Origin of the sequence: Bradyrhizobium sp. SZCCHNGR1005 (genome assembly GCF_032489995.1) — a bacterium.
Taxonomy (GTDB): domain Bacteria; phylum Pseudomonadota; class Alphaproteobacteria; order Rhizobiales; family Xanthobacteraceae; genus Bradyrhizobium.
Map to the genome: position 1 here is coordinate 167,690 of NZ_JAUEZC010000009.1, position 57,671 is coordinate 225,360.

At 63.6% G+C, this 57,671-nt stretch carries 47 protein-coding genes and 1 pseudogene (2 of these 48 running past the window's edge); 16 read left to right on the forward strand and 32 right to left on the reverse strand.

Going from position 1 to position 57,671, the window contains the following annotated elements; genetic code table 11:
- Window positions 1-1,154, forward strand: partial view of an exopolyphosphatase gene (gene ppx / locus QXZ85_RS29295; protein WP_315765571.1) — the 3' portion only. The gene continues 358 nt to the left of window position 1, outside the view; the window shows 1,154 of its 1,512 coding nt (coding positions 359-1,512); its start codon lies beyond the left edge, outside the window; its stop codon occupies window positions 1,152-1,154.
- A gap of 849 nt (window positions 1,155-2,003) precedes the next feature.
- Here the strand turns inward: ppx and QXZ85_RS29300 are convergent.
- Together QXZ85_RS29300 and QXZ85_RS29305 are read right to left on the reverse strand one after the other, a co-directional pair.
- Window positions 2,004-2,306, reverse strand: a complete 303-nt coding sequence (locus QXZ85_RS29300) for a hypothetical protein (protein WP_315743377.1) — start codon at window positions 2,304-2,306, stop codon at window positions 2,004-2,006.
- A gap of 659 nt (window positions 2,307-2,965) precedes the next feature.
- On the reverse strand, window positions 2,966-4,405 hold the full coding sequence (locus QXZ85_RS29305) for an IS1182 family transposase (protein ID WP_316228795.1): 1,440 nt from the start codon (window positions 4,403-4,405) through the stop codon (window positions 2,966-2,968).
- Between the two features lie 221 nt (window positions 4,406-4,626).
- Here QXZ85_RS29305 and QXZ85_RS29310 point away from each other — a divergent pair, with 221 nt between their 5' ends.
- From QXZ85_RS29310 to QXZ85_RS29320, 3 genes are all read left to right on the forward strand, one after another.
- Window positions 4,627-5,259 carry a LysE family translocator gene (locus tag QXZ85_RS29310; RefSeq protein ID WP_316175339.1) on the forward strand — a complete coding sequence of 211 codons (633 nt, stop codon included), beginning with the start codon at window positions 4,627-4,629 and terminating at the stop codon, window positions 5,257-5,259.
- Between the two features lie 110 nt (window positions 5,260-5,369).
- Window positions 5,370-5,885: a hypothetical protein gene (locus QXZ85_RS29315; RefSeq protein WP_316175337.1), complete on the forward strand. Its 516-nt coding sequence runs from the start codon at window positions 5,370-5,372 to the stop codon at window positions 5,883-5,885.
- A gap of 171 nt (window positions 5,886-6,056) precedes the next feature.
- Window positions 6,057-7,040, forward strand: coding sequence for a cysteine synthase A (locus tag QXZ85_RS29320; RefSeq protein WP_315729062.1), 984 nt, complete (start codon window positions 6,057-6,059; stop codon window positions 7,038-7,040).
- A 167-nt stretch (window positions 7,041-7,207) separates the two neighbouring features.
- Here the strand turns inward: QXZ85_RS29320 and QXZ85_RS29325 are convergent, their stop codons facing one another.
- Window positions 7,208-7,567: a hypothetical protein gene (locus QXZ85_RS29325; protein ID WP_315729061.1), complete on the reverse strand. Its 360-nt coding sequence runs from the start codon at window positions 7,565-7,567 to the stop codon at window positions 7,208-7,210.
- A 261-nt stretch (window positions 7,568-7,828) separates the two neighbouring features.
- Window positions 7,829-8,035 (reverse strand): hypothetical protein, encoded by a 207-nt coding sequence (locus QXZ85_RS29330; RefSeq protein ID WP_315703530.1) that lies wholly within the window; start codon window positions 8,033-8,035, stop codon window positions 7,829-7,831.
- A gap of 11 nt (window positions 8,036-8,046) precedes the next feature.
- On the opposite strand from QXZ85_RS29330, the gene QXZ85_RS29335 reads away from it, so the two are divergent.
- Entirely contained in the window at window positions 8,047-8,169 is a 123-nt protein-coding gene (locus tag QXZ85_RS29335) for a hypothetical protein (protein ID WP_315703529.1), read from the forward strand.
- Between the two features lie 149 nt (window positions 8,170-8,318).
- Here QXZ85_RS29335 and QXZ85_RS29340 read toward each other — a convergent pair whose 3' ends face one another.
- From QXZ85_RS29340 to QXZ85_RS29350, 3 genes are read right to left on the reverse strand one after another with little or no spacing between them, the layout of a single operon-like run.
- Window positions 8,319-8,519, reverse strand: a complete 201-nt coding sequence (locus QXZ85_RS29340; protein ID WP_315729059.1) for a hypothetical protein — start codon at window positions 8,517-8,519, stop codon at window positions 8,319-8,321.
- On the reverse strand, window positions 8,512-11,220 hold the full coding sequence (locus QXZ85_RS29345; RefSeq protein ID WP_316175335.1) for a PAS domain S-box protein: 2,709 nt from the start codon (window positions 11,218-11,220) through the stop codon (window positions 8,512-8,514). The genes QXZ85_RS29340 and QXZ85_RS29345 overlap by 8 nt, the downstream gene beginning before the upstream one ends.
- Window positions 11,217-12,422 carry an ABC transporter substrate-binding protein gene (locus QXZ85_RS29350; RefSeq protein ID WP_315703526.1) on the reverse strand — a complete coding sequence of 402 codons (1,206 nt, stop codon included), beginning with the start codon at window positions 12,420-12,422 and terminating at the stop codon, window positions 11,217-11,219. The genes QXZ85_RS29345 and QXZ85_RS29350 overlap by 4 nt, the downstream gene beginning before the upstream one ends.
- Window positions 12,423-12,599: 177 nt before the next feature.
- On the opposite strand from QXZ85_RS29350, the gene QXZ85_RS29355 reads away from it, so the two are divergent.
- Window positions 12,600-14,639 carry a PAS domain S-box protein gene (locus QXZ85_RS29355; RefSeq protein WP_315729501.1) on the forward strand — a complete coding sequence of 680 codons (2,040 nt, stop codon included), beginning with the start codon at window positions 12,600-12,602 and terminating at the stop codon, window positions 14,637-14,639.
- A gap of 31 nt (window positions 14,640-14,670) precedes the next feature.
- Here QXZ85_RS29355 and QXZ85_RS29360 read toward each other — a convergent pair.
- The 4 genes and pseudogenes from QXZ85_RS29360 to QXZ85_RS29375 form a co-directional block, all read right to left on the reverse strand.
- Window positions 14,671-15,668 (reverse strand): annotated as a pseudogene (locus QXZ85_RS29360) (IS630 family transposase); the annotation flags it as partial.
- Between the two features lie 77 nt (window positions 15,669-15,745).
- Window positions 15,746-16,783, reverse strand: a complete 1,038-nt coding sequence (locus QXZ85_RS29365) for a cytochrome-c peroxidase (RefSeq protein WP_315703524.1) — start codon at window positions 16,781-16,783, stop codon at window positions 15,746-15,748.
- A gap of 138 nt (window positions 16,784-16,921) precedes the next feature.
- On the reverse strand, window positions 16,922-17,674 hold the full coding sequence (locus tag QXZ85_RS29370) for a cytochrome b/b6 domain-containing protein (RefSeq protein WP_315703523.1): 753 nt from the start codon (window positions 17,672-17,674) through the stop codon (window positions 16,922-16,924).
- A gap of 383 nt (window positions 17,675-18,057) precedes the next feature.
- A complete protein-coding gene (locus tag QXZ85_RS29375; RefSeq protein WP_315703522.1) occupies window positions 18,058-19,623 on the reverse strand; it encodes a glycosyltransferase family 39 protein in 1,566 nt (521 codons plus the stop codon).
- A 350-nt stretch (window positions 19,624-19,973) separates the two neighbouring features.
- Between QXZ85_RS29375 and QXZ85_RS29380 the strand changes: the two genes are divergently transcribed.
- From QXZ85_RS29380 to QXZ85_RS29405, 6 genes are all read left to right on the forward strand, one after another.
- Window positions 19,974-20,837: an urea carboxylase-associated family protein gene (locus QXZ85_RS29380; RefSeq protein WP_315703521.1), complete on the forward strand. Its 864-nt coding sequence runs from the start codon at window positions 19,974-19,976 to the stop codon at window positions 20,835-20,837.
- Window positions 20,838-20,877: 40 nt separating this feature from the next.
- Window positions 20,878-21,687: an alpha/beta hydrolase gene (locus QXZ85_RS29385; RefSeq protein WP_315703520.1), complete on the forward strand. Its 810-nt coding sequence runs from the start codon at window positions 20,878-20,880 to the stop codon at window positions 21,685-21,687.
- 179 nt (window positions 21,688-21,866) lie between these two features.
- On the forward strand, window positions 21,867-23,078 hold the full coding sequence (glp, locus tag QXZ85_RS29390) for a gephyrin-like molybdotransferase Glp (RefSeq protein ID WP_315703519.1): 1,212 nt from the start codon (window positions 21,867-21,869) through the stop codon (window positions 23,076-23,078).
- A 279-nt stretch (window positions 23,079-23,357) separates the two neighbouring features.
- Window positions 23,358-24,056, forward strand: coding sequence for a transcriptional repressor LexA (gene lexA / locus QXZ85_RS29395; RefSeq protein WP_315703518.1), 699 nt, complete (start codon window positions 23,358-23,360; stop codon window positions 24,054-24,056).
- A gap of 260 nt (window positions 24,057-24,316) precedes the next feature.
- On the forward strand, window positions 24,317-24,757 hold the full coding sequence (locus QXZ85_RS29400; RefSeq protein WP_315703517.1) for a hypothetical protein: 441 nt from the start codon (window positions 24,317-24,319) through the stop codon (window positions 24,755-24,757).
- An 85-nt stretch (window positions 24,758-24,842) separates the two neighbouring features.
- Complete coding sequence (locus QXZ85_RS29405; RefSeq protein WP_315703516.1) at window positions 24,843-25,079, forward strand: hypothetical protein; 237 nt, start codon at window positions 24,843-24,845, stop codon at window positions 25,077-25,079.
- Here QXZ85_RS29405 and QXZ85_RS29410 read toward each other — a convergent pair.
- A complete protein-coding gene (locus tag QXZ85_RS29410) occupies window positions 25,076-27,367 on the reverse strand; it encodes a ComEC/Rec2 family competence protein (protein ID WP_315703515.1) in 2,292 nt (763 codons plus the stop codon). The two genes, QXZ85_RS29405 and QXZ85_RS29410, sit on opposite strands and share 4 nt — an antisense overlap.
- A gap of 141 nt (window positions 27,368-27,508) precedes the next feature.
- On the opposite strand from QXZ85_RS29410, the gene QXZ85_RS29415 reads away from it, so the two are divergent.
- Window positions 27,509-27,715 carry a hypothetical protein gene (locus QXZ85_RS29415; protein WP_315703514.1) on the forward strand — a complete coding sequence of 69 codons (207 nt, stop codon included), beginning with the start codon at window positions 27,509-27,511 and terminating at the stop codon, window positions 27,713-27,715.
- 137 nt (window positions 27,716-27,852) lie between these two features.
- Here the strand turns inward: QXZ85_RS29415 and QXZ85_RS29420 are convergent, their stop codons facing one another.
- The gene (locus QXZ85_RS29420) at window positions 27,853-29,532 is read right to left on the reverse strand and encodes a glutamine--tRNA ligase/YqeY domain fusion protein (protein ID WP_315703513.1); all 1,680 of its coding nucleotides are present in this window, start codon (window positions 29,530-29,532) and stop codon (window positions 27,853-27,855) included.
- A 139-nt stretch (window positions 29,533-29,671) separates the two neighbouring features.
- On the opposite strand from QXZ85_RS29420, the gene gltX reads away from it, so the two are divergent.
- The 3 genes from gltX to QXZ85_RS29435 all read left to right on the forward strand — a co-directional run bounded on the left by gltX (window position 29,672) and on the right by QXZ85_RS29435 (window position 33,910).
- A complete protein-coding gene (gene gltX / locus QXZ85_RS29425; protein WP_316175332.1) occupies window positions 29,672-31,096 on the forward strand; it encodes a glutamate--tRNA ligase in 1,425 nt (474 codons plus the stop codon).
- Window positions 31,097-31,228: 132 nt separating this feature from the next.
- Window positions 31,229-32,533 carry a citrate synthase gene (gene gltA / locus QXZ85_RS29430; protein ID WP_315703511.1) on the forward strand — a complete coding sequence of 435 codons (1,305 nt, stop codon included), beginning with the start codon at window positions 31,229-31,231 and terminating at the stop codon, window positions 32,531-32,533.
- A 177-nt stretch (window positions 32,534-32,710) separates the two neighbouring features.
- Window positions 32,711-33,910: a multidrug effflux MFS transporter gene (locus QXZ85_RS29435; protein WP_315768853.1), complete on the forward strand. Its 1,200-nt coding sequence runs from the start codon at window positions 32,711-32,713 to the stop codon at window positions 33,908-33,910.
- A 34-nt stretch (window positions 33,911-33,944) separates the two neighbouring features.
- Here the strand turns inward: QXZ85_RS29435 and lpxB are convergent, their stop codons facing one another.
- The 19 genes from lpxB to dnaE form a co-directional block, all read right to left on the reverse strand.
- The gene (lpxB, locus tag QXZ85_RS29440) at window positions 33,945-35,144 is read right to left on the reverse strand and encodes a lipid-A-disaccharide synthase (RefSeq protein WP_316175329.1); all 1,200 of its coding nucleotides are present in this window, start codon (window positions 35,142-35,144) and stop codon (window positions 33,945-33,947) included.
- Entirely contained in the window at window positions 35,141-35,998 is an 858-nt protein-coding gene (locus QXZ85_RS29445; RefSeq protein ID WP_315743354.1) for an LpxI family protein, read from the reverse strand. The genes lpxB and QXZ85_RS29445 overlap by 4 nt, the downstream gene beginning before the upstream one ends.
- 8 nt (window positions 35,999-36,006) lie before the next feature.
- Entirely contained in the window at window positions 36,007-36,816 is an 810-nt protein-coding gene (lpxA, locus tag QXZ85_RS29450) for an acyl-ACP--UDP-N-acetylglucosamine O-acyltransferase (protein ID WP_315703506.1), read from the reverse strand.
- Window positions 36,817-36,844: 28 nt separating this feature from the next.
- A complete protein-coding gene (fabZ, locus tag QXZ85_RS29455; RefSeq protein ID WP_315703505.1) occupies window positions 36,845-37,303 on the reverse strand; it encodes a 3-hydroxyacyl-ACP dehydratase FabZ in 459 nt (152 codons plus the stop codon).
- Window positions 37,303-38,373: a UDP-3-O-(3-hydroxymyristoyl)glucosamine N-acyltransferase gene (lpxD, locus tag QXZ85_RS29460; RefSeq protein ID WP_315703504.1), complete on the reverse strand. Its 1,071-nt coding sequence runs from the start codon at window positions 38,371-38,373 to the stop codon at window positions 37,303-37,305. Before lpxD ends, fabZ begins: the two co-directional genes overlap by 1 nt.
- 128 nt (window positions 38,374-38,501) lie before the next feature.
- A complete protein-coding gene (bamA, locus tag QXZ85_RS29465; RefSeq protein ID WP_316175326.1) occupies window positions 38,502-41,054 on the reverse strand; it encodes an outer membrane protein assembly factor BamA in 2,553 nt (850 codons plus the stop codon).
- 179 nt (window positions 41,055-41,233) lie between these two features.
- Entirely contained in the window at window positions 41,234-42,385 is a 1,152-nt protein-coding gene (locus tag QXZ85_RS29470; protein ID WP_316175324.1) for an RIP metalloprotease, read from the reverse strand.
- Window positions 42,386-42,423: 38 nt separating this feature from the next.
- Window positions 42,424-43,647, reverse strand: a complete 1,224-nt coding sequence (dxr, locus tag QXZ85_RS29475) for a 1-deoxy-D-xylulose-5-phosphate reductoisomerase (RefSeq protein WP_315743350.1) — start codon at window positions 43,645-43,647, stop codon at window positions 42,424-42,426.
- Window positions 43,648-43,651: 4 nt separating this feature from the next.
- A complete protein-coding gene (locus QXZ85_RS29480) occupies window positions 43,652-44,500 on the reverse strand; it encodes a phosphatidate cytidylyltransferase (protein ID WP_316175321.1) in 849 nt (282 codons plus the stop codon).
- Entirely contained in the window at window positions 44,497-45,252 is a 756-nt protein-coding gene (locus QXZ85_RS29485; protein ID WP_315703499.1) for an isoprenyl transferase, read from the reverse strand. Before QXZ85_RS29485 ends, QXZ85_RS29480 begins: the two co-directional genes overlap by 4 nt.
- Before the next feature lie 12 nt (window positions 45,253-45,264).
- Entirely contained in the window at window positions 45,265-45,828 is a 564-nt protein-coding gene (gene frr / locus QXZ85_RS29490) for a ribosome recycling factor (RefSeq protein ID WP_315703498.1), read from the reverse strand.
- Window positions 45,829-45,994: 166 nt separating this feature from the next.
- The gene (gene pyrH, locus QXZ85_RS29495) at window positions 45,995-46,711 is read right to left on the reverse strand and encodes a UMP kinase (RefSeq protein ID WP_316175319.1); all 717 of its coding nucleotides are present in this window, start codon (window positions 46,709-46,711) and stop codon (window positions 45,995-45,997) included.
- 67 nt (window positions 46,712-46,778) lie between these two features.
- Window positions 46,779-47,702 (reverse strand): translation elongation factor Ts, encoded by a 924-nt coding sequence (gene tsf, locus QXZ85_RS29500; protein WP_316175317.1) that lies wholly within the window; start codon window positions 47,700-47,702, stop codon window positions 46,779-46,781.
- A gap of 128 nt (window positions 47,703-47,830) precedes the next feature.
- The gene (locus QXZ85_RS29505; protein ID WP_316175315.1) at window positions 47,831-48,823 is read right to left on the reverse strand and encodes a 30S ribosomal protein S2; all 993 of its coding nucleotides are present in this window, start codon (window positions 48,821-48,823) and stop codon (window positions 47,831-47,833) included.
- A gap of 157 nt (window positions 48,824-48,980) precedes the next feature.
- A complete protein-coding gene (locus QXZ85_RS29510) occupies window positions 48,981-49,502 on the reverse strand; it encodes a DUF2846 domain-containing protein (protein ID WP_315806589.1) in 522 nt (173 codons plus the stop codon).
- A 147-nt stretch (window positions 49,503-49,649) separates the two neighbouring features.
- On the reverse strand, window positions 49,650-50,612 hold the full coding sequence (locus tag QXZ85_RS29515; protein ID WP_316175313.1) for an FHA domain-containing protein: 963 nt from the start codon (window positions 50,610-50,612) through the stop codon (window positions 49,650-49,652).
- The gene (locus QXZ85_RS29520) at window positions 50,609-51,862 is read right to left on the reverse strand and encodes a S1C family serine protease (RefSeq protein WP_409977514.1); all 1,254 of its coding nucleotides are present in this window, start codon (window positions 51,860-51,862) and stop codon (window positions 50,609-50,611) included. Before QXZ85_RS29520 ends, QXZ85_RS29515 begins: the two co-directional genes overlap by 4 nt.
- A gap of 242 nt (window positions 51,863-52,104) precedes the next feature.
- Window positions 52,105-54,459, reverse strand: coding sequence for a caspase domain-containing protein (locus tag QXZ85_RS29525; RefSeq protein WP_315768846.1), 2,355 nt, complete (start codon window positions 54,457-54,459; stop codon window positions 52,105-52,107).
- 84 nt (window positions 54,460-54,543) lie between these two features.
- Window positions 54,544-57,671 carry the 3' portion of a DNA polymerase III subunit alpha gene (dnaE, locus tag QXZ85_RS29530; RefSeq protein ID WP_315768843.1) on the reverse strand. 409 nt of this gene lie beyond the right edge of the window, so only the last 3,128 of its 3,537 coding nucleotides appear in the window; the start codon falls outside the window, past its right edge; the stop codon is at window positions 54,544-54,546.

The following is a 57,671-nucleotide window of genomic DNA, read 5'->3' on the forward strand; positions in this document are numbered from 1 at the left end:
GCACCGAGGAAGCGCGCTATTCCGCGCTCGGGGTCGTCTCCGGCGTTCACAAGCCGGACGGCATCGTCGGCGATCTCGGCGGCGGCTCGCTCGAACTGATCGATGTCCGCGGCCACCAGGTCCATAGCGGCGTGACGCTGCCGCTCGGCGGGCTCGCGCTGCAGGACCTCGCCGAAAAATCGCTGAAGAAGGCGGAGCGGATCGTGCGCGACGCACTGACCGATCTGCCGCAGCTCGTGGCCGGGCCCGGCCGCACCTTCTACGCCGTCGGCGGCACCTGGCGCGCGCTGGCGAAGATCCACATCATCCAGAGCGGCTATCCGCTCAGCGTGATGCACGGCTATGCCATTCCGGCTGCGTCGGCGCTCGATTTTGCCCGCCGCCTGCGCGAGCTCGCAGCAGCCGACATGCTCGCCGACATCGAGGCCGTGGCCGAGGCGCGGCGGCCGCTGCTCACCTATGCGGCCTTGGTGCTGGAATACGTCATCCGCGTCGCCAGGCCGAAGACCATCGTGTTCTCGACCTATGGCGTGCGCGAGGGCCTGCTCTACGCCAAGCTCTCCGAAAGGGAACGCGCCGAGGACGGGCTGCTCAGCGCCGCGCAAAGCCTGAACGAACTGCTGTCGCGGTCGGCCCGCCATGCCCGCGAGCTGATGGACTGGACCGATCGGCTGGTTCGGGTCGCCCATCTCGAGGAGACCGAGGAGGAGCGCCGCCTGCGTCATGCGGCCTGCCTGCTGTCGGACATCGGCTGGCGGATGCATCCGGACCATCGCGGCGAAGAGACCTATGGCCTCATTCTCAACGGCAATTTCGGCTCGATCAGCCACGAAGGCCGGATCTTCGTCGCCCTGTCGGTGTTCTTCCGTTACGAGGGCTTTCGCGACGAAGCGGCCCCGCCAGCTCTGATGCGGCGCCTGCCGAAGGCCCAGATCGAGCGCGCCAGGATCCTCGGCGCGGCGTTCCGCGTCGCGCATCTCATCTCGGCCGCCCGCCCCGGCGTGCTGCCGGCGACCCATTTCCGCAGCCGCGACGACCAGCTGATGCTGGTGTTCGAACATCGCATGGTCGATCTCGTCGCCGACCGCGTCGGCGGCCGCTTCAAGCAGCTGGCCCGGCTGATCGGCCGTACCGGATCGGTGGTGCTGAGTTAGCCGGCGATCTGCCGCTCTATCAATGCCACGCATTGAGAGACCTCAACTGGACATGCGATCATCGCCTCGCGGCAGATGCTGCCCGAGTTGCGCTTAGTTCAGACGCCCTCGAATACGAAGGGCGCAGGGAATGCCGGGCGCTGGCCGCAACCCATGGCCCGCCTGCAGAAGAAAAAGCAGGCGGCAGTCACCACAGGTCCAGCCGAGACATCCGGCATTCCCTGCGCGATGGCTTTACGACTTATACGTGATCTCCCCAGGGACCGGCTTTCTTGCCCCTGTACACGCGATGACGCGAAGCATCATCGCGTGCGACGATGCGCCAGAGCGCATCGCGCAGACCTCAGCACCGGGAGGCCAGGACCACACGACTTCATCGTCCGCAACGCACCGTTCGTCCGCGCTCGCCGAGCGCTGCCGATGCTTCACGGCCACCGCCTCCCCGCCTCGCGTGTCGTGACGATCGCGCGCAACGCCCCTCCGTGGTGAGGCGGGATGGCGTCAGAGAAACATGATTTCCGAAAATACGAAACAGGAAAATTTTTCACGCGAGGACTGGACAGGCTGATTTGCGTTGAAATCGCTGGCGAACTTCGTGTTTCGGCGCAGCGGCTTGAAAGCGAATTTTGCGGCTGCATGCGATCTCGCTCCCGGCAAGACCGATCGGCCCGTCCGGTTCGCCTCCCCCAAGCGTCGCCCGCCAACGGGCCGCACCGTCGCCTCAAGGCAGCAGCTATCGATCTAGCCCGGACCGGAGTCCGCGTGAACCTCACCTGCAGACATCGGCGCTTTCAAGCGTGTGGTCAGCTTAGGGCCCGGAAGCGGAAGTTCCGGTCACTATAGTTCTTGTCAATTGCGGTGCGCGCCGAGCGCGCCAATGATGCCGATAAACAGCCCGCAGAAGATAGAAACCAGCACCGCCAGAACATTCACTACGGCTGCCCCAAGTTCTGGCCCTGAAACACGAAGTAGCAGGGCGCCGAGAAGCGTCAAACCTCCCGCCCAGTATACCGTCAAACCCGCACGCCGCCGCGCGGCGAGCCGCTTGGACGGGCTCGCCAACTGATAGTCCCGAAACAGGTTCCAGGCCCAACGAGACGATATTTGGGCAATCACGACTATAACGGTCAGACAGGCAATGAGTAAGTACATTGGACGTTGTCCTTGGCGCCAGCCATTGCCAAGCGAAGGTCGGGGGACGACCAATAGCGTGTATTGATTGCCTCGACCTTAAGGATACAGTGAACATGAGCCGTATCAGAGCCAATCGAAGCCAGAAAATCTCACGCTGAGAAAAACCGACTGATCACGCCCAGCGGCGAGCCGGGGACAGACCCAACATAGGTCTGCTCAGGGCCCGGAGCGGCTATTGGCTATTGTAGAAGTTGAAGAACGAGCATGGGCGATGCGGCGAGGACAACTCCGATCACTAGTCCAACAAAGCCAAGCGCCGTAGCGCCAATCGGACCGTGGTTTTGCCATCCGTAGGCTATTCCGACAGCGGTGCTCAAAGCGACTATCGAGGCCGCCCAGATTACCTTGGCTGCGATCGTGAGAGTTCTTGTCAATGAGGACTTCCGTTGGATTGCTGCCGGCTTGACCCTAGCACTGCCTGCGATCCGTGTCTGCTCCGGGTCTTGGCCGCGTGAAAACGTTTTGTTGCGGGGGGCGCCGCGTTGAACCCCGTGGGGTCCCCGGATTGGCGCCGAAATGGCATGATTTACGGTGAGGCGCCGGAAGCCAGCCCAGTGGCTTGCCCGAGCCGCTGTGATCGATGATGAGGTTGGCGGCACGCGCGACAGCACTCCTCCTCATGCCTGAATCGCCGCGATCAGCGCACCAGGACCCATGATGTTCATCACGCGCGTTAGATTGTAGGCGAGCACGTGCAGCGCCATCTCAGTGGCGACCTTCGGCAAGCGCTTCGTCAAGAAGTGCGTCGCGCCCATGCGCATCTTCAGTGTGCCGAACGGATGCTCGACCGTTTCGCGACGGCGACGCATCGCCTGAGGATCAGCATCGAGCCGCCTCTGTGCATCCTCCATGACGTGCTCATGCTCCCAACGAGAGATGACACGGTTTTTGGCCGTGGTGCAGCGTGCCTTCAGTAGGCAACTCCCACAAGCTTTCGTAACGTAGCGCCGAATGGTGCGTTCGCCATCCACTGTTGTCAGCCAATATGCCAGCAACTCGCCAGCCGGGCAGCGATACACCTCCTGCTTGGCCAGGTATGCGAAGTCGTGCTTTCCGAACTTGCCCTTCGCCTCCATGCCGGTCGTGTTTGGCTTCGGTAGAGTCACAAGGATATCAGCGTCGGCGCAAGCCTTGATCTCCTCCCCTGTGTAATAGCCTCGATCGGCCACGGCCTCGAGCTTGTCGACGCCGAGCACGGCCTTGGCCTGTTTGCCCATGTTTGCCAGTTGAGCGCGATCTGAGCCGCTATTCGTTACTTCGTGCGCGATGATAAGGTGATGCTCGGTATCTACGGCAACCTGCACATTGTAGCCAACGACGCCCGAGCCACGGCCGCTCGTTGCCATGGACCGACTGTCGGGATCGGTCAGCGAGATCTGTTGATCTGGTGATGCCAACATCGCCTCTTCGTAGGCTTCGAGCTTGTGCATCTCGCTCTTAAGCTTGGTGAGCTTTTCCTTCAGATGCGCCGTCTTCGCGGCGAGAGTCTCAGATGGCTCCTGCAGATCTGCCGTGTCGAGCTGTGCGAGATAGCGCGAAGCGCTCTCCTCCAGTTGCTGGCGACGGCGCTCCACCTTGCCCTTTGTGAAGTTCTTGTCACGCGTGTTGACCGCCTTGAACTTCGATCCGTCGATGGCGACGCTCGCTTTCGTCAGCAATCCCATCCGCCCGCAAAGCTCAACGAACTTCGCGCACACCTTCTTGATGCCGCGGCCGTTGTCGCGACGAAAGTCGGCGATCGTCTTGTCGTCGGGCGAAAGCCGTTGTAGCAGCCAGATCACCTCAAGATTGCGTCTTGCCTCGCGCTCCAGCCGGCGGCTCGACTGGATGCGGTTGAGATAGCCGTAGATGTACAGCTTGAGCAGCACCGCTGGATGATAGCCGGGTCGCCCGGTCGCCGACGGTTCGATGTCCTCAAAACCCATCCCATCGAGATCAAGAGCTTCGACAAACGCATCGACAACGCGAACCGGATTGCTCTCACCGACCCAATCATCGAGGCATTCCGGCAACAACGTCGATTGATCGCGATTCGCGCCTTCAATGAACCGTCGCATCGGTCGTCTCCGAAAACCCCGAGACGATCTCTATCTGACTCGTCGTTTTCACGCAGCCAGGGTCAGGGGCCGCCGTGGCCGGCAGGCTGATGGCACGGCCGGTCTACCCCCAGCTCCGGAAATGTCCGTGTACTCTGGCACTTACGCTTCGGGCCAAGACAAGACATCGCAGGCCCTTGCCTGTAAGTTCGCTGCGGCCTGATTCGGAGAGTTTGCCGCACATGCTCGATTTTCATACCGTTGTATTGTTTTCCTTGGCCTGTTTGGCGCTGACGGCGACCCCAGGTCCTGACATGCTGCTGATTGCAAGTCGCAGCATCGCACAGGGGCGTTACGCCGGATTTGCGACACTCGCGGGAATACAGGTTGGGACTTATTGCCACGCGTTAGCTGCGGCCCTTGGCCTTTCGGAGTTGTTCCTGTTGGTCCCGTTGGCCTATGACGTCGTTCGCTATGTGGGGGCCGTTTATCTTATGTTTTTGGCTTGGCAAGCATTTCGTTCAAATAGTCTGCTCGCTCCTGCGTCGTGCGAGAGCCAACAACGTCCCGTCTTGGTCATGTTCCGGCAGGGATTGTTTACGAACTTGCTCAATCCGAAGATGGCCTTGTTCGTACTGGCGCTTTTCCCACAATTCGTCAGAACCGATGGAGGAGCAATCGCGCTTCAGGTGATGATACTAGCGACCGTGCTCAACGCGATTGGACTCGCCGTTAATGGCTTTGTGATCGTTGTCGTCAGCCGCATCGGCGCGAGTTTCATCAAAGGTGGCGGCCTTCGTCGTTGGCCTCGGTATCTGCTGGGAACGGTGTTTGCCAGCCTCGCTCTACGTTTGGCCTTTGAGGGGAAGCGGTAGCCCGCCTTCAATCCAGCGAGAACTTCTGCTGTGGGTCAAATGCGCTCCTTCGGTCCCATCATTGCCTGGTTGAACTCCGGGAGCGGAAATCGGCGGCGCGGGCCCAGGTGATGGACGACATCGCAAGCTTGATCCGATATGGAGAAGTCGCCCAATCTGAGCGGCCCTTGCAAGGGGATGAGATGAGAGGGGCGCGAGAAATCACCGGGGCGATCTTCGCCGGTTTGGAAATGGCGCATGCTGCTCTGCGCACCTTCACAACCGATTGGTCGAATGTGTTTCAGCCTCCTGATGTTACAACCCGCTTGATCGACTACGCCAGCTGGCTTGCCTTTATAGCTTTTGCCGCCGTCGCGTTCAGACGATTTTCCTACAGATGGTTGCGGACGATCGCCGCATTCCTTGCGTTTCTTCTCCTGCCGATCGTTGCTTTGCTGCTGTTTGGCCGGTACGGAGGACCGATCCTCAGAGTTATTCCCATTGATTGGATTGCGAAACTGCCCGCCATTATGCAAATCGCTGTTCCTGCGATGCAGCTAGGCATTGCCGGCTTTGTCTATCGTTGGAGCGTACGCCGGGAACGGGGCACTCTTGCGGCCCCAGCACCGATCTGGTCACCTAAGTAGATGAGGACCACGCGAACTGCAGATCGCACCGATGCTTCCGGCAAAAGAACAGTTTGCCAATCTCTTCTTCAAATGGGCCATGATCTTTCCTGATCGATTGCAAGAAGAGCACCAATTGTTTCTTGATGAGCCCTAAGATCAAAACACAAACAGGCAGCGGGGCCGACGGTCATGAGCGTTCGATCTGGCTTGATTGAAGCTATCGGCAACACGCCATTGATCAGGCTGCGCGGGGCGTCGGAAGCCACCGGTTGCGACATTTACGGCAAGGCTGAATTTCTCAATCCGGGCGGCTCGATCAAGGATCGTGCGGCCCTCGCCATCATCAACGACGCCGAACAGCGTGGCCAACTCGAGCCGGGCGGCGTTATCGTGGAAGGCACGGCCGGCAATGTCGGCATCGGCATTGCGCTCGTGGCCAATGCGCGCGGCTATCGGTCCGTGATCGTCATGCCCGATACCCAAAGCCAGGAGAAGAAGGACCTGCTGCGGTTATGCGGCGCCGATCTGCGCCTGATACCCGCCGTGCCCTATTCCGATCCGGGCCACTATGCCCGCTATTCCGGTCGCCTCGCCGAGGAACTGGGCGGATTCTGGGCCAATCAGTTCGACAACGTCGCCAACCGCGACGGACATTATCGGACGACCGGTCCCGAGATTTGGGAGCAAACGAAAGGCAAAGTGGACGGCTTCACCTGTGCCGTCGGCAGCGGCGGGACTTTGGGTGGAGTCGCACGCGCGCTCAAGGAGCGAAATCCGGGCGTGACGATTGCGCTCAGCGATCCAATGGGCGCCGCCCTCTACAATTGGTTTACCAGGGGTGAGCTGACGACAGAGGGCGACTCGATCACTGAGGGTATCGGCCAAGTCCGGGTGACGAAGAACCTTGAAGGCACGCCGATCGACATGGCCTACCGGATCGCCGATGAGGAGGCATTGCCCGTTTTGTTCGACCTGATCGAGCACGAGGGGCTGGTCCTGGGCGGTTCAAGCGCAATCAACATCGTCGGCGCGATGCGCCTTGCACGCGACCTTGGTCCGGGCAAAACCATTGTCACCATCCTCGCGGATGGCGGCCAGCGCTACCAGTCCAAGCTCTTCAATCCCGACTTCCTGCGCAAGAAGAACCTGCCCCGACCGTCTTGGATGAACTGAGACGGTGATCTTGTTCATTTCGCCGAGCAAACGCTCTCCGGCTCTGGTCCTGCGTCGAAGCGATCTTCAGCTTCGCACGATCCTCATGCGAACATTCCCGGTCGCAGGCCACGGTCCGCGCGTAGTTGGCTTAAGGCGAGAAACGGACTTCAACCCGCCTCACTCCGCTACTTAGCGACGAACCAAAACACCCAAGCCACGAGGCAGGCGAACACCAGCCAAGCGAGCATGCCCCAAGCCTCTCGGGAAGTATCTATTGAGTTCCAAGCCAGTACCCAAAGAATTAGATACGCTAGAGTGACGGCCCAGAGGCGCCAGACCCCGATGCGAGTGAGTAGCAGATAAACCAGGCCGCCGTAGACTAACTGGAGGGCCAAGGCGCTGCCAATTGTCACCCCCGCCAGACGAGAAATTCCTTTCAGACCCGGATAGACACCGTCTAGTCCTGCCCAAAATATCATGAACGCGACAAAAGCGATCGAGAAGGCAGCACTGGATGCAAGCCACGCGATCAAAAAATTGCTCATAATAGCCTCAACGTGCAGCGCCGGTCCTTTATCGCAATTCCCCTCTTCCGCTTAGCCAAGCACGGCGGAATCAGTGCTCCGCCTTAGCTAGGTCAATCGCGTCGACTCGTCTGCAGGGTGACGATATCGATCCGGCCAAACTAACTGACATTCCAGCAGCACATATGTCTGCTGCCCCGAGGACAGAATGACGTAGAGTTTGGTCGCGAGACGAGGCCGCTCAGCTTCTGCCTTGACCTGCAAACACACCCATTCGTACGATCATTGTCCCGCTTCTTCATCTGCCGGCGCGGCTTGCGGCGGCACGATCAGCGCGACCACCCTTCTCGATACGCCGGGCATGCCCAGCAGATGGGCCTGCGCGACGAACTCGTGCCGGACGACGTTCCCGGCGCGCGCGGCGCTGCAAAATGCGGGGCAGCGAAGCCGCAAAATTTCAATGACCGCGCAAGATCGTTTCTGTGTCACGCAGTGTGCGTGTGCCCGATCTAGCGCGGTGGCTTGTTGATGAGCAGCCCAAACAGGCCAAGCTGCGCCACCTCGGCGGCGAACTCCTCGAATTCGACTGGTTTGCTGACGAAGGCGTTCGCGCCGAGCTGTAGGCTTCCGCGACGTCGCGATCTTCCTTCGAAGAGGTCAGAACGACGATAGGAAGCAGCTTCAGCGCATCATCGGCCCAGACCTTGCGGATGACCTCAAGCCCGCCGACCTTGGGCAGCTTGAGATCGAGCAATACAACCTTAGGATGCATCTAGGCCGCATTGCGGGCGGAGACCGCACGGTCGGCATAGGCGCCCCCGGCGAACAGGAAGTCGAGCGCCTCAGCGCCGTCCTTCACCCACACGAGCCGGTTGGCCAGATTGTTCTTCTTGAGCGTGCGGATGCAAAGCTCCGCATCGGCTGCATTGTCCTCGACCAGAAGGATTTCGACCTGGGTGTTTGCATTAGGCATGTGAGTCCTCCCGGACAGGCAGAGTAAAATAGAACGTCGCGCCCTCGTTCACCCTGCCTTCGGCCCACACCTGCCCGCCATGCCGCACGACGATGCGCTTGACGATAGCGAGCCCGATGCCGGTGCCAGCGAATTCGGAACCATGCAGCCGCTGGAACACGCCGAACAGTTTGGCGGCGTATTGCATGTCGAAGCCCGCGCCGTTGTCCTTGACGTAGTAGGTGGTTTCGTCTTTGCCGGCTGTCGATCCGATCTCGATGACGGCGTCGGGCTTGGGCGCGGTGAACTTGATGGCGTTGTCGATCAGATTGGTCCAGACCCGCCGAATCATGGCGGCGTCGCCCTGCGCCGGCGCCAGCGGCTTGACGTCGAAGGTCAGCTTGCGCCCCGCCGCAGCCGACTGCAGTTCCTCGATCACGGCGCGAACCGCCCCATCCATATCGATCCGCGCCGGCGCGATCTCGCTGCGGCCTGCCCGCGAAAACGCAAGGATGTCGTCGATCAGCCGGGCCATCTTGATCGCGTTGTCGCGCACGACGTTCAGCACCCGCTGGCCCTCGGCGTCGAGCTTGCCGGAATAATCCTCCAGCAGGATGCGGGAGAAGCCGTCGATCGCCCGGAGCGGCACTCTGAGGTCGTGCGAGACCGAATAGGCAAATGCCTCCAGCTCCCTGTTGGTCGCTTCGAGATCATCGTTCGCCGTGGTCAGTTCCGCCGTGCGCATCGCGACCACCTCTTCGAGGTGTTGGCGCTCTTTGCGCAATTCCTCCTCGGCCTGCTTCAGCTCGGTGACGTCGCGCTCGATCGCCGATGCGCCGATGATATGCCCCGCGTCATCCTTCACCGGAGACATCGTCAGCGACACGTAAATTTCCTTCCCGTCTTTCTTGCGTCGCGGTGTCTCGAAATGCAGGATATGGCGTCCTTCCCGGATCAAGGCGAGATTGCTTGACATCTCCTGCCTGCGCCCGGGCGGCATCAGGACCGAGACCGACCTGCCGACCACTTCCTGCGCGGTGTAGCCGTAAATCAGCTCTGCGCCCTTGTTCCAGCTGGTGATGACGCCCTCCAGCGTCTTGCCGAAGATCGCATCGTCGCTGGACTCCACAATCGCCGCGAGCTGCGCGTTCCGCTGCTCGATCCGCTCGCGCTCGGTGATGTCCCGGAACGTCACCACTGCCCCGGTGACTTTGCCCGCATCCAGGATCGGAGTGCTGATGAATTCCGCCCGGAAGCTGCTGCCATCCTTGCGCCAGAACAGCTCTGTCCCGCGAGTGACCATCCCCCGTTTGAACGCTGAATGGACCGGACATTCCTCCTCCAGGTAGGGGCGGCCATCCGCCCTGGTGTGATGGAATTTGCTATGACCGTCTTGGCCAACGAGTTCCTCGATGGTGAAGCCAAGCAATTGCGATGCCGCAGGATTCACAAATGCGCATCGGCCGTCACTGTCCAGACCGCAGACGCCTTCTCCCACAGAATCCAGGATCAGCCTGTTCTGCGCGGCCAATTGCGCCATCCGCAGTTCCGCCTTTTTGCGCTCGGTAATGTCCTCGGATATGCCGAGAAGGTACAGTGGCTTTCCTTCGTTGCCCTCGATCGAGATTTTCTTGGTATGCAGGATGATCCGGTCGCCTTGGCCCCTGCTCTTGATCGTCTCTTCCGGGATATCAACGGGTCCTTTCTTGCCAAGCACTTCACGATCCTTTGACGTGAAAAAGTCCGCTTCCTGCTTCGGAAAGAAGTCATAATCGTTCTTCCCGAGCAGTTCTTCCCGTGAACATCCCAGAAGTTGCTCGCCGGCCTTGTTGATTCTCAGGAATCTCAGCGTCTGCGCATCCTTTATGAAAATCATGTTCGGGACGTTCTCCACGATGTCATCGAGGAATTTCTCGCTCCTTCGCAGGTCGCGATTCAGAAGGACCAGCGCCTCGTGATTTTTGGCGATCTCCTTAGCCATCCGATCAAAGCCCGCCCCGATCTGAGCAAGCTCATCCTTCCCCACGAATCCTGTCCGAGCAGCGAGGTCTCCGGCGGCAAAGCGCGTGCTCGCCGAGACGAGCTGACCGACTCTTTTGGTGAGCACCAGGTGCAGGAAAACAACGAGCAGCAGGAAGCCGCCGCCATAAAACCCCGTCACGACAAGTGCCTGTCGCCCCAACTCATAGCGCCGGATTCCCTTGGCGTAGGTGAGGTCATAGCGCAGATACACCAATCCCACCCGGTTCGGCCGGATCTCCCCCTCCTTTGCGCCGAGGATGACCGGATAGTAGGCAGAGATGAACTGGCGGTCGTCAGATAGGGAAACCCGTGCGTTCAGGGTCGCGCCGATGTCCCTCGAAAATGCTGCATCCACGTTGGGCAGGGCCCGACCGATGGGGACCCCAATGAGCTTCAGGCTGGTGGAGCCGACGATGGTCCCCGCATCATCAACCAATACAAGGACCGCAACGTTCGGGTTTGATCCCCTAAGCGCAATCGCCGACTGGACCCCCTCCCAATCTCCCTTGCGCAGGCTGTTGTCGATGCTTGCCTGCAGTTGGCTCATGTCCTGTGTCACGAGGGCAAGCGCCTCTTTCTCTTCCTCAGCATCGGCCACTTCCTGAGTGTGCTTCATGGTGAGTGTTTCAGCCGACAGGGCTAGCAGGAAAAGAAACGTTGGAATGGTCAGGCGTAGCGGAAACCCAGTGAATAGGTTCATGGCCTGGCATCCTCGACAAAGCTGCCGTCGAGCAACCCCTTCAAATCCGGCGGTCGCACGATCAGCCGGCTGGTCAACATCACTTCGCCCAGCTGCCGCGTTGTGCGGACGAGGGTCGGTGTTGAACCTGCGAGCATCGAGCGGTTCTCCTCGATATTGGGGAGGTGCAAACCCTGAATCGCTTTTTGAAAATCGTCGGCGCTAATCCGTTCTCTCGGAGCCATTAGGGAAGCAGCTTGGTTCCGATCTTTCCGGATGAAGTCCAGAGCCCTGAACCAGCCGCGCACGAGTTGGTTGACTTGCGCGCCATACCTTGCCGAATACGTCCGCCTGACAACAATGACGTCGACGATTTCGCCTGGGATTTGGCTGCTGTCGAACAGCTTCCGTGCGCCAGCTTCCAGGAGCCTTGTCCGCGTCGGCTCGAAGGTTACCACGGCATCCACGCGCCCCTCCTTGAACGCCCGCTCATGTTCAGAGACTTCTAAGGAAACCGTACGTACATCGCCCAACGTCATTTCTGCGGTCTGGAGTGCCCGGGTCAGCATATAGGCGCCGAGGGCGGACGCCTCCACGCCCACCCGTTTCCCCTTCAGGTCGCGGAGGCTTGATAGCGCCGGTTGCGCGAGAATCACGTCGCCGCCCTCGGAGATGTCGAGGACAAGGACAATGCTCAAGTCAGATGTCATCTCACCCAATAGCAGCACCTCGTCGAGTGTCAGGGCCGCTGCGTCTATCGCCCCGTTGCGGAACGCCCGGATGGATTCGGAACTCGACGTGTATTCCACCAGCCTGATGCTTTCGGGTGAAAAATAACCCTGCTGGCGGGCTAGGTAGAGCGGCTCGTAACCCGGCCAGATGTTGGTGCCAACCCGGAGCGGCGCTTGTGGCTCCGGGGTGCAGCCGGCGCCTGCCAGGGTAACGAGAACGACCAGCAACATCTTCAGCCATAAAACCGGAGCAGTTGCACGCCAATTGCAAACAATTGTCATTGCAGCCCGAGATAGTCGTTTGCCAGCCCTCTCCATGTATCCTAAATCAGCTTCGAGATTGTCCCGCTGCCAGCTACTTTCGTCTGATTTCATTTTCGTTCTCCCAAAGCCTTCTCCAGTTCCTTCAGGCTCCTGTGCATCCACGTAGGTAAGTCGGGGAGTGCGGAAGGCATTTTCAGCGGCGGTTTTTGAACCGCCAGTGTCTGCCAAGCAGAAATTCTGAACGGACGGTGGCCCCGGTGGCTGACGGCCCGGCAGCTCTCGATGGCTCGATATCAATGTTGAGCCAGATCAACGCCCTTCCCCCAAAAACCACAATGAATAGACCAAAGTTGCAGTCGACGACACCTTCTATTTCAGATGGCAGCGGCGACGCCGCGAGCCACTTTGCCCGGACTGCCAAGCTCTTTGGCGAATCCACGCACGCAACCCGGCACACCGCTCTCGCTCGGCGCAGGCATCCAACGGATGAGTTCGGCAATGAGCGACGAAGACGCAAAACTGTTGAAGGAACGTTCAGCCGCGTCCGTGCAGAGCGATGAATCCTTTCGTCTGCTGGTCGAGCAGGCGCCGGACGCCATTATCGTTCTCGATCTGGATACGAACCGCATCGTCGAAGCCAACCCTAGCGCTGAAAAGCTGTTCGGATGCGCGTTGGATGAACTGCTGAAGCACGATCTGCGGGAGTTCTTCACGCCGTCTCAGCCGGACGGGCTTCCGGTCGCGCAGAGTTTCCAGTCGCACGTTGCGCAGGCCGTTGCCGGCGAGGCAATGACGTTCGAGCGCGCCATCCGCAACGCCCAGGGGCAGGAGTTCATCTGCGAAGTACGGGTGAACACGTTGCCTTGGGCTGGCCGGAATTTGCTGCGTACCAGTTTCGTCGATATTTCCGAGCGCAAGGCCGCGGACAAGCATCTGGCGCAGATGGAGAGCAAGTACCGCGGGCTGCTGGAGGCGGCTCCAGACGCGATGGTGGTGGTGAACACGGGCGGAGACATCGTCCTGCTGAACGTTCAGGCGGAGAGGCAGTTCGGGTACCACCGCGATGAACTCCTCGGGCAAAAGGTGAGGAACATCATTCCGGAGGGCTTCGTGGAACGGCTGATCGCGGACAGTCTTCGCCCCGTGGCAGAGGCGCTGGCGCAGCAGATCGGCATGGGGATCGAGCTCTGCGCACGGCGCAAGGACGGAAGCGAGTTTCCGATCGAGCTCATGCTGAGCCCGCTGGAAAGCGCCGAAGGTGTCCTGGTGACGGCGGCGATCCGCGACATCAGCAAGCGCAAGGCGGCGGAAGAATCGCTGCGGCTCTCCGAGCGCGCGCTGAAGGCCTTGAGCCGGGGAAATGAGGCGCTGGTGCGCGCGGCCGACGAGGGCCGATTGCTGAGGGAAATGTGCCGCGTCATCGTGGAGACCGGCGGTTACGTGATGGCATCGATCGGCTTCGCCGAACACGACGAAGCGAAGACGGTTCGCCCGGTTGCGTGGGCGGGGCAGGAAGCCGGATATCTGAAGGCGGCGCGGATCAGCTGGGCCGACACCGAGCACGGCCTGGGGCCGACTGGTTCGGCGATCCGAACCGGCGAGCCGCAGGTCAATCGGAGTTTCGCGACGAGTTCGCAAATGGTGCCGTGGCGGGCGGAAGCGCTGGAGCACGGCTACGCATCGAGCCTGGCGCTGCCGCTCAAGGTCGATTCCAAAATCATCGGGGCTCTCACGATCTACGCTGCGGAGGCGGACGCCTTCGACGGCGACGAGTTGCGGCTGCTCGGCGAATTGGCCGATGATCTCGCTTACGGCATCGCCGCCTTGCGTGCCCGGGCCGACGGCGAAGCGGCCACACAGGCGCTTCGCAAGAGCATGGAAGCGACCATTACGGCGCTCGCCAGCACGGTGGAGTTGCGCGACCCGTATACCGCAGGCCACCAGTATAATGTATCGCTGCTCGCGGCTGCGATCGCCCGCGACATGAAGTTATCGGAGCACGATATCGAGGGCATCCGTCTCGCCGGGGTGGTGCACGATGTCGGCAAGATCAGTGTGCCGGCCGAAATTCTCAGCAAACCGGGAAAGCTCAACAAGGCTGAGTTCGAACTCGTCAAGATGCACGCGCAGGCCGGGTGCGACATCATCAAGGGCGTGGCCTTCCCCTGGCCGGTGGCGCAGATGATCCTGCAGCATCATGAGCGGCTGGACGGTTCGGGCTACCCGCACGGGCTCAGAAACGATGAGATTAACCTCGGCGCCAGGATTCTCGCCGTGGCCGACGTCGTGGAGGCCATGACGGCGCGCCGTCCCTACCGCGAGGCGCTTGGTCTCGACGTGGCCTTGGCCGAAGTCGAGGCGGGAAAAGGAACACGTTACGATCCGGTCGCCGTGGACGCCTGCCGGGCCTTGTTCAGGGACGGCCGATTCAGCTTCCCATCATGAGCCTAGTGTTGTGACTCCAACGCTTATTTCGCTTTGGCGACTTTCTCGAGGATTTGGCTGGCTGACTTGGTGCGGCCCGCAATTCGGCGACGCTTTTGAAGGCGCCACGCCGGATGCGTTTTCGGGTGATTTCGGCGAAGAAGCGTTCGACCATGTTGAGCCAGGATGCCGAGGTGGGCGTGAAGTGCAGGTGGAAGCGCGGATGCGCCTTGAGCCAGCGCTGGACGCCCAGCGTCTTGTGTGTCGCATATTGTCAACGATGAGATGCAGGTCGAGACCGGCGGGAGTTCTTTGATCGATCAGCTTGAGAAAGCGCAAGAATTCGCGATGCCGGTGGCGCGGCATGCAAGCTCCGATGACGCTGCCGTCCAGCATGCTCAAAGCCGCGAACAGCGTCGTGGTGCCGTTACGCTTATAGTCATGGGTCATCGTGCCGGCGCGGCCCTTCTTCATCGGCAGGCCGGGCTGGGTACGGTCGAGAGCTTGGATTTGGCTTTTTTCATCGACGCACAAGACCAGCGCTTTGTGCGGGGGATGGAGATAGAGCCCGACGACGTCCTCGACTTTGGCGGAGAAGTTCTTGTCGCGCGAGACCTTGAACGTCTTAATGATATGCGGCTTCAGCCCATGCGCATTCCAGATCCGCTGGACGCTACTCAAGGAGATGCCGGCGGCTGCCGCCATGCTGCGGCCGCTCCAGTGGGTCGCATTCGGCGGCTTCTCGTGCAGAGTCATGTGCGCCACGCGCTTGATCAACTCGGGCGACAGCGGTTTTACCCGCGACGGACGGGTCGCGTCCTTCAAGAGCCCCTCGGCCCCTTCGGCCGTATAGCGTTGGCGCCACCGACGCACCGTCAACAGGCTCTTGCCTACCGTCGCCGCGATCGCCTCTGCCGTCATCCCTTCGCTTGCAGAAAGCACGATCTGCGCTCTCCAAACAACTTTTTGCGGCGTATTCCGGTCTCGGACCAGCCGCTCCAATCGCTCACGATCGGCGGCGCCGATCGAAATCTGTTCGATTTTCCTCATCGGCACAGATTCGCAAGTCTGAGCCGATTTGTGAATCATACGTCAGCATCGGAACACTAGAAAACCGATAACCTCGATCACGGTTGCGGTCGGGGCGTGCTCACCACGCTTGGCGGAAGGATGGGGTACGTCACTTTCGGTTGTTCACCAGTCAGGCTGTCGAGGAAGGTGGTTATCTTGCTAATTTCATCGTCGGTCAGCTGAATGCCTAACTGACTGGTTCCCATCACGGCCACCGCCTGGCGCAGATCCCATGCTTTCCCGGTGTGAAAATAAGGCGCCGTCAGAGCTATGTTCCGGAGCGTTGGGACCTTGAAGACGTACTCATCACCCGGAGTTTTGCTAACCATGAAACGGCCCTTATCGGCCGGTGGCAGAAACTCGGCGCCCGGCTTCTCGACCACGCCGAACGGGGCGTACATGCCGCCTCCAACGTTGATGCCGCTGTGGCAGGCCGAGCATCCCTTGTCCATGAAGACGGCTAGGCCCGCCTTCTGCGTCGGCGAAAGCGCGTCCTGCTCCCCCCTCAGGAAGCGGTCGAACGGCCCGTTTGGCGTGATCAGCGTCGCCTCGAATACGGCGATGGCTTTTTGCGCATTAGCAAGCGTGATGGGGTCCGCCTCGCCCGGGAAAGCCTTGGCGAATAGATCGCCATAGCCCGGAATGCCTTTCAGCTGCTCGGCCACATGCGTCTTGGGCGACGCCATCTCAACCGGGTTGGCCATCGGCCCGCCGGCCTGCTGTTCGAGGTCTTTGGCTCGGCCGTCCCAGAACTGGACTTTGTTGAATACCGCATTGAGGACCGTGGGAGCATTGCGCTCGCCATGCTGCCAGCGATGACCAATTGAGGTGGGTTCGGCGTCAGCACCGCCGAGCCCGATGCTATGACACGAGCTACAGCTGATGGCGTGACTCGCGGAGAGCCGCGGGTCGAAGTATAACATCTTGCCGAGTTCGACCTTCTCGGGAGTCGCCACGTTGTCGGGCAGCACTGGTGGAGCTGTCGGGATCGGCTCGAATTGCTGCTTCGCCTTCGCCAGCAGGTCATCTTGTGCCAGAGCGGAGGATGCAAAAAGGCAGCTGAGGGATACCAACGTGACGGCTTGTCTGATCATGGCGACTGCTCCTCTGTTGTTCGCCAACAACTGCCCAAGAAAGGTGTGACTACTGGCGTTCGGCCGTCCTGCCGGACAGCGCCTTCGGCGCGAACGGCCATACTTCAAACACCCACAGGCGCCGGACTTCTTTCGAGCCTAAACGTCTTGCGGGGGACGGTTGAGAATTTTTCGGCCGGTAAACATGGCCGACGTGATGCTTCCACCCTCGTGAATTTCGGTCACGATCACCGCTATCAGATGCAGCAGAACGACGCCTGCGAGTACATAAAACGCATAGAGATGGATCGTCACGACCGGGCTTCGAAACGCACGCATGGCCTTGTAGGCGGTCTGGTCCAACGTCTCCGCGGCGAGGGGCGAGACCGTTGCCGGATCAATCCCGGCTGCGGCAACCCAACCGGCGAACCATGTTCCGAACGGCGGCCAGAATAGATCGGTGCCCGCGAGAATCGTGCCGGTCGCGGCTTGCAGCACGAGCAGCAGCAGGAGAACTGCAATTGCGAGACGTGCCGCGGGATTATGCCCGACATATTCTTGCGGCTCGCCGCTGAGAAAGGCGCTGCCGTAAGCGCGCAGTTTGCCCCAAAACCCTGAACCATAAGGCAGGATGGCGCTCCATCTGGCATAGCGGTTGCCGAAGAATGCCCAAACGAAGCGCCAGATCAAATTCAGCCCCATCACGTAGCCGAGCACGACGTGGATTTCCTTGAGCAGGATCTTGCCGTTGGCGGCGAGCCCCAACGCGTCGTCGTTCAGCAGGATAACTCCGACGATCATCAGACCGAGCACGGTGAGCGCGTTGATCCAATGGAACCACCGCGTCGGGACATCCCATACGTCGTAGGCGTGAAGGTGCTCGGCTGACGTGGACGTGGGGAGCTGCGGCATTTGCCGGACACCTGTCTCAATAAGAACGCCGCACGACTATTTGCGGGCCGCCGCCATAACCATGCGGCCTCCTTCGGTGCCATTGCGAATGGCATCGCTCGCGCGTCGGAGAAATAACATCACAAAAATCGACGAGCGCCGTGATGCAGATCAATGGGTCACTAGTGCTGGTCGAATGTTGCAACCTGGACGTGCCTCTCTCGTCTGCTTTGGGGTCAATCGCGTCGGCCCGCGTGCAGGATGACGATGTCCGATCCGGCCTAACCAGCTGAATTCCAGCAGCTCATATGTCTGCGTCGGGGAAAGAATGACGTAAGCTTCGGTCGCGAAACGAGGCCGCTCGGCTTCTGCCTGATGCAGCCTTCAGCCTCCGGCTTGCGCGATCATTTGCCGGGTTCTTCGTCTGCCTGCGCGGCCTGCGGCGGCACGATGAGCGCGACCACCCTTCTCGATACGCCGGGCATGCCCAGCAGATGGGCCTGCGCGACGAACTCGTGCCGGACGACGTTCCCGGCGCGCGCGGCGGTCTGGTCCATCCAGGCGAGGCACTCCGGCTGGTCGTGAAAGCAAAGCCCGGCCCAGCCATGCTCCAGCGTCGTCTTGCGCGGGACGGGCCAAGTGTATTGCTTGGCGAACGGTCGCGCATAATAGGGATGATCGGGACTGTAGAAGGCAGTCGCAAATGCGAGCGCATCGTCGCCGCTGACCCTGGCGAACGGAATGCCGGTGAGCTCGTGCCACAGGCGCGTGACTTCGCCGGCGATCTGAGGATAGAGATTGCGCCCTTCCTCATAGCCGTGGCTGTTGCGATAAAGCGCATGCAGCGGCGCGGCGATGACGACCGCCGCGAGCGCGATGCCTACAACGAGGACCGTCGCATTCACCGTATGGAAGCGCTCGATCGGATAGCTGGTCCCGCACACGATCAGAACGGCGAACAGGAACACGCCCTGCAGTGCCCACATGGATGGCAGATCGGTGCCCACGGTCAGCGAGGTCGCGACCGGCAAGACGATCGTGCCGATCGCGATATAAAAAAGCAGCCGCAAGCCCGGGACCATGGCCACAAAATCGCTCGGCAGCCGCCGCAATCGCGGACCGGCAATCAAAACCCAGGTGAGCGCGGGAGGGCTCATCGTCGCCGCAAGGCCCGCCACGAAGGACGTTGAATCCTGGAGTGACGTCGGCAGATCAACTCCCCCGTGCGCCGCCATCGCATAGCCGAAGGGAGCAGCTCCCGTGGTCGCGAGCCAGTAGAGATGAGGCGCAAGGGCCAGGAGGCCTGCGGCTATCGAGATCCACGGCGAGGCGGAGGTGAAATAGGCGCGTCTCGACGGATGAGCGAGGGCAGCAAGAGCGAAGCTCGCCAAAAGGAATACCGAGTAATATTTGCCGAGCATCGCGACCGCGGCCGCCAGTCCGGCCGCGATGGCCCAGATCGCGGTCCTGGTTTCGAACGCGCGCAGAAAGCAATAAGTCGCAAGCGGCCATACCGCCAGCAGCACCGCGTTGGCGTTGAAGCGTTGGGCGTGAAACTGATAGGCGGGCGTGAGCATCAGCAACAGCAGCACCAGCAGGCGCTTGTGCCCGGTCACGAACTGCCTGGAGATCAGGTCGACGGCCCACAGCGCCAGCGCCGCGTTGGTCATCGCCATCAGTTGCAGCGACCAGTCGGTGGACGGGAAGACCTGTGTCCAGGCACCGGTGACCCAGCCCATCAGCGGCGGATGCTTGGGGTTGCCCCAGGCGAAGTGCCGCCCCAGGGTCCAGGTCTCGAGAAAATCGGGATGGAGACCCGAGCCCGCATACGCGATCCACAGGTAAGCCGTCCAAACGGCTGCGAAACTGACAAGCAATAGCGGGACGGACCACCCGGCTTCGACGCCATCAAGCCAGCGGATGAAGGGACGGCGCCATGGCGCGGGGTTGAGATCTGACCGTGCGGCCATCTCTGAGAAAGTGAAATCCACGAATATACAGGCCTTAATTAGACAAAGTCCGATCGGTCCCAAACCGACCCGCAAGCGAGAGGCGAGATCGACAACAAATAGACAACAGAAGCAACATGTCCGTTGCGGATCATTCGCGTCGATCTTGGCGCTGCGACATCACGCCACATCCGGTTTGGGCCCTGCGGCCGAGCTGACTCACACACTCTGGTCGCTCGGTATATACGAAAAGCGCCATCTTGGCGGCTATGAGAAGGCCGGCTTTGGTGAATTGCTCTTGTAATTCACCGAGCCTCGATCACGGGCTATCAGTCATCACGCTGTCTCCCTGCATTGAGCGAGTGCGAACGATGCCGCCAAACGTCCCACCCGAGCCCGCCGACGCAGCCGCACGCCGTTCGGCAAGGCCGACGATCGTCTATCCTGCCGGGTCGATGCCGCGGCCCGACATGGCCGTGCTGGAAGCCACGCGCAAGACACTGGTCAAGACCGGTGAGATCGTGGTGCCGCCGCGCGATGCGCGGACGTTTCGCGTCACGCGCGGGCGGTTCTTCCGCATCGTCAGCATCGACGGCCCGCAGGTCGGCGATCTCAATCTCTGGAACGCCGACGATCTCGCCGAGCGCTTCTTCAGCGGCAAGACCCGCGCGCTGCACGCCACGCATGTCAGCACCGGCGACCGGCTCTGGAGCAGCATGCCTTATCTGAGGCCGATGGCGACCATCAGCCATGACACGCTCGGCTGGTACGGCTGGGATGCGGATGGCGCCGGTGTGCACGACGTCATCGGCACACGCTGCGATCCCTACACCAACCTGCGGTTGAACGGCCGCGTTTACGACTTCTGCTGCCATTCCAACCTGGCGCGCGCGCTCGGCGCCGAATTGAAGTCCGAGCCCGATACGGTCGAGCACCACGTGCACGACGTGCTCAACGTCTTCATGTGCACCGGCTTCACCAAGGATACGCAGCAATATTTCATGAAGGCGAGCCCGGTCCGTCCCGGCGACTTCATCGAGTTCTTCGCCGAGATCGATCTGCTCGGCGCGCTGTCGGCCTGTCCCGGCGGCGATTGCAGCGCGACCCATTCGAGCGATGCCGCCGCGTGCTATCCGCTCAAGATCGAGATCTTCGAGCCGGATCGATCAACGCTTGCCAGCTGGACGTGGCCAGCGCCGAGCGGCTACCATCGCCGCCATGGCGCGCCCGCTTAGCATCGGCGACTGCACAGCCGCACTTCCAGGATCGAAGTCGATGAGCGCACCCCGTCAAATCATCACAGGCCGCGCGCGGCTTGCTACCGATGTCGTCGGTCACGGCCAACCGGTCGTCTTTCTGCATGCTGCGGTTTTCGACCGCATGATGTGGCGCGCGCAAGTGGATGCCATCAGTGCGACGCATATGGCGATCGCCTATGACCGTCGCGGCTTTGGCGGGACTGCCGCGGAGAAGGAAGGCCATTCTCAAGTGGCGGATTTGCTGGCGGTGATAGACACCGTCGCAAGCGGCACGCCTGCGATCCTTGTCGCCTGCTCACAAGGCGGACGAATCGCGCTCGACTTCGCGCTTCGTTATCCATCCCACGTCCGGGCGCTGGTGCTGGTCGCGCCATCGGTCAGCGGCGCGCCCGAACCGGTCTATCTACCCGCAATCGCGGATCTGATGACACAGCTTGCGGAAGCCGAGGCGGCCTGCGATTGGGATCGAGTCTGCGCGATCAAGGCCCACATGTGGCTGGACGGTCCACTCCAAGCCGAAGGCCGCGTTGCCGGTGAGCTGCGCCGGCTGTTCATCGACAAGAATGCCATTGCGCTGCGGTCGCCGCCGATCGGTGCGAACCTCGATGCGACGCCCGCCTTCCCGTGCCTCGGCGAAATCTCCTCGCCCTCGCTCGTGATCTGGGGCGACCTTGATTTCCCTCATATTCAAGAGCGAAGCCGCCTGATGGCAGCGACGATGCCGAACGGATCGGGACGCGAATTGACCGGCACGGCGCACCTGCCGAGCCTGGAGCGGCCAGCCGAGGTGACCGTCCTGCTCACGGAGTTTCTCGCGCGACTGTGAGTGAGCATCTGCAGACAACGTCTGACGATACCTGGAGGGCGAAGCAGCGGCGTATCTGGGCGGCCACCGATCGACTGTCCTGACGGCCCTGCCGCCGAAGCGCTTGGCCTTGCATCGAAGCTTCGATTAGAAGGCGGAATCGGTCGGCGCTGCGCCGGCCTGTTCGGAAGGAACTCTTCATGGCCCTGATGCCGGTCTCTGATGCCTTGGCCTTGGTGCTCGACGGCGCCGCGCCGCTGCCGGAGGAAAAGGTCGCGCTGGACCAGGCCTATCACCGGGTGCTGGCGCGGGACGTCGCGGCGCTGCGGACCCAGCCGCCGCAGCCGATGTCGGCGATGGACGGCTATGCGGTCCGCGCCGCGGATGCCGACCGCGCCCGCGCCACGCTCAAGGTCATCGGCGAGATCGCGGCCGGCCGGCCGTTCGATCGCACGCTCGGGCCCGGCGAGGCCGCGCGCATCTTCACCGGCGGCGTCGTTCCCGACGGCGCCGACGCCATCGTGATCCAGGAGGACACGATCGCGGATGGCGACCACGTCACCATCACCGAAGCGGCCAGGAAGGGCCGGCATATTCGCCCGGCCGGCGCGGATTTCCACGAAGGCGACGTGCTGCTCAAAGCCGGCCGACGCCTGAGCGATCGCGACCTGTCGCTCGCCGCCAGCATGAACTATCCCGAGCTCCCGGTGCACCGCCGCCCCAAGGTAGCGCTGCTTGCCACCGGCGACGAGCTGGTGATGCCGGGGTCGAATCCCGGTCCCGGCCAGATCGTCTATTCCAACGGCTACGCGCTGCGCGCCCTGGCGCGCGCCGAGGGTGCAGATCCCATCGACCTCGGCATCGCCGCCGACACGCTGGACTCGACGGTCGCAGGCATCCGCCGCGCGCGCGAGGCGAAAGCCGACATCCTGATCACGACCGGCGGCGCCTCGGTCGGCGATCATGATCTGGTCAAGCAGGCGCTGGACGCCGAGGGCGTGGACATGGCGTTCTGGAAGATCGCGATGCGCCCGGGCAAACCGATGATGCATGGACGGTTGGGCCAGATGCGCGTGATCGGCCTGCCCGGCAATCCCGTCTCCTCCTATGTCTGCAGCCTGTTGTTTCTGGTGCCGCTGATTCGGAAGCTCGTGGGCTTGGCTCAAATCCACCCTGCCCGCGAGACTGCGCTGCTCGGCCGCGACCTCGCCGCCAACGACGTCCGCGAGGACTATCTGCGCGCGCGGCTCGAGGTGCGCGCCGACGGCGCGCTGGTCGCAACGCCGGTGACGCATCAGGATTCCTCGCTGCTCGGCAACCTCGCGCTATCGCAGGCCCTGGTGATCCGCCCGGCTTTTGCGCCCGCGGCAAGTGCCGGCTCCGTCTGCGAGATTCTGAGGCTGCCAGACTAAACAGGGTGCAGCTGCCAAATATACCGCCAGGGATCTCGCAGCTATTTTGCGGGCATCGAGCAGGCATCTTGCGCACCACCTTCATTGCAAATTAATGATTGCAGAACACATATCGAACAGATAGTGTCCGTTCATGATTTGTTTCGAAGATGTTGCGGGCGCCGCGAACTGAGGACGTTTCGAACGAGAACGCTTCAAACGAGAACGTCTTGAACGAGAGCGTCTTGAACAAGAACGTCTCGGGCGAGAACGACACATCAACCTGGGGATCTGGTCGAGATGCTGACGCGCAAACAGTACGAACTTCTGCGGTTCATCAACGAACGTCTGAGGGAAGCTGGCGTGCCGCCCTCCTTCGATGAGATGAAGGACGCACTCGATCTGCGCTCGAAGTCGGGCATCCATCGTCTGATCACCGCGCTGGAAGAGCGCGGCTTCATCCGCCGCCTGCCCAATCGCGCGCGCGCCATCGAGGTGATCAAGCTGCCCGAACTGTCCCAGGCGGCGAACAACCGGCGTGGCTTCACGCCGTCTGTCATCGAAGGTAATCTCGGCAAGGTGCGCACCAGCACGCCGGCGATCGACGAGGGCGATCGTCCCGTCGCCGTCCCGGTGATGGGCCGCATCGCTGCGGGCACGCCGATCGAGGCGCTGCAGACGCGCAGCCACACCATCAGCGTCCCGGCCGACATGCTCGGCTCCGGCGAGCATTATGCGCTGGAAGTCCGCGGCGACTCGATGGTCGATGCCGGCATCCTCGATGGCGACATGGCGCTGATCCAGCGCAACGACTCCGCCGACACCGGCGACATCGTCGTCGCGCTGATCGACGATGAGGAAGCCACCTTGAAACGTTTCCGCCGGCGCGGCGCCTCGATCGCACTGGAGCCGGCCAACACCGCTTATGAAGTCCGCATCCTGCCGCCCAACCGCGTCAAGATCCAGGGCAAGCTGATCGGGCTGTACCGCAAGTACTGATCGTCACGCGCGCGAACTGGATCGCGCGCAATTTGATCTGACGCGTTGGAGGTCTCTTCCGACGGCGCTGATGATGATTGCACTTCGATCGCGATGCAACACGCTCAAACGCTTGTGATCGCGAAGCGCCGTACGGGGTGCAGATCAGCGCAGAATTGCCGTCAAGCACGCGCTAACATCGTTCCTGATGTCCACTCTGATAGAGGCCTGCGCCTGTCCGGGGGGAGCGTGGGTTGCTATCTCGAACGAGGAGCGATCCGATGTGTGACTATAGCCTGCATGCTGTTGCGTCCCGCCCGGCGAAAGTCGGGGAAACGCTGATCTCGACGACGTTCCGCGGAACCTCGACCCGCGGCTTCGCCTCCGAGAGCGAGCCGAATGTCGCCGTGTGTATGCTGCCCGGGACGGAATTGGCGTTTGCCGACGACGTTCGCTACGACAGCCGCTGGATCTGGACCCGCACGATCCGCGACCGCGTGGCCAAGTTCAACACGATCGAGAAGCATGTGCCCGATCGCCACCATGATGCGATCGAGTTCGCAGATGGTCGGCATGTGCTGGTGACCCAGCTCTGCGAGGGACAACGCGTCACCGTGCTGCAATTGCCCGCGACCAAGCAGCCGGCCGAGCGCAGGCCGCTGGGCACCGAGGCTTCGAGCAGCAGCGAAACGACGCCGGTGCGGCGGATCTCGATCACCTGAACTGAGAAGCGCAACGGATGCGAAGACAAATGGGAACATTCGGCCCTCGGCGGAAGTTATGGTTCGCCGGGGGGGAGAATGGCCCGTGGTCAACAAGATCAATTGGCAAAAGGCCGGGCGCATCACTGAGCCCGGTCGTTACATATTCACGTTCGGATGGCTGACCGTGACGGCCGACGATATCGCGGTCTGGCAGCAACATCCCGATGCGCTGTTCACCCTGGTGGAGCTTCCACCGCCATCGCGAAGCCCGTCGGATGGCGACGAGGACGACGACGCATCCGAATATCATCTCGGCACGTTCGAACTGCCGGATTGCTAATCCACCGCCCCCTGCTCCGCCTCCGGCGGCGTCGCGTCCTGGGATCTTGGCGCCGGCGAGCGCGGCGCCAGCGTTGCCTGGAAATCGCCCGCATCGGGAGCAGCCGGCCACCACGGCCGCTGCGTGCCGTTGGGCCGGACGGCCTCGACCGCAAAGCCGTCGCCGCGCCGCGTGAGGGCCAGTCCACCCTGATGCTGCAGCCGGTCGCGATCTACCACTAAGGCCGTGCAATCGGGCGGCGCTTGCCTGACTGTCACGACCAGTGCGGCCCGCGCGCAATCGTCCTCCAGGGCCTCGGCGCGCAGCGCGAGCGAGACGAAGCGGCCATCGGCAAGCGGCACCACGCAGCCGGCGTCATCGCAGGACACGCCGTCGCCGAGCGAGCTATCGGCCGGCGTTCGCGCATCGGCATCGGCGGCGAGCCATTCCTGAGCAAGGAAGGCGTCCTTACCCGTCCGGATGAGATGCAGCCGGCCCTCGCGGCCGCGCACCGCGACGTTGCGGCCATCGGCGGAGATCAGCATGTCCGGCTGCGGCGTCATCAGCGCCCAGAGAATCGAAGCCGCAAGCAGACCCGCGCCGCTCCAACGCAGCGGCGTGCGCAGCAGACCCATCAGGATGAGGCCAAGACTTGCGGCGATCACGGGACCGATGCCGAACGCATGGATGCGACCGACCGCGCCGGGCAGGTTTGCCACCCAGCGCGTCACCGCGATCATCCAGTCGATGCCCCATCCCATCAGCGACCAGAACGGACCGTCGAGCCCGAGCGGCGCCGCGAGCAGTCCCAGCAATCCGGCCGGCATGACCAGAGCGGAGACCACCGGCATCGCCGCGAGATTGGCGAGCACGCCGTAGGGTGTCACGCGATGAAAATGAAACGCGGCATAAGGCGTGGTCGCGAGCCCCGCGATCAGCGAGGCCAGCAGCAGCATGGCCAGTTCGCGGCCGCCCCATAGTGCGATGCGCGCTGTCGTCGAACTGTCGGGCGTCGCGAACAGATGCGGCAGCCCGAGTTGTACCAACGCCACCAGGCCTAAGGTCGCGGCGAACGACATCTGGAAACTGGGGTGCACCAGCGCCTCCGGCGCGATCGCTAGCACGATCATCGCGGCGACAGCGAGCGTGCGGAAGGTGATGGCGCGGCGATCGACCAGCACGGCGATCAGCACGACGGCGGTCATGTAGAAGGACCTTTGGGTCGCGACTTCCGCGCCCGACAGCAACAGATAGAAGGCCGCGGCGACAAGCGCGGCGGCAGCCGCCCACTTCTTGATGGGGTGGCTGACATGAAGCCCCGGGATCAGCGCCAGCAGCGCGCGCACGGCAAAGAACACCACGCCGGCAACGACGGCCATGTGATAGCCGGAGATCGACAGCACATGGCCGAGCCCGGAGATGAACATGGCGTCGTTGACCGGCGTCGTAATGGCGTCGCGGCGGCCGGTCAGTAGCGCGGTTGCGATCGCGCGCTCGTCGCCGTCGAGCCGGGCGCGGATGCGCGCATCGATGGTGTCGCGCAGGCCCTGCATGAAGGCGGCATAATGCAGGCCGAAGCCGCCATCCTGCGGCGGGGCAACCGTCTTGATCGCGCCCATCACGAAGCCGGAGGCACCGATGCTCTGGAAAAACATGTCGCGCGAAAAGTCGTAAGAGCCAGGCCGAAGCGGCGCGAGCGGTGGCAACAGGCGCGCTTTGAGCTGCACGAAGCTGCCGACGTCGGGCGCCATGCCCTTCCGTACGGATAGCCGCACCCGCGCCAGCGTGATCTCACCACGCGCGGTTTCCATCTCGGTCACGCGCAGCACGAAGCGATCGGTGCGCTCGCGGATGTCGCGGGTCTCGACGAAGCCGGACAGCGTGACCGAAAACAGCGGTCGGGCCAGTACGGTGTGCGCGAGCCGCGCCGTCCGGGCTGTTGCGACGGCAAAACCCGCGGCGACCGCAGCGATCATCACCGCAGCCGGAAACAGCCGGTGACGCCGCAAGACAAACGCTCCGGCAGAGATCATCAGCGCGAGCACTGCAGCAACCCACAGCACCGGCTCGTGATCGGCAGCGAAGTACAGCGCGATCCCGGCGCCAAAGGCGACCGGCACCCACGGCAGGAGCCGCCCTGCCGCGGCCTCGGCGTGCGCCCAGGCCTTCAGTCTGGCGAGCAGCGACGACCATGTCGGGGTATCGGCAAGATAGCCGCCGGCCTGCGCCGCCCGTCGCGGCGGCCAGACATCCGCAATGCTGCCGGCAAAGCCGCGCCCCCGGCTTGGCGGCCGGTCCGGCTCCGCCATCGCACTCGCACTCCCTGAACGGGCGAAAGGCTACTGGAAGCTGCAAGTCGACGGCTAGCAGAACGGAACGAGAATCTCCGAATGGCACCACCACCTCAAGAAAGGGTGGAACTTTCTCCTCGCTCGGGAGTTGCTGGCGTCATGATCGACCAAGCCAATCCGTTCGCCGATCTCGGGCTCGAGCAGGCGATCCATCTGCGCTGGGCCCTGCGCGACATCAGGGCGCGGCGCCTGTCGCTGTCACCGGTCAATGACGACGATCTGCGGCTCTTGACCGAACGCGGCCTCGTCGAGGTCGAAGATGGCGTCCCCGTGCTCACCCAAGCCGGGCAGGATACGCTCGAATGAGCGCGAGCGTCTGATTCCGGCCGCTGCGCGCAACCGGCCACGCGATCTTGGGCCACGCGATCTTGGGCCGAGCCATTCGTCACATGCAACCGCCGCGAAATGACGGCGGCGATCAGTGTCGGCGATAAGTCTCGTCTTCAGCCCTTCGCGACTTCCTTGGCAAAGGTGTCGCGCAAGCCGATCGTGCGATTGAACACGAGCTTGTCCGGCGTCGAGTCGGGATCGCGCACGAAATAACCCTGCCGCTCGAACTGCATCACCGCGTCCGAATTGGTCTCCGCGATCGCCGGCTCGATCCGCGCATCCTTGAGGATCTCGAGCGAGTTCGGGTTGAGGTCGGCGGCGAAGTTCGCCGCGTCGGGCGCGGGATTAGCGAACAGCTGATTGTAGATGCGGATCTCAGCGGTGCGCGACTGCGCCGCCGGCAGCCAGTGCATGGTCGCCTTCACCTTGCGGCCATCGGGGGCGTTGCCGCCACGCGTTGCAGGATCGTAGGTGCAACGGAGTTCGACGATCTCGCCGGCGGCGTTCTTGATCACCTCGCGGCACTTGATGAAATAGGCGTAGCGCAGCCGCACTTCCGTGCCGGGCGAGAGGCGGAAGAACTTCTTCGGCGGGTTCTCCATGAAATCGTCCTGCTCGATATAGAGCTCGCGGCCGAAGGCGATCTTGCGCGTGCCGGCGGAGGGATCATCGGGGTGATTGATCGCCTCGATCTCCTCCACCTGGCCTTCCGGATAGTTCTCGATCACCACCTTCAACGGCCGCAGCACGGCCATGCGACGCAGCGCCGTGCGGTTGAGCTCCTCACGGATGCAGAATTCCAGCATGCCGACATCGACGATGCTGTTCGACTTGGCGACCCCAATACGCTTGACGAATTCGCGCACCGCGGCCGGCGGCACGCCGCGACGTTTCAGCCCCGCGATCGTCGGCATGCGCGGATCGTTCCAGCCGGCGACATGCCCCTCCTGCACCAGCCGCGTCAGCACGCGCTTCGACAGCAGCGTATAGGTCAGGTTGAGGCGCGCGAACTCGTACTGGTGCGGATGCGAGGGCACCGGCAGCTTGTCCAGGAACCAATCGTAGAGCGGCCGGTGGTCCTCGAATTCCAGCGTGCAGATCGAATGGCTGATGCCCTCGATCGCGTCGGACTGGCCATGGGCGTAATCATAGCTCGGATAGATCGACCATTTGTCGCCGGTGCGCGGGTGGTGCGCGTGCAGGATGCGATAGAGCACGGGATCGCGCAGATTGATGTTGCCGGCGGCCATGTCGATCTTGGCGCGCAGCACGCGCGCGCCATTGGGGAATTCCCCCGCCTTCATGCGCCGGAACAGGTCCAGATTCTCCTCGACCGTGCGGTCGCGGAACGGGCTGTTCTTGCCGGCCTCGGTCAAGGTGCCGCGGGACAGCCGAATTTCCTCCTGCGACTGATCGTCGACATAGGCGAGGCCGGCCTCGATCAGCCCTTCCGCCCAGCCATAGAGCCGCTCGAAATAGTCGGAGGCATAGAACAGGTTCTGGCCCCAGTCGTAGCCGAGCCAGTGCACGTCGGCCTGGATGGAATCGATAAATTCCTGCTCCTCCTTGGCCGGGTTGGTGTCGTCGAAACGGAGATGGCAGCGGCCACCGAACTCCTGGGCGATGCCGAAGTTGAGAGCAATCGACTTGGCATGGCCGATATGCAGATAGCCGTTCGGCTCCGGCGGGAACCGGGTCACGACCGTCTTGTGCTTGCCGCTGTCGAGATCGGCCTGGACGATGTCGCGGATGAAGTCGCGCCCTGTCTCAGCCGTCGTGTCTGTCGTCGTCATCAAACCCTGTCCTGCTTCGGATGTCGCGAGACTATGTGCCAAATCCGCAATCCCCAAGGAAGGCTTTAGTTATGCGCGGGTCCTGCTATACACCCCCCGCCTCTACGCCACCGCCCGGAAACTGCTGTCGCTGCCGCCCATGACCCAACCCATCGTCACGCGCTTTGCCCCCTCCCCGACCGGTTTTCTCCACATCGGAGGCGCCCGGACGGCCCTGTTCAACTGGCTGTATGCGCGCGGTCGCGGCGGCAAGATGCTGCTTCGAATCGAGGACACCGACCGCGAGCGTTCGACCAAGGAGGCGATCGACGCCATCCTGGACGGGTTAACCTGGCTCGGGCTCGATTGGGACGGCGAGGTCATCTACCAATATAGTCGCGCCGCGCGGCATCGCGAGGTCGCCGAGCAGCTGCTCGCCAGCGGCATGGCTTACCGCTGCTATGCCACCCCCGAGGAGCTCGCCGCCATGCGCGAGAAGGCCCGCGCGGAAGGCCGCACGCGCCTCTATGACGGCATGTGGCGCGATCGTGATCCGAAGGATGCGCCGGCAGGCCTCAAGCCGACGATCCGGCTGCGCGCGCCCCTGACCGGCGAGACCGAGATCGAAGACCAGGTACAGGGCCGCGTGGTCTGGCAGAACGAGAATCTCGACGATCTCGTGCTGCTCCGGGGCGACGGCAATCCGACCTATATGCTGGCGGTTGTCGTCGACGACCATGACATGGGCGTCACCCACATCATTCGCGGCGACGATCATCTGATCAATGCTGCGCGCCAGAAGCAGATCTACGATGCGCTGGGATGGGACGTGCCGTCGATGTCGCACATCCCGCTGATCCACGGGCCGGATGGCTCAAAGCTCTCCAAGCGCCACGGCGCACTCGGCGTGGACGCCTACCGCGCCATGGGATATCTGCCGGCAGCGCTGCGCAATTACCTGGTGCGGCTCGGCTGGAGCCATGGCGACCAGGAGATCTTCTCCACCGAGGAGATGATCAAGGCATTCGACCTGCCCGCGATCGGCCGCTCCGCCGCGCGCTTCGATTTTGCCAAGCTCGAAAACCTCAATGGGCATTACATTCGCCACACCGACGATCGGGCGTTGGTGGGCATGTTCGAAGACGTCCTGAACTATGCGCCGCAAGGCGCGGCGCTGAAGCCCAAGCTCAACGACACGACACGCGCCCAGCTCATGGCGGCCATGCCGAGCCTGAAGGAGCGCGCCAAAACGCTTTTGGAGCTCATCGACGCCGCGGCCTTTATTTTCGCGGAACGGCCGCTCCCGGTCGATGCCAAGGCCGCGGCACTGTTAACACCTGATAACCGGGCCCTGATCGGACGGCTCTGCCAGGCGCTTTCCGCCGTCGAGCCCTGGAGCGGCCCGGCCACGGAAGCCGCATTGCGCCAGTTCGCCGAGGCCAACGATCTCAAGCTGGGCGCCGTCGCGCAGCCACTGCGCGCCGCGTTGACCGGACGGACCACCTCGCCCGGCATTTTCGAGGTGCTGGCGGTGCTCGGACGTGATGAATGCTTAGGCCGACTTAAGGACCAGGTTACCTCATAAGGTCGCATTTACCCCCATCTTGCAGCGCACAGGGCAATACGATACGCATTTGCGCGGCATGCACTAGAAAAGCTCACTCGCCCTGCCATCTAGATGAAAAGGGCGCTCAACGATCTCATCGGGGACAACACGATGGACGCAAAATCCAGCACGAAAACCGCCACGCTCACCGTCGGCAACAAGACCTACGATCTTCCGATCCTGAGCGGCAGCGTGGGCCCCGATGTCGTCGATATCGGCAAACTCTATGCCCAGACCGGCATGTTCACTTACGATCCGGGCTTCACCTCGACGGCGAGCTGCCAGTCCAAGATCACCTATATCGACGGCGACGCCGGCGTGCTGCAATATCGCGGCTACCCGATCGAGCAGCTGGCCGAGAAGGGCGATTTCCTCGAGACCTGCTATCTGCTGCTGTACGGGGAACTGCCGACCAAGGCGCAGAAGCAGGATTTCGACCACCGCGTCACGCACCACACGATGGTGCACGAACAGATGGCCCGCTTTTTCCAGGGCTTCCGCCGCGACGCCCATCCGATGGCGGTGATGGTGGCCTCCGTCGGCGCGCTGGCTGCGTTCTATCACGACTCCACCGACATCAACGATCCGCAGCAACGCATGATCGCCTCGATGCGGATGATCGCGAAGATCCCGACGCTGGCGGCGATGGCCTACAAATACACGATCGGCCAGCCCTTCATGTATCCGAAGAACTCGCTCTCCTTTGCCGAGAACTTCCTCTACATGTGCTTCGGCGTGCCCTGCGAGGAGTACAAGCCGAACCCGGTGCTCGCCGACGCGCTGGACAAGATCTTCATCCTGCACGCCGACCACGAGCAGAACGCATCGACCTCCACGGTGCGCATCGCCGGTTCCTCGGGCGCCAACCCGTTTGCCTGCATCGCGGCCGGCATCGCCTGCCTGTGGGGCCCGGCGCATGGCGGCGCCAACGAGGCCGCGCTGAACATGCTGGCCCAGATCGGCACCGTCGATAAGATTCCGGACTTCATCGCCAAGGTGAAGGACAAGAACAGCGACGTGCGCCTGATGGGCTTCGGCCACCGCGTCTACAAGAACTACGATCCGCGCGCCAAGATCATGCAGAAGATGTGTCACGCGGTGCTGAAGGAGACCGGCCACGCCGACGATCAGATGCTGAAGGTCGCGATCGAGCTGGAAAAGATCGCGCTGAGCGACCCCTACTTCATCGAGCGCAAGCTTTACCCGAACGTCGACTTCTATTCGGGCATCACGCTGAAGGCGATGGGCTTCCCGGTGTCGATGTTCACGGTGCTGTTCGCGGTCGCCCGCACCGTGGGCTGGATCAGCCAGTGGAGCGAGATGATCGAGGATCCGCAGCAGAAGATCGGCCGTCCGCGTCAGCTCTTCACCGGCGTCACCACCCGCGATTACGTCGAGATCGAGAAGCGCAAGTAAGCGCTCAGCAGCTGAATGATCGAGCCGGACGCGTTAGCGCGCGTCCGGCTTTTTTTATCTGACACATGCCCGTATCCGGTCGAAACGCCGGCATGCAGGTCTGTCTGAATGCGCCGGTCATGCCGGTGAAACATGCGTGGGCACGAACCGACACGCAACATCGGGCCACAGGAAATCATGTCCGCTTTTTTTCGCAATGCTGTCGTGCTCGGTCTGTTGTCCGCGGTCGGCCCGTTCGCGATCGACATGTATCTTCCGGCACTCCCCACGATCGCCGCCGATCTGCACGCCACGACGTCAGCGACGCAGCTGACGCTGATCGCATTTTTCATCGCGTTCGGCCTTTGCCAGATCGCCTACGGTCCGTTGTCGGACGTCTATGGCCGTAAGGCTCCGCTTTATGGTGGTCTCGCCTGCTTCATCGCCGGCTCGGTCGGCTGCGCCCTCGCGCCTGACGTTGGCTGGTTGATCGCGTTCCGCTTCATCCAAGGCATCGGCGCTGCCGCGATGGGCGTGATTCCCCGCGCCATCATTCGCGACCTCCATACTGGCCCCGAGGCGACCAAATTGATGTCGCTCGTGATGCTCGTGTTCTCGGTATCCCCGATCCTGGCGCCGCTGACGGGCAGCGCGCTGATCGTTCCGTTCGGCTGGCGCGCAGTCTTCGTCACGGTGACGTTTGCCGCGCTGATCGCGTTGACGCTGGTCGCGGTGCTTCTGCCCGAAACACGGCCGGCTCATGAGCGCCTCAGCGGCAGCCTCAGCAACGTGCTCGGCGGCTTCGCGGAGTTGATGGTCGACTGGCAATTTCTCGGCCTCACCTTCATCGGCGGCCTCGGCATATCGAGCTTCTTTGCGTTCCTGTCGACGTCGTCCTTTGTCTATATCGACCATTACGGCCTGACTCCGACGCAATACAGCATGGCGTTTTCGGTCAACGCCATTGGCTTTATCGGCGCGTCGCAATTCGCCGGCTATCTCGGCGGCCGCTTCCGCATGGCCCGCGTGGTGTTCGCGGCGGTGTCGATCTATGCGTCGATCGCGCTGCTGCTCCTGGCGCTGACCTTGGCCGGCTTTGACAGCCTTTCCGTCCTGATCCCGCTGCTGTTCACGTCGTTCGCGTTCCTCGGCCTGGTCATTCCGTCGGCGATGGTGTTGTCTCTGGAAAACCATGGACCGATCGCCGGCATCGCCTCCGCACTCGGCGGCACCCTGCAGATGGTCAGTGGCGCCGTAATCGTCGGCATCGGCGGATTGTTCTTCGACGGGACGTCCTTACCAATGGTGGCAACGATCGCCTGCACGGCGGCAGCGGCCTTCGTCGTCACCCTGGCCACATTGCGTAAGCACGAGGTCGAACCCGTCGCGGCGGAGTAGCGGCAGGTGATCCAGCCAAATCGGCATCGACCATTCAAGTGTGAGCGCTTCGGCGCCCCTTGCGCATGGTCTCCAGCACGATGTCGGCGGCGCGCACGCTTGGAGACGCTGCACCGGTCGCCATGATGCCGTCGAGCCGGTTGAACGCCTCGACCTGACGCGCGCGTATCGGGCCGCTGCCTAGGATATCCACGAGCACGGGCGCGAGATTATCCGCGGTGCAGGCCTCCTGCAGGAATTCCGGGATGACATTCTCACCGATCACGAGATTGGCGAGGATGACGGACCGGACCCGGATCACGCGGCGCAGGATGAAGGCCTCGACCTCGCCGACGCGATAGGCGGTCACCATCGGCACGCCCGCGACCGCGAGCTCCAAGGTCACGGTGCCGGATTTCGCAAGCGCCGCGCGCGCAATCCTGAAGGCGGCGCGCTTCTCGGCCTCGCCGGTGACGATCTGCGGCGCGACCGGCCAGTCCGCCAGCCCTGCCCGCACCGCGGCTTCGAGATGCGGCGTGGTCGGCAACAGCGCCTCGAAGGCCACGCCGCGCGCGCGCAGCGCTTCGAGCGTCCGGCCGAACACGGGGAGATGGCGTGCCACCTCGCTGCGGCGGCTGCCCGGCAGCACCAACAGCACCGGCGGCTGCGCTGCGCGCCGCGCCTGCTCGTCCGCATTCGGCCGCAGCACCGCAAGCTGCTCGATCAGGGGATGGCCGACATAGCTGCACGGCGGACCATTGAGCGTCCGATAGGCCTCCGGCTCGAACGGCAACAATGCCAGCACGTGATCGACATAGCCGCGCATTGCGCGCGCCCGGCCGGGCCGCCACGCCCACACGGTCGGCGAGACATAATCGACGATCGGGATCGCGGGATTGCGGGCGCGGACCCGCCGCGCCACGCGATGGGTGAAGTCGGGACTGTCGATGATGACGAGGATGTCGGGCGATGCGGCGAGGACCGCATCGACGGTCCGATCGATCAGCCGCAGGATCTTCGGCAACTGTTTCAGAACCGCCGAGAAGCCGACGATCGACAGCTCCTCGATCGGAAACCACGACGTCAATCCTTCCCGCGCCATGCCATGGCCGCCGACCCCGGAGAATTCGACGGCATCGCCAAGACGCTGACGCAGCACCTTCATCAGGCTGGCGCCGAGCCGGTCGCCGGATTCTTCCGTTGCGATCAGGCAGATCTTACGCAAGGCCGGCCCGGCGGGTGCCCGCGTCATCATGCCACCACACCGGTCACGAACAGCCCGGCGCGATCGGCGGCTGCGAGCATCTGCTCAGGCTCGGCAAGCAGCGTGTTTTTCGCGGCGACCGCGATGCCGGCAAGCCCCGCGGCGGCGGCGCCGTCGACCGTTGCGGGGCCGATGGTCGGCAGGTCGAAGCGTAGGTCCTGGCCGCTCTTCGGCGCCTTCACCAGCACACCGCGCTTGAGCCCGGCACGAATGCGTCCCTGCGCGCGCAGCCGCGCCACCCGCGCCAACAGCCCGTCGGTGCCCTCGATATCCTCGACCGCCACGACATGGCGATCGATCACGACCACAGCCTGCCCGATATCAAAGGCGCCGAGTGCCTGCAGGACGGCGCGGCCCCGGGCGATATCGGCCGCAGCGGCCTGGTCAGGCGCAGCGCGCGTCAGGCAGCCCTCCGGAACGAGCAGCTCGGGCGCGACATCCTTGATGCCGAGCATGCGAAGGCCGTGGCGCTCGAAGATGCGGCCGATGCCCGACAGCAGATGATCGTCGCCGCCACGAAACGACCCAAGGATACGCGGCAGCTCGCGCAGGGTGCCGAGATCGATCCGGATTTCGGAGAGCGAGGGACGGATCAGGCTGCCGATGAACAAGAGGTCGCGGCAGCCTTCCGCGTGGAGCAGCTTCACCACGCGGCCGATCTGGCCGAGCGCGATCCAGTGATGGCGGAAGCGCGACAGCGGCGCCGGATCGCACACCCCTTTCAACGCGAACAGGACGGGCGTCAATCCGCGCGCGACCATCGCATCGGCGACCGCGAACGGCATGACGCCGCCCGCGGCAATCAAACCGACCGGCGAGGCAATCTGCACGGTCCCGTCGGTCATCAGCCGCCTTAAGCCTCAGCTGGGGATGCACCGACTTCGGGAAGGCAGAGCGGACGGTGCTTGCCGCCGTCGATGAAGGCGAGGATCTCCGCAATGGCCGGATCTTCGCCGGCCAGCGGGCGCACGCTCGCGAGGCGTTCGGCGAACACGCCCGGACCGTGGAAGAGCTTCTGATAGAAGGCGCGGACCGTGGCCAGCCGCTCGCGGGTGAACTTGCGGCGCCTCATGCCGATGATGTTCAGCCCTTCCAGCGCGGCATATTGGCCGTTGACGAGGCCGTACGGAATGACGTCGCCGCGCACGCCGCAGACGCCGCCGACCATGACGCCGTGGCCGATCCGGGTGAACTGGTGCACCGCCGACAGGCCGCCGATATAGACGGCGTCGCCGACTTCGACGTGGCCGCCGAGCGTCGCCGAGGTCGCGAAGATCGCATCGTTGCCGACCATGCAGTCGTGGGCGACATGGGCGTTGTTCATGAAGAAGCCGCGGTCGCCGATCTTCGTCAATCCACCGCCCTTGGTGGTGCCGATGTTCATCGTCACGCCTTCGCGGATGGTGCAGCCGGAGCCGATCACGAGCCGGTGCGGCTCGCCGCGATAGCTCAGATCCTGCGGCGCGCCGCCGAGCACGGCGAAAGGCGAGATCACGTTGGCGTCGCCAAGTGTCGTATGGCCCATGATCTGGACATGGGAGATCAGCTTGCAGTTGGCGCCGATCACGACGTTCGGCCCAATCACGCAATAGGGCCCGATCACCGTGCCGTCGCCAATGATGGCGCCGTCTTCGACGCGCGCGGTGGGATCGATCTTGCTCATGGGAACTCAACCAAGCCTTGTCGGACCATCAGTCGGTCAGCATCGCGCCGACGTCGGCTTCCGCCACCGTGACGCCGTCGACCTTCGCGTCGCCGTGGAACCACCACATGGTCTTCCGGCGGCCGATTGAACGCATGTGATATTCGATGGTCTGGCCCGGCAGCACCGGTTTGCGGAACTTGCACTTGTCGATGGTGAGGAAGTAGACCGCACGCGGCTTCTCGGTGCCCTCGACGGACTTGATGCCGATCACACCTGCGGTCTGCGCCATGCCCTCGATCATCAACACGCCCGGATAGACTGGCCGCTCGGGAAAATGGCCCTGGAAACAGGGCTCGCCGATCGAGACGTTCTTGACCCCGATGCCGCTATAATCGGCGCGGATGTTCTTCACGCCATCAATCAGGAGAAACGGATAGCGGTGCGGAAGCGTCTTGAGGATCTCATTGATGTCCACTTCCGCGAACCTGATGGGTGACTCCTCCATCACTCCTGTCCTTCGTCCTTCGGATTCGTCGCAGTCATATCCCGCACCAGCCGTTCCACCGCAACGATCTCGCGGAACCATTGCTTGGTCGGCTTGGCGAAATGGCCACCCCAGCGCCCGTTCGGCGGGATATCGTCCTTGACCGCGCTCATCGCGGTCACCTGGGCTCCATCGCCGATCTTGAGGTGATTGTTGATTCCGACCTTGGCCCCAAGCGCAACGTTGTCTCCGATCGTGAGGCTTCCCGCCAGCCCGATCTGGGCGGCCAGCAGGCAATGCCGGCCGATCGTCACATTGTGGCCGATCTGGACCTGGTTGTCGATTTTGGTGCCCTCGCCGATCACCGTGTCGCGCAGGCTGCCGCGGTCGATGGTCGTGCCCGCGCCGATCTCGACATTGTTCTGGATCAGCACCCGCCCGGTCTGCGGCACCTTGAGATGGCCGTCCGGGCCGAAGAAGAGAAAGCCATAGCCGTCCTGTCCGATGCTGCAGGCGGGATGGATCAGCACGTCGTTGCCGATCAGCGCGCATTGGATGGCTGTCCGCGCCCCGACATTGCAGTCGCGCCCGATCTTCACGTGCGGCCCGATCACGGCGCCAGCCCCGACAATGGTGCCCGCCCCAATCTCGGCATGAGCCCCGATCACCGCCAGCGGCTCGACGACGACGCCGTCTTCCAGCCGTGCGGTCGGATCGATGATGGCGGACGGCGCGATCCCGTCGTAGCCGAACCAGTTTTGCGGCCGCAGCGCATCCTGATGCAGCTGCCGGGCGAGCTGCACGAACGCCCGGAACGGCTGGGCGATCCGCAGCACCGCGACATGCGCGGGCACGCTCGCCTCGAAACGCGGGCTGACCAGGCAGGCTCCAGCCTTGGTTGCCGTCAGCTGATCGACGTATTTGAGATTGTCGAAGAAGGCCAGGTGCATGGGACCGGCCTCGTCGAGCGAGGCAAGGCCGCTGACGACCTGCTCCCCTCGCGACGAATCGACGAGCGTGGCCTTGGTCGCGGCCGCAATCGCGGCCAGCGTCATCGGCGGTGGTTTTTGAAAGAAGCTCGGCTGGGCCATTCCATCCGTCACGGTACGATAACAGCCAAAAAAGATCAGAGCTCGGCCCCGGTGTCCCGAAGCCGAGCTCAATCTACACCATCGGCGCGTTATTCACGCGAAAGCGTATCGGGTCAACCCACCCGGGGTCAGAAGGTGGTACCGCCGCCGAACCGGAATTCCTGCACGCGGTCAAACTTGCCCTTGGTGAGCGGGACGGCGTAGTCGAAGCGCAGCGGACCGAACGGGGACTGCCACACCAGACCGACACCGACCGAGCTTCTGACCGTGTTCTGGTCGTCGAAGACCAGTCCAGTGCAGGTGCCCGGATTAGCGGGAACCGTCCCGGTCGCCTGCGTTGGCCTGATACAATTGGTGACAATGTTCTCTTTTGTCACGTCCCAAGTGGTCGGTCCCTGATAGCCCCACAGACCGCCGGCGTCGGCATAGACCGCGCCCTTCAGGCCCACTTCCTTGGGCAGGAACCAGAATGGCATCTGCAATTCGAGCGAAGCGCCCCAGTATTTGGTGCCGCCGATCGCATCCTGGGTCCCGAAGGGATTGATGTCACGCGGGCCGATGCCGTTCGGGGCGAAGCCGCGGACCAGGTTCGGGCCCATCTGGAAGTGATCGAGCATGCGCAGATCGTTGTTGCCGATCTTGTTCAGGATACCGCCTTGCAGATGGACGATACCGACGATGTCGGACACCAGCGGTGTGAAGTACTTCGCATCGAGCGCGGTCTTCAGATAGGAGACGTCGCCGCCGACGCCCGCGAAGTCCTGCTTGAAGTCGACCAGCAGGCCGTCGGTCGGGTTCTTGTTGTTGTCGAGCGTGTTGTAGCTCAGCGTATAGCCCAGAGCCGAGGTCAGCGTGCGGCCGTTCGCCAGCTCCTTGCGGACCGGCAGTGAGGCTTCACCGTCCAGGAAGCAGCCCAGACCATTGCTTCCGGCCAAGCTGATTCCGTTGAGGTTGGCAAAGGCTGGGGTCGGATTGAACGCCGGATTCGGCGCGCCACCCGGCAGGAACTGAACGTTGTTACAGTTCGCGAGCGTGGCCGGGAGGGTGATCTCCTGCTGGTAGATCGAGTAGCGCAGCTGCAGCGAGAGGTCCTCGCGGAGCTGGAACCCGAGCCGCGGACTGAAGCCCAACGTCTTGGTGCCGTAGGAGATGAAGTTGTTGGCGAGCTGCTGGCGCTGATAGAAGTCCAAGCCCAGAGCGACGCGGTAATCCAGCAGATACGGCTCGACGAAGGAGAGCGAGTAGCCGCGGGCGAACTGGCCATAGGTCACCGAGGCCTTGGCGAACAGGCCGCGGCCGAGCAGGTTGCGCTCGGAGATCGAGACCTCGGCCAGCGCACCGTCGGTGGTCGAATAGCCGCCCGACACCGAGAAGTCGCCGGTGGATTTTTCCTCGAGATCGACGACCAGGATCACGCGGTCGCTGGAGGAGCCGGGCTCGGTCGTGATCTTCACGCTCTTGAAGAAGTCGAGGTTCTTCAACCGCCGCTCGGCGCGATCGACCAGCGCACGGTTGTAGGCATCGCCCTCGGAGATGTCGAACTCGCGGCGGATCACGTAATCGCGGGTGCGGGTGTTACCGCGGATGTTGATCCGCTCGATATAGGTGCGCGGGCCCTCATCGATCGCGAACACCACCGACACCGTATGGGCCTCGAAATTGCGGTCGCCACGCGGACGCACGACGGCAAAGGCATACCCCCGCCGCGACGCCTCGATCTGCATCTCCTCGACCGACTTTTCGACGTTCTCGACGTTGTAGAGCGAACCGACATTGACGCGCGAAAACGAACGCAGCGAGTTGGGATCGAGCGTCGAGATGGACGACTGGAAGTCGACCGACGCAACCCGGTACTGCTGGCCTTCCTCGATCTTGAAGGTGACCAGGAAGCCCTTCTTCTCCGGATCATATTCGGTGAGCGCCGCGACGACCTGCACGTCGGCATAGCCGTGCTTCAGGTAGAAGCGGCGAATCAGGTCACGGTCGGCCTCGACGCGATCTGGATCGTAGACGTCGTTGCCGCCCAGGAAGCTCAGGATGTTGGTTTCATGCGTCTTGATCACGTCCTTGAGGCGATAGGACGAGAAGGCGTTGTTGCCGACGAATTCGACCGCCTTGACCCCGGTCTTCGGGCCTTCCTCGATCGTGAAGATCAGGTCGACGCGGTTGTTCGGCTGCTCGATGATTTCGGGGGTGACGTGGACGTCATAGCGGCCCGAACGGCGATAAATCTCGGCGATTCGGGAAGCGTCCGACTGCACCATGGGGCGCGAAAAGGTGCCGCGCGGCTTCGACTGCACCTCGGCCGAGAGCTGTTCGTCCTTGATCTTCTTGTTGCCCTCGAAGGCAACGCGACCGATCACCGGGTTTTCCACCACGGTCACGACGATACGACCGCCCTGCCGGTTGATCTGCACGTCCTGGAACAGGCCGGTCTCGATCAAGGCCTTGAGGCCGTCATCGATTCGTCCCGCATCCAGCGTGCCGCCCGGTCCAGGCTTGAAATAAGAGCGAATGGTCTCGACCTCGACGCGGCGATTGCCGACGACTTCAATCGAATTCACCGTCTGTGCGGCTGCCGGCGACGATACGACCACGTTCGCCAGCGGAATAGCCACCGGCACGGCGAACATGATCAGAGCGGCCAGCATGCCCCCCCGCACTCGCAATCCAAACTTCATGCGCAACGCGCCCTTATCATTCCGTTGTCGGCCCCATACCCCTACAGAACCGACAGATTCCCATTTTTGGTCGTTTCGCTTGTAGCCAATTTCACCTAGGCGGCAAACGCTCCATGTCTCCGTATTTTCATTTTCGTTTCAAAACGTTGCTCATCCGCCACGTCATAAAAAAGCCGCGGTCAGGACCCCGCGAGGTGCAGGATGTCGTTATACGTTGCAAACACCATCAGCATCAGTACAAGGCCCAACCCGATTCGGAAGCCCATCTCCTGAGCCCGCTCCGAGAGCGGCCGGCCCCGGGCGGCCTCGACCGCATAGAACAGAAGGTGGCCGCCATCGAGCAGCGGAACCGGGAACAGGTTCAAGAGCCCGATCGAGACCGACAGCGTTGCACATAATTGCACAACAAATTGGAAACCGAGGCTCGCCGCCTGGCCGGAGAGCTGGGCGATCCGAATCGGGCCGCCGACGTCCCCCGCGCTCCCCGCCCCGGCGAACAGGGAAGCGACGAACTTGAAGGTGGTGGCGATGATGAACCAGACCTGCTCGAAGCCGATCTTCACCGCCTCGCCGAGGCCGACCGGGGTCGAGCGCGCTTCGTCCGGCCGCGCGTTGTACTGAATGCCGAGCACACCGATCCGGTGCGCATTGCCGAACAGGTCCTTGACCTCCTTCAGCGCCGGCGCCGCCTTCAGCGTGACATCACTCCCGTCCCGCTTGAGGTGGAAGGTGAGCTCAGAGCCGGCATTGACCGACACGATTCGCTGCATGTCGGCGAAGCTGTCGATCTCGTGACCATCGATCGAGGTGACGATGTCGCCGACCTTGAAGCCGGCCGCCGCCGCCACGCTGTCGGCCTGCACCGCATCGACCCGCGGGGTCGAGCTCGGCTTGCCGAAATAAAGCGCCATGCCGGCGAAGATGACCACCGCCAGGATGAAGTTGGCGATCGGGCCGGCCGCAACGATCGCGGCGCGCGGACCGACCTTCTTATGGTGAAAGCTGCCGGCGCGCTCCTCAGGGGTCATTTTCGCCAGCGCCTCGGCCGAGGGCGTCGAGGCCTCGCTGTCGTCGCCGAAGAACTTGACGTAGCCGCCCAGCGGAATCGCGGAGATCTTCCAGCGGGTGTTGTGCCGATCGTTGAAACCGATCAACTCAGGGCCAAATCCGAGCGAAAACGTTAACACCTTCACGCCCGCCCAGCGGGCGACCAGGAAATGGCCGAGCTCGTGGAAAAAGACGACGATCGTCAGCACGAACAGGAAGGGGACGATATAGCCCAACAGGCCATGGCTTAACGTATTGAAGATATGTTGGAAAAATTCGGACATCCGTTTCCCTTCCGGTGGGCCGGCGCGCCCCGAACGCTCTAAGATGCCTTTAGGGCAATTTCAGGCAAGAGGGCTGCGGCCTTTTTTCGCGCAGTTTGGTCAATGGCGATGGCGTCATCGGCCGAGGTGAGAGGTGCTAAATTACCCGATCTAATCCAATTCTCCAGGGTTGCCTCGACCAGGCGCGCGATCGCGCCGAACCGGATCTGACCGGCAATGAAGGCTGCCACCGCGACCTCGTTGGCGGCATTGAATACCGTGGTCGCGCCATTCCCGGTCCGCAAGGACTCATATGCCAGACGCAGACCAGGGAAACGCGCGAAATCCGGCGCCTCGAACGTCAGCGTGCCGATCTTGGCGAGATCGAGCTTGGCCGCCGGCCCCTTGATCCGGTCCGGCCAGCCCAGGCAATGCGCGATCGGAGTGCGCATGTCGGGCGTGCCAAGCTGGGCGACCACCGAGCAATCCGAAAACTCGACCATGCCGTGGATGATCGATTGCGGGTGCACCAGCACATCGATCTCGTCCGGCGACAGCGCGAACAGATAGGACGCCTCGATCACCTCGAGACCCTTGTTCATCATCGAGGCCGAATCGATCGTGATCTTCTGGCCCATGCTCCAGTTAGGATGTTTCAGCGCCTGCGCCAGGGTCGCCTGCTCGATATCGGCGGCGGCCCAGGTGCGGAACGGTCCGCCGGAAGCGGTGATGATGACCCGCACCAGCTCCTCGCGGTTGCCCGATGACAGCGCTTGGAACAATGCGTTGTGCTCGGAATCGGCGGGCAGGATGCAGGCGCCGGCCTGGGCGGCGCGCTGCATGAACATGTCGCCCGCACAGACCAGGCATTCCTTGTTGGCAAGCGCGACGGTCGCGCCGCGGTCGACCGCGGCGAGCGCCGGCTTCAATCCGGCCGCGCCCGAAACCGCCGCCATCACCCAGTCGGCCGGACGTGCGCCGGCCTCGATGATGGCGCTCTCCCCTGCCCCCGATTCGATGCCCGTGCCGGACAGCGCCTCGCGCAATTCGGACAGCCGCGATGGATCGGCCACCGCGACAAAGCCGGCGTTAAATTCCTTGGCGAGCTTGGCGAGCCCCTGCACGTTGCTGTTGCCGGTCAACGCCTCGACCCGATAGCGCTCGGGAGACGCCCGCAGCAGATCCATCGTGCTGTCGCCGATCGACCCGGTCGCACCCAGCACGGTGATGCTGCGCACCGCCGCTGCGCTCGCCTTGTTATTCCGTAAAGGAACTGCGCTCATCGCTTCACCATATCAAAAGGCCGCGGCCGACGCCGTCGAGGCCGCCCCGCACCAAACCTAAGACTGCCGCGAACACGACCGCGGCGACGTAACCGTCGAGCCGATCCAACAGGCCGCCGTGGCCCGGGATGATGTGACTGGAGTCCTTGACCCCGAAACGCCGCTTCACGGCGGACTCGAACAGATCGCCAAGCTGCGAGACGATCGACAGCACAGCCGCAACGGCGAGGAACGGCACCAAGCGGCCGGCCCCGAAGGCCGACCATCCGGCAGCCACGAGCAGGCTGCCGACGAATCCGCCGATCGCGCCGGCCCAGGTCTTGTTCGGACTGATGTGCGGCGCAAGCTTCGGCCCGCCGATGCCGCGTCCGGCGACATAGCCGCCGATATCGCTCGCCCACACCACCAGCAGCACGAGCACCAGGGCAAACCAGCCATGCTCAGAGTCGAGGCGCACCAGCACAGAGGCCAATTGCGCCGCGGCCGTATAGACGAAGCCTGCGGCGGCCCAGCTGCGGTGACCGGCTGCGAGCGCGACGACCACGACAAGCCCAAGCCCAAGGACGATGACGGCGATATCGACCAGGCCGAACGCAAGACATACGCCGGCGACGGCCAGCAGCAGCGCCCCGGTCACGGTGACACTGACCGCGCGGACTTCGCCGACCACCATCAGCCATTCGACGTAAAGACCGATCGCCGCCACCGTCACGAGCACGGTCCAGAACACGCCGCCGGTATAGGCTGCCGCCAAGGCGAGCGGCGCCAGCACGAGAGCCGCGGCAACGCGCAACAGGAAATTATGCTGCGGCCCCTTGGCGTCGGCAGCGCTTGCGATGTCGGTTTTGCTCACGATGCGGTTTTCGTAACGAGGCCGCCGAAGCGACGTTCCCGCCGGCCGAATTCGGCGATCGCGCCCTCGAGCGCGGCCTTGTCGAAATCCGGCCAGTGAATGGGCACGAAAACCAGTTCGCTATAGGCGGCCTGCCACATCAGGAAGTTCGACAGGCGCTGCTCGCCGCTGGTGCGGATGATGAGATCGGGATCGGGAATATCGGGCGCGTCGAGATGGCGACCGATCGCATCGGCATCGATGGATGCCGGATCGCGCTTGCCCTCCGCGACTTCACGCGCCAGCTGCTGGACGGCCCGCGCGATTTCCTGGCGCGAGCCATAATTGAACGCGACCACCAGCGTCAGCTTGCTGTTGTTGCGGGTCAGCTCTTCGGCCTCGCTCAACAGCGCGCAGATGTCAGGCTCGAGGCCCGCGCGCTCGCCGATGACCCGCACCCTTACGCCGTCCCGATGCAGCGTCGCGAGATCGTTACGGATGAAGCGGCGCAACAAGCCGAACAGATCGCCGATCTCGCTCGCCGGACGCGACCAGTTTTCCGAGCTGAAGGAAAAGATCGTGAGATAGCGGATGCCGAGCTCCGGCGCGGCGCGCACCACGCGCCGCAGCGCATCGACGCCACGACGATGGCCTTCCGCGCGCGGCAGGCCGCGTGCAGACGCCCAGCGGCCATTGCCATCCATGATGATGGCGACATGAGCCGGACCATCGGATCGGTCCGGCTCGTCCGTCATCGGGGCCGCGTTCGACATCGCAAATTCCCTTCAGACGGTCAGGATTTCCTTTTCCTTCGCCGCCAGCATCTGGTCGATCTCGGCAATGACGCCGTCAGTCGCCTTCTGCACGTCGGCGGCGAAACGCTCTTGATCGTCCTCGGATATCTCGTGGTTCTTTTCGAGCTTCTTGACGGTGTCGAGTCCGTCGCGACGGACGTGGCGCACGGCCACGCGCGCAGCTTCCGCATATTTATGGGCGACCTTGACGAGCTCCTTGCGCCGCTCCTGGTTCAGTTCGGGAACGCGCAGGCGCAGCACCTGGCCCTCGGTCGCAGGCGTCAGCCCGAGATTGGAGTCGACGATCGCCTTCTCGACCGCCTTCACCATGGTCTTGTCCCAGACCTGGACCGACAACAGCCGCGGCTCCGGCACCGAGATGGTGGCGACCTGGTTCAAGGGCATGTGCGAGCCATAGGCGTCCACCTGGACCGGCTCGAGCATCGAGGCCGAGGCACGGCCGGTGCGCAGACCGCTGAGTTCGTGCTTGAGCGCCTGGGTCGCGCCCTGCATGCGGCGCTTCAATTCGTTGAGGTCGAACGCTCCGGTGGACATCACGCTTTCCTTTCTGCAACCCGTCGCTTCGCATCCGACTTGCGCGTCGTAAGCCTCAGTCGCGCTCAGTTCGGATCACGGAAGGACTATCAGCAAATCCCTGTTCGCTTACGGCTTTTCACGCTCGCTTCCGAGCGTTCAAACCGGTCCGCGGCCACCCGGCTGGTCAGCCGGCAACGATGGTGCCGCGGCCTGCGCCCTGCAACATCGCTCCGATCGATCCGGGTTCGGCGATCGAGAACACAATGATAGGCAGCGACGTCTCGCGGGCAAGCGCGAATGCGGTCGCGTCCATCACCTTGTAACCGCCTTCGATCGCCTGAGAATGGGTCAGGCGGTCAAATCGCTGCGCCGACGGATCCTTCTTCGGATCGGCGCTATAGACGCCATCGACATTGGTGGCCTTGAACACCGCCTGGGCGTCGATCTCGGCAGCCCGCAGCACCGCAGTGGTATCGGTCGTGAAGAACGGATTACCGGTGCCGCCACCGAGCAGCAAGATGCGGCCCTCGGCGAGGTGCCTGTGCGCTGCAGCGCGGGTAAACAGCTCGCAGATCTCCGGCATCACGAAGGCCGACAACGCCTTGGCCGGCGTGCCCTTGCGCTCGATCGCGGCCTCAAGAGCGAGGCAGTTCATGATCGTGGCCAGCATGCCCATGGTGTCGCCGGTCGGCCGCGAAACGCCGTGGGCGGAGACCTCGACACCGCGGACCATGTTGCCGCCGCCGACGACGACAGCAATCTCGACCCCGAGCTGTTGGGCTGCGATCAGGTCGCCGGCGATCCGGTCGACGGTCGGCTGGTCGATGCCGACGGAACGGGGGCCGGCGAGATATTCGCCGGACAACTTGACCACGACGCGACGATAGACCGGCTCAGCCATGTGCTATGCTTCCCTATCCCGCGCGAGCCGGCGTCGCGAAAACGATGCCGGCCCTTCGATTCGGCCGTTACTTCTTGCCGCTGGCGGCGGCGACTTCGGCTGCGAAGTCGCTCTCTTCCTTCTCGATGCCTTCGCCGAGCGCATAGCGCACGAAGCCGGCAATCTTGATCGGACCACCGACCTTACCCTCGGCTTCCTTCAGCGCCTGCGCCACCGACTTGCCGCTGTCGTGGATGAAGGCCTGCTCGAGCAGACAGACCTCCTTGTAGAAGGTCTTCAGGCCCGATTCGACGATCTTCTCGATCACGTTTTCCGGCTTGCCCTGCTGACGGTACTTGTCGGCAAGCACGTCCTTCTCGCGCTTGACGAGCTCGGGATCCAGGCCCGTGGGATCGATCGCCTGCGGGTTGGCGGCCGCGACATGCATCGCGAGCTGGCGGCCGAGATGCGCGAGTTCATCGGTCTTGCCGGACGATTCCAGCGCGACGATAACGCCCATCTTGCCGGCGCCTTCGATCACCGCACCATGAACGTAGCTCGACACCACGCCCTGATTGACCGTAAGCGCGGCGGCACGGCGCAGCGTCTGGTTCTCGCCGATGGTGGCGATCGAGTCCGCGATCGCGGCTTCCACCGTGATGCTGCCGACCTTGGCGGCCTTGATCTTCTCGATGTCGGCGCCGGCGTCGAGCGCGACTTGCGCGATCATCTTGACCAGGCCCTGGAAGTGCTCGTTGCGGGCGACGAAATCGGTCTCGGAATTGACCTCGACCAGCACGCCCTTGTTGCCCGCCGTCAGCGCGCCGATCAGGCCCTCGGCCGCGACGCGGCCGGCCTTCTTCGCCGCCTTCGAGAGGCCCTTCTTGCGCAGCCAATCCTGCGCAGCCTGCAGGTCGCCACCGGTCTCGGTGAGAGCGGCCTTGCAATCCATCATGCCTGCGCCGGTCGACTCGCGCAGGTCCTTGACCATCGCTGCGGTGATAGTAGCCATTATGAGCGTCCTTTTGCCTGTGCAGATCGCGGCGCGCCACCGGGTGCGCGCCGTCCGCCGTCAGGAAATGCGTAGATCGATCGTCATGGCCGGCGTATGACGCCGGCCACCATTTTAAGCCCGCGAGCTTAAGCGTCCGCGAGAGACTTCGCCTGGGCGACCCAGGCGTCGGCCCGGCTCGGCAGACCGACTTCTTCGCCGATCTGATGCGCGGTGTCGTGGTCGAGCTCGGCGAGCTGCCAGTAATGGAAGATGCCGAGATCGTTCAGCTTCTTCTCGATCGCGCCGGACACGCCGGTGAGCTTCTTGAGATCGTCGGCGGTGCCGCGCGGTCCAGGCAGGCCCTGGAACGTCGAGGCGGTCGGCGCGGTCGGCAGATCTTCCTGCATCGGGGTCGCGGAGGCACCGACATCGATGCCGAGCTCACCCTGTGCCCGCGAAATGCCGTCGATCGCGGCGCGCGCGACCAGGTCGCAATACAGCGAAATGGCGCGGCCGGCGTCGTCATTGCCCGGCACCACATAGGTGATGCCCTTCGGGTCGCAATTGGTATCAACGATCGCGGCGACCGGGATATTGAGGCGCTGGGCCTCCTGGATCGCGATGTCTTCCTTGTTGGTGTCGATCACGAAGATCAGGTCGGGCAGACCGCCCATGTCCTTGATGCCGCCGAGCGAACGGTCGAGCTTGTCGCGCTCGCGCTGCAGGGTCAGCCGCTCCTTCTTGGTGTAGGAATTGGCTTCGCCCGAGGACAGCACCTCGTCGAGATGACGCAGGCGCTTGATCGAGGCCGAGATCGTCTTCCAGTTGGTCAGCGTGCCGCCGAGCCAGCGCGAATTGACGAAATACTGCGCGGAGCGCTTGGCCGCGTCGGCGACATTGTCCTGCGCCTGGCGCTTGGTGCCGACGAACAGGATGCGGCCGCCCTTGGCGACGGTGTCGCTCACGGCCTGCAGCGCCGTATGCAGCAGCGGCACGGTCTGAGCGAGGTCGATGATATGGATGTTGTTGCGGGCCCCGAAAATGAAATCGGCCATTTTCGGATTCCAGCGGTGAGACTGGTGACCAAAGTGCACGCCAGCTTCAAGCAGCTGGCGCATGGTGAAATCGGGCAGCGCCATTGGTTCTATTCTCCGGTTGGTTCCTCCGGAAACGCGTGAGCAAATGCGAGCCTTGCGGCCCGGTTTGCCACCGGACGGCCTCTCAAGAGAGCCATGTTTCCGTGTGAGATGGCGCGCTATATAGCCGGATTTTCGCGTAACGCAAGGAAATTGGAGGCTATTCGGCCTGCAGAAGCTCCGCGAGGGCCGGTCTCGCCTGCTGTTCCTGGAGCGGAACGAAGTCGACCGGGCCCTTGTTGTCCGCTCCCGACGATGCCGCCGCCATCACCCCGACGCCGACGAGACCGAAAACCATCCCACCGCCCTGCATCGCCCTGGACCGCTCGCTCGGCCGGATCGAAAAGAAATAGGTCCGACCCGGCTCGGTATCGAAATCGAGGGTGGAATCGCCGGGAAACAGCGTCTGGGTGGCGACGAGATGGTGGTGGCCGGCGGGCCGGTCGACATAGGCATAGGTTCCGGGCAGCACCCGGCTCAGCAAAACCCCATCGACCTTGGCGTCGCAGCTCGTGGCATCGAGCCAGGATTCCTTCTGGCTGAGAATGACGACGCGGGATTGCCCGGCTTTGGGGGGCCCGACCTTCTGCGCCACGACGGCAAATTCCGTCCCCTCCTTGCCCGTGACACAACCAGATACCAGCAGGGCCAAACTCAGCCCCGCAACCGCACGCCATTCCATTGCCGCCCCCGTAGTTCCCCGGACACGGTATGACGGTGGCGGAACCTCTGCAACCTGTGGCGACATCGAAGTCTGAATTACGCTTGAAGGTGTGGCTTCAGAGTTCCAAGGCTGCGGCCGACGGGCCGCAGCTCAAAAGAGCGCGGCTTAATGGTCGCGGCTGGCCTTGCTCGCCTCGGAACGGTCGTCGTCCAGTTTGAGCTTCAGCTTCTCGATGTCGCCCATGAGCGCCCCCTCGTCCCGCAGCGGAACCAGCCGCAGCGACGGCGGCAGGATGACATGGGAAACGGTCTGCCGGCCCGAATTGGCAAAGGCCTCGGACCGCTGCAACGTCTGTACGGCGATCGCGGTCACGAGCAGCAGCCCCACGACGACGCCTTTTGCCATCAGGTGGGTGCGGCCGACCTCGCGCAGATGCAGGAAACAGACTGCCGCGATCATCAGCCAGGATGCGACATATTGGTAGGTGAATGCGCCCGGCCAGGTCAGGGCGAATGAGGACACCTGCGCGAACTCGCTGTAGAGCCAGAACGCCAGCAGCCCCGCCTCCGCGATCAGGACATGATGCAGAAACATCGAGCGGCCGGCAAACAGGCGCGACAGCAAGGACCACATGCCCACCCAGGCCGCGGCCGTGCCGAACAAAGCGAGTGACGGCAGCAGATAGTTCGACGCATGCGACTCGGAGGTCTCGCCGATCCAGATGAGCAGCGCGTCGATGCCGAGCAGCAGGACACCGAGGCCCAACGCAGCGCCGATTTGCAGCGACCTGCGCTCGGATCCTGCGAGCCGCTCAGGTTCGACGGCGTGGCTGATCTCGCGGATCCGCAGCAGACTCTGTCCGATCCGGATCGGCTGGATACCGTCCAGCGTCACGCGCGCGCACCGGCTCTTGCTCTTCTCCAGGTAAAGACCGTTGGCGCTGCCGAGATCCTCGGCGACAAGCCGTCCGGATTCGTCGCGGAAGATCCGGACGTGCTGTGCAGCGACATAGGGGTCATCGACGACGACGTCGTTGTCGTAACCGCGGCCGATGGTGATCTCGGGACGGTCGATGCGAAAGCGCCCGACGACGTCGCGATGCCTGGAGAGAATCTCGACCCAGATCATCGGACGACCTGCAACCCGTTGATGAAGCTCCGGCCGAGATGCATCGCATCTTCATAAGCGACCGCCTGCAGGCTGAGGCGCGAGACCAGCGCTTCGTCACCATGATCCTGCGTCACGGCCACGAGCACGACATCGTACAGGCCGGCGAATTCCCGATAGCCCTGGGCGCACCAAATGACCCGCAGCGGCGGATGAGCAGAGGCTGGCGCCAGACCGACGAAATCCTCCAGACATCGCTGCGGCGTGTACCATTTGCGGAACGAGCCGCCGGGCGTCAGCCGCGGCTGCGCCAGTTGCGTCAGCACGGTGGCGAACTGGAATTCGTTCAGGTCGATCGACTTGGCGTATGAATTGCTCATCTGGACCGTGCCGGTGTTCAGATCAGAGGCGATGAACACGCTGGCATCGGCGGTGCAGGTGGTCGAATTGATGTTGGTGCGCGGCTTCGGCGAGGCGCTGGCATTGGTCTGGCTCCAGCACTCGAACCAGGGCGCACGGGTTTCCGGGGCCTGATACGGCCCGAGCGAGGCCGCGCGAAACCCCTGCTGGGCAAACGACCGGTACAGCGCCGAGCGCCACGCCGCCAACTGCTCGGTGACGTCGTTGCGCAGGTCCGCGGGCGAGGGCCGCCGCTCGCGCGATCGCTCCAGCAAGGCGGCTGCAAACCGCGCCGGCACCAGGAAGCTGATGAGCTGGCCGCCGCGGCGGGTGGCGACGTTGATGCCGACCACCTGCCCCTGTGTATTGACCGACGGTCCGCCGCTCATGCCGGGATTGAGCGCACCGGTGAAATGGATGTGTTCGTTGTAGCTGTGCTCGACCAGGCCGTTATAGGTGCCCTCGACGATGGTGAACCCGAGGTCGAGCGGATTGCCCAGCGAATAGAGCCGCTCGCCCTTTTGCAGACTGCCGTCCAGCGCCGCCTTGTCGAAGCTGAAGAACGGCGCGTCGTGCTTGTCGACGCGAATGAGCGCGAGGTCGTTCGGCAGATCGACAGCAAGCAGACTGACCTCGCCGTGGGTTCCGTCCGCCGCGGTGTATTCGAGCCGGTAGGTCTTGGGCTCGAGCGCCACATCCGAGACGACATGATAGTTGGTGATGGCAAGCCCGTCCGCGGAGACCAGAAATCCGGAGCCGGTCGAGGTCTGCCGGCCGGCATCCGCAACCAGCGTGCGGATCTGCAACAGCCGCGGCGGTGCCGAGGCATAGACCCCCTCGGCGCCCGACGGCGTCTGGGCCGCCGCCGGCATGATGCTGCAAAGGCTGAGCGCGACGGCGCCAAGCCGCAGCAACGCGCGCAAAATGCTGGCAGTCAGTTTCAAAGAGGCCCCCGCAACGCACCCTCGCCCGAGGCGTTTCACGCCAGAGATCGAGGACGCATGACCCGGCGGCCCGCCAATAACGAAAACGCCGGGCAGTTGCAACCGCGGCCGCCGTCACCGAATCGGTGCGCGCCGATGGCCGCTCCACCGCTCGCGATCGCCGCGCGAGCTCAGCAATGCTGCACGTTCGGCGGGCACTTCTTCTGTTGCGGCGGCGGCCCAGGTCTCGCCGCCTGCGGAGGCGGCGCAGGCCGTGCCATCTGCTGCGGGGGCGGTGCAGGCCTCGCCATCGGCGGCGGCGGAGGCGCCGGCCTCGCCATTTGCGGCGGCGGTGCGGCCGGGCGCGGTGGCGGCGGTGCGGGCCTCGCCATCGGCGGGGGAGCCGCAGGCCGTGGCGGCGGCGGCGCAGAGGGCCGGACCATCGCCGCAGCCGGCGGCCGCGGAGCCTGCGGTGGCGGAGCGGCATGAACCGTCGGTGGCGGTGCCGGCCGGGCAGCCGGGGGCGGCGCGGAAAGACGTGCCGCAGGCGGCGACGGATGCGCAGGTGGCGGGGCTGCGCGTTCGATCCGAGGATGCGCCTCCGGCCTTGCCGGCGGTGCCGCGGCCGGCATGGTCTGGGGCTGGGCGCCGGACGGCGGCGGCTTGGTGGATGGCGCGGCGGTCGCACCCGGCGGGGTGCGGTTGACCTGCAGATTCGATGGCGTCGGCGGCTGTCCTGGCGACAGCGGCGAAGACGTCCGTGGATTCGGCGCGGTGGTGACAGCTGCCGGTGCCGGCGGCGCGCCATGACTGCCGGGCACCGGCAGTGCGTTGGGAAGCGGCAGGTTTGCCGCCGGTGCAGCTGGTGGCGACGGTGCCGCGCTTGGCGTCACATTGGCCGGAGCCGGCTGCGGCGTACCGGGAGTGCGCCCGATCGGACTGATCGCAGCGCTTGGCGGCACCGGGGCCTTGCCCTGCTGGATCAGCGTGGCCCGTTGCGCCACCGCGGGCGGCAAGGCCGGGGCGGCGGCAGGCACCGGATGCGGACCAGCGGCGACAGGTGCGCCCGGCGCGGGTGCCGGAGGCGGCGGCTGGTTGATCACCGTGTTGATGACGTTCGTATTGTGGATGTTGTTGAAGATGATGTTGTTCGCTGGCGGCGCCACATAAACCGGCGCCCGGACATAGACCGGTATCGGCACGAACATCGGCTGCGGCAACACGAACAGCCCGACCGGCTCGATTGGCGGCGACAGCACCACGAAATCCGGCGGCGGCGGCGGCAGCACGAACACCGGCGGCGGTGGCGGCGGCGCGAAGGCAAATTCAGGATCGGAGAACATCAGCACCGGACGGTCGACATAGATGACCTCGTCCGGCGGGGGCGGCGGCACGTCGTAATCCATCATCGCAAAGGACGGCGGCGGCTCCAGCGGCGCGGTCAGGATCGCCAGCCGCCGCCGCGCGTCCTCGGCGTGCGGGCCGTGCGGGTAGCGTCTGAGATAGGACCAATACGCATCCGGCGTGTCGGCACGGTAGGTGCGGCGCCACGTGATGGCCTCGCGCCTGATCGCGACCAGCGCCCTCACCCGCTTCGCCAGCGGATCGCTTGGAAACGCGGCCAGGAACTCCTCATAGCCCTGCAGCGAGTCGCGCTCCAGCGCGGCCGTATAGGCCTCCTGAACCGACAACTCGCGCAGCGGCCGCTCGCGCATGGCGACGACCTGCGCCGGCTGCGCCTGCGCTGCGGGTGCATCCGGCGCGCGATCGAAGAAGCTGAAGGTGGCCTGGATCTTCTGTGCGTCCCACGGCACCTGCGCGCCCTTGGTGGCCTCGTTGACGCGGAGCCGGACCCGATCGAACACGTCCGGCAGCGACAAGCCGCCGGTACGGATCATTTCGGCGAGCGATTGCGCATAGATCCCATAAGTGCCGCTCTCGCTCGGCGCGACCGTGCCGGGCGCCGCGCTGAAGGCGATCAGCATGTTGTTGTCCGGTTCGACCAGTGCGAGACCACCGGCGAGCTGTCCGCCCTGGACGAATGGCTGCTGGCGCGCGGCATCGAGCACGACAATGCTCGCCTTGAGCGGGATTGCCGCGAGCTGCCGCAGATAGTCGCCGATCCGCAAGCCCTCGGTCGGGATGTCGGTGTCGCGATTGATCGTGGAATCGACCGGGATGAAATAGTTCTCGCCCGCCATCTGCACGCCGTAGCCGGCGAGATAGATCATCGCGACCGTATTGTTGTCCGACGACTGCGCCTTCTGCATGAAGTCGCGAAAGCTCTTGCGCAGGCTGTCGCCGTCGAGGTCGCGGGCGCCGATCACGTCGAAACCGGCCGCCTGCAGGGTCTGCGCGATCAGCCCAGCATCGTTGGCCGTCGTGGCGAGCGGTCCCTTGGCATAGGCGCCGTTACCGATCACGAGCGCGATGCGCTTTTCCTGACCGGGCTGCTGCTGTGCGGCCGCCGGCGGCGCCAGCCGCAGCGCGAGGCCTATGAGAAGCAGGCAGATGAAAAGAAAACACGACCTCCCGGCCAATCGCATTGGAGCCTCCGGCACTCGCAGACAATCACCTGGATTCAGCGATCCATCAGCTGAACCGCAGTTGAACGGCGCAGTTCCTCGCCATCAGAGCGTCTGGACCTCGACGACACCGGTCACCGCTTTGATCGCGCCCGCAATTTGTGGCGAAACCTTGAAGCGGCCCGGCAGCTTCATCTCGACCTCGGTCTCGACGTCCAGCATCATGACCAGCGAGACCTCACCCTCGCCGGCCGCCGCACGCGGCACCAGCGGGGACGCCGTTCCCTTCGCAAGTGCACCATTGCCGGTACCATTGCCGTTGACGGGCTGGGCTTCCGGCCCCTGCAGCCGCTTGACGATCGAGTCGAGCGGCTTGGTGTCGCGCAGGAAGATCCGCAAGCCGCGCTGCGTCTTGGCGGCGGCGTCATCGAGCGGTTCGGCATGCAGCACCCGGGCGCGGACGTCCTCGCCCTGCAGCTCGGCCCCTAGCTGCAGCAGCACGGCGGCACCTGGCTCCAGCACGTCGCGATATTGCGCCAACCCTTCGGAGAACAGCACGGCCTCGAAATGTCCGGTGGGGTCGGACAGGCCGATGATTCCCATCTTGTTGCCGGTCTTGGTGCGGCGCTCCATACGCGACACCACGGTGGCGGCCACCTTGCCGGCGGTCGCGCCGGTCTTCACCGCGCGCGAGAACTCCGCCCAGCTCTGCACCCGCAGCCGCTTCAGCGCCGTCGCATAATCGTCGAGCGGATGGCCGGACAGAAAGAAGCCGATCGCATCATATTCGCGCCGCAGGCGCTCGGCCGGCAGCCAGTTCTCGATGTTCGGAAGCACGATGGTCGGCGCGTCCGCCGCATTGCCAAACATGTCGTTCTGGCCTGAGGTTTCGGCTTCATGCGCGCGCTGGCAGGCCGCGACGATCGCATCCGCGCCGGCGAACACCCGCGCCCGGTTCGTGTCGACCACATCGAAGGCGCCGGCCGCAGCGAGGCTTTCGATGATTCGCTTGTTGATGGCCCGCGGATTGACGCGGGCGGCAAAGTCCGCAAGCGACTTGAACGGCCCGCTCTTGTTACGGGCCTCCACGATGAGCTCGATCGCCTGCGGGCCGACGCCCTTGAGCGCTGCGAGCGCGTAATAGATCGTGTTGCCGCTGACCTCGAAGGTCGGCCCGGACTTGTTGATCGAGGGCGGCTCGACCTTGATGCCGAGGCGCTGAGCTTCGGAGCGGAATTCCGAGAGCTTGTCGGTATTGTTGAGATCGAGCGTCATCGACGCCGCGATGAACTCGACCGGATAATGCGCCTTCATATAGGCGGTGTGGTAGGACACCAGCGCATAGGCCGCGGCGTGCGACTTGTTGAAGCCGTAGTCGGCGAACTTGGCAAGCAGGTCGAAGATGGTGTCGGCCTGATCCTTCGGCACGCCGTTCTTGATCGCGCCGTCGACGAAGCGGACGCGCTGCTTGTCCATCTCGGCGCGGATCTTCTTGCCCATGGCGCGGCGCAACAGGTCGGCTTCGCCGAGCGAATAGCCGGACATCTGCTGCGCGACCTGCATCACCTGCTCCTGATAGATGATGACGCCGAACGTCTCTTTCAGGATCGGCTCCAGGATCGGATGCAGATATTCCGGCTCCTCCTCGCCATGCTTGCGGGCGCAATAGGTCGGGATGTTCGCCATCGGGCCCGGCCGGTACAGCGCGACCAGCGCGATGATGTCCTCGAAACGGTCCGGGCGCATATCGATCAGCGCCCGCCGCATGCCCTGACTTTCAACCTGGAACACGCCTACCACATCACCGCGCGCCAGCATCTGATAGCTCGTGGCATCGTCGATCGGCAGCGTCGGAAGATCGACATGAACGTCGCGCTGCTTCAGCAGCTTCACCGCGACGTCGAGCACGGTGAGCGTCTTGAGGCCCAAGAAGTCGAATTTGACGAGGCCGGCCGGCTCGACCCATTTCATGTTGAACTGGGTGACCGGCATGTCGGATTTCGGATCGCGATAGAGCGGTACGAGCTCGCTCAACGGACGGTCGCCGATCACGATGCCGGCCGCGTGGGTGGAGGCGTGGCGCGTCAGGCCTTCGAGCCGCATCGCGATGTCGAAGGCGCGCGCCACTACCGGATCCTCGTCGCGGAAGGCCTGCAGCTTCGGCTCGCCCTCGATCGCGGCCGCCAAGGTGACGGGCGCGGCCGGATTCTGCGGCACCAGCTTGGTCAGCTTGTCGACCTGGCCGTAGGGCATCTGCAGCACGCGGCCGACATCGCGCAGCACGCCGCGCGCCTGCAACGTACCGAAGGTGATGATCTGCGCCACCTGGTCGCGCCCGTAGCGCTGCTGCACGTAGGAGATCACTTCGCCGCGGCGGTCCTGGCAGAAGTCGATGTCGAAGTCCGGCATCGAGACGCGCTCGGGATTGAGGAAGCGCTCGAACAGCAGCGCGAACCGCATCGGGTCGAGATCGGTGATCGTGAGCACCCAGGCGACCAGCGAGCCTGCGCCGGAACCACGGCCTGGTCCAACCGGAATGCCGTGCGCCTTGGCCCATTTGATGAAGTCGGACACGATCAGGAAGTAGCCCGCATATTTCATGCGGGTGATGACGTCGAGCTCGAAGGCAAGCCGCTTCTGATAGTCCTCCTCCGTCATCCCCGGCGCGAGGCCGTGCACGCGCAGCCGCCGCTCCAACCCCTCTTCCGCCTGGCGCTTCAATTCGGCGGCCTCGGCGCTGGCCGCATCGGCGGCGTCGGTGCCGGCGCCGACCGTGAACAGCGGCAGGATCGGCTTGCGCGTTCTAGGCCGGAACGAGCAACGTTGGGCGATCTCGACGGTCGATGCCAACGCCTCCGGAATATCCGCGAACAGCACCGCCATTTCCGCGCGGGTCTTGAAGCGGTGGTCGGGCGTCAACTGCGCGCGCTCGGTATCGGCGATCAGATGCCCGCCCGCGATGCAGAGCAGTGCGTCATGGGCTTCATAATCGTCGCTCGCGGCGAAATACGGCTCGTTGGTCGCGACCAGGGGCAGGCCGTGCGCATAGGCGATATCGATCAGGCCGCTCTCGACGCGGCGCTCCTTGTCCATGCCGTGGCGTTGCAGTTCAATATAGAGGCGATCGCCGAATACGCTGGCCAGTCGCTCGCAGCGCTGCCCGGCGAGCGCGGCATGATCGTGCTGGATCGCGAGCGAGATCGGCCCATCGGGCCCGCCGGTCAGCGCGATCA

Bases quoted from the DNA above. Each gene is read 5' to 3' on its own strand.
- QXZ85_RS29520 (WP_409977514.1), bottom strand. From the start codon at position 51,862: ATGCCGGCGGCGGCCCAGACGCCGTCGGGCGCCGAGGGGGTCTATGCC.
- QXZ85_RS29485 (WP_315703499.1), bottom strand. From the start codon at position 45,252: ATGTCGAACGCGGCCCCGATGACGGACGAGCCGGACCGATCCGATGGT.
- QXZ85_RS29435 (WP_315768853.1), top strand. From the start codon at position 32,711: ATGTCCGCTTTTTTTCGCAATGCTGTCGTGCTCGGTCTGTTGTCCGCG.
- QXZ85_RS29345 (WP_316175335.1), bottom strand. From the start codon at position 11,220: ATGAACCTATTCACTGGGTTTCCGCTACGCCTGACCATTCCAACGTTT.
- QXZ85_RS29310 (WP_316175339.1), top strand. From the start codon at position 4,627: ATGCTCGATTTTCATACCGTTGTATTGTTTTCCTTGGCCTGTTTGGCG.
- lpxA (WP_315703506.1), bottom strand. From the start codon at position 36,816: ATGAGCAAGATCGATCCCACCGCGCGCGTCGAAGACGGCGCCATCATT.
- QXZ85_RS29445 (WP_315743354.1), bottom strand. From the start codon at position 35,998: ATGACCGACGGGACCGTGCAGATTGCCTCGCCGGTCGGTTTGATTGCC.
- QXZ85_RS29400 (WP_315703517.1), top strand. From the start codon at position 24,317: ATGTGTGACTATAGCCTGCATGCTGTTGCGTCCCGCCCGGCGAAAGTC.
- QXZ85_RS29415 (WP_315703514.1), top strand. From the start codon at position 27,509: ATGATCGACCAAGCCAATCCGTTCGCCGATCTCGGGCTCGAGCAGGCG.
- QXZ85_RS29340 (WP_315729059.1), bottom strand. From the start codon at position 8,519: ATGCCTAATGCAAACACCCAGGTCGAAATCCTTCTGGTCGAGGACAAT.
- QXZ85_RS29420 (WP_315703513.1), bottom strand. From the start codon at position 29,532: ATGACGACGACAGACACGACGGCTGAGACAGGGCGCGACTTCATCCGC.
- lpxD (WP_315703504.1), bottom strand. From the start codon at position 38,373: ATGGCCCAGCCGAGCTTCTTTCAAAAACCACCGCCGATGACGCTGGCC.
- QXZ85_RS29325 (WP_315729061.1), bottom strand. From the start codon at position 7,567: ATGAGCAATTTTTTGATCGCGTGGCTTGCATCCAGTGCTGCCTTCTCG.
- QXZ85_RS29505 (WP_316175315.1), bottom strand. From the start codon at position 48,823: ATGGCGCTGCCCGATTTCACCATGCGCCAGCTGCTTGAAGCTGGCGTG.
- bamA (WP_316175326.1), bottom strand. From the start codon at position 41,054: ATGAAGTTTGGATTGCGAGTGCGGGGGGGCATGCTGGCCGCTCTGATC.
- glp (WP_315703519.1), top strand. From the start codon at position 21,867: ATGGCCCTGATGCCGGTCTCTGATGCCTTGGCCTTGGTGCTCGACGGC.
- pyrH (WP_316175319.1), bottom strand. From the start codon at position 46,711: ATGGCTGAGCCGGTCTATCGTCGCGTCGTGGTCAAGTTGTCCGGCGAA.
- QXZ85_RS29375 (WP_315703522.1), bottom strand. From the start codon at position 19,623: ATGGCCGCACGGTCAGATCTCAACCCCGCGCCATGGCGCCGTCCCTTC.
- dxr (WP_315743350.1), bottom strand. From the start codon at position 43,647: ATGAGCGCAGTTCCTTTACGGAATAACAAGGCGAGCGCAGCGGCGGTG.
- QXZ85_RS29300 (WP_315743377.1), bottom strand. From the start codon at position 2,306: ATGTACTTACTCATTGCCTGTCTGACCGTTATAGTCGTGATTGCCCAA.
- QXZ85_RS29525 (WP_315768846.1), bottom strand. From the start codon at position 54,459: ATGCGATTGGCCGGGAGGTCGTGTTTTCTTTTCATCTGCCTGCTTCTC.
- QXZ85_RS29510 (WP_315806589.1), bottom strand. From the start codon at position 49,502: ATGGAATGGCGTGCGGTTGCGGGGCTGAGTTTGGCCCTGCTGGTATCT.
- QXZ85_RS29320 (WP_315729062.1), top strand. From the start codon at position 6,057: ATGAGCGTTCGATCTGGCTTGATTGAAGCTATCGGCAACACGCCATTG.
- frr (WP_315703498.1), bottom strand. From the start codon at position 45,828: ATGTCCACCGGAGCGTTCGACCTCAACGAATTGAAGCGCCGCATGCAG.
- QXZ85_RS29315 (WP_316175337.1), top strand. From the start codon at position 5,370: ATGGACGACATCGCAAGCTTGATCCGATATGGAGAAGTCGCCCAATCT.
- QXZ85_RS29365 (WP_315703524.1), bottom strand. From the start codon at position 16,783: ATGATCAGACAAGCCGTCACGTTGGTATCCCTCAGCTGCCTTTTTGCA.
- fabZ (WP_315703505.1), bottom strand. From the start codon at position 37,303: ATGGAGGAGTCACCCATCAGGTTCGCGGAAGTGGACATCAATGAGATC.
- QXZ85_RS29370 (WP_315703523.1), bottom strand. From the start codon at position 17,674: ATGCCGCAGCTCCCCACGTCCACGTCAGCCGAGCACCTTCACGCCTAC.
- tsf (WP_316175317.1), bottom strand. From the start codon at position 47,702: ATGGCTACTATCACCGCAGCGATGGTCAAGGACCTGCGCGAGTCGACC.
- QXZ85_RS29385 (WP_315703520.1), top strand. From the start codon at position 20,878: ATGAGCGCACCCCGTCAAATCATCACAGGCCGCGCGCGGCTTGCTACC.
- gltA (WP_315703511.1), top strand. From the start codon at position 31,229: ATGGACGCAAAATCCAGCACGAAAACCGCCACGCTCACCGTCGGCAAC.
- gltX (WP_316175332.1), top strand. From the start codon at position 29,672: ATGACCCAACCCATCGTCACGCGCTTTGCCCCCTCCCCGACCGGTTTT.
- lpxB (WP_316175329.1), bottom strand. From the start codon at position 35,144: ATGATGACGCGGGCACCCGCCGGGCCGGCCTTGCGTAAGATCTGCCTG.
- QXZ85_RS29380 (WP_315703521.1), top strand. From the start codon at position 19,974: ATGCCGCCAAACGTCCCACCCGAGCCCGCCGACGCAGCCGCACGCCGT.
- lexA (WP_315703518.1), top strand. From the start codon at position 23,358: ATGCTGACGCGCAAACAGTACGAACTTCTGCGGTTCATCAACGAACGT.
- QXZ85_RS29515 (WP_316175313.1), bottom strand. From the start codon at position 50,612: ATGATCTGGGTCGAGATTCTCTCCAGGCATCGCGACGTCGTCGGGCGC.
- QXZ85_RS29305 (WP_316228795.1), bottom strand. From the start codon at position 4,405: ATGCGACGGTTCATTGAAGGCGCGAATCGCGATCAATCGACGTTGTTG.
- QXZ85_RS29470 (WP_316175324.1), bottom strand. From the start codon at position 42,385: ATGTCCGAATTTTTCCAACATATCTTCAATACGTTAAGCCATGGCCTG.
- QXZ85_RS29410 (WP_315703515.1), bottom strand. From the start codon at position 27,367: ATGGCGGAGCCGGACCGGCCGCCAAGCCGGGGGCGCGGCTTTGCCGGC.